This is a genomic window from Salinispora fenicalii (genome assembly GCF_000514815.1).
Taxonomy (GTDB): domain Bacteria; phylum Actinomycetota; class Actinomycetes; order Mycobacteriales; family Micromonosporaceae; genus Micromonospora; species Micromonospora fenicalii.
Genome location: NZ_AZWQ01000024.1, coordinates 1 through 56,245, shown reverse-complemented (window position 1 = coordinate 56,245; position 56,245 = coordinate 1). Strand labels below are relative to the sequence as shown.

Annotated in this window: 59 protein-coding genes, 1 tRNA gene, 4 pseudogenes and 1 riboswitch (1 of these 65 cut by a window edge); of the genes and pseudogenes, 20 read left to right on the top strand and 44 right to left on the bottom strand. The window is 68.4% G+C overall.

What is annotated here, in order from left to right; all coding sequences use genetic code 11:
- From B116_RS0113475 to B116_RS0113455, 5 genes are all read right to left on the bottom strand, one after another.
- A protein-coding gene (locus tag B116_RS0113475) for a carbohydrate ABC transporter permease (protein ID WP_018723363.1) crosses the window boundary here: on the bottom strand, nt 1–126 show its 5' portion. It extends 690 nt beyond the left edge of the window; only the first 126 of its 816 coding nucleotides appear in the window; it begins with the start codon at nt 124–126; its stop codon lies beyond the left edge, outside the window.
- Between the two features lie 12 nt (nt 127–138).
- Entirely contained in the window at nt 139–1,095 is a 957-nt protein-coding gene (locus tag B116_RS0113470) for a carbohydrate ABC transporter permease (protein ID WP_018723364.1), read from the bottom strand.
- Between the two features lie 63 nt (nt 1,096–1,158).
- Nucleotides 1,159–2,418, bottom strand: coding sequence for an ABC transporter substrate-binding protein (locus B116_RS0113465; RefSeq protein ID WP_027660377.1), 1,260 nt, complete (start codon nt 2,416–2,418; stop codon nt 1,159–1,161).
- 64 nt (nt 2,419–2,482) lie between these two features.
- On the bottom strand, nt 2,483–3,205 hold the full coding sequence (locus B116_RS0113460; RefSeq protein ID WP_018723366.1) for a FadR/GntR family transcriptional regulator: 723 nt from the start codon (nt 3,203–3,205) through the stop codon (nt 2,483–2,485).
- Complete coding sequence (locus tag B116_RS0113455) at nt 3,202–4,377, bottom strand: DUF4185 domain-containing protein (RefSeq protein WP_027660376.1); 1,176 nt, start codon at nt 4,375–4,377, stop codon at nt 3,202–3,204. The genes B116_RS0113460 and B116_RS0113455 overlap by 4 nt, the downstream gene beginning before the upstream one ends.
- A gap of 443 nt (nt 4,378–4,820) precedes the next feature.
- On the opposite strand from B116_RS0113455, the pseudogene B116_RS25110 reads away from it, so the two are divergent.
- Both B116_RS25110 and B116_RS0113445 read left to right on the top strand, forming a co-directional pair.
- Nucleotides 4,821–5,601 (top strand): annotated as a pseudogene (locus B116_RS25110) (IS5 family transposase).
- Nucleotides 5,602–6,058: 457 nt separating this feature from the next.
- A complete protein-coding gene (locus B116_RS0113445; protein WP_027660375.1) occupies nt 6,059–6,646 on the top strand; it encodes a hypothetical protein in 588 nt (195 codons plus the stop codon).
- 224 nt (nt 6,647–6,870) lie between these two features.
- Here B116_RS0113445 and B116_RS27835 read toward each other — a convergent pair whose 3' ends face one another.
- Complete coding sequence (locus B116_RS27835) at nt 6,871–7,281, bottom strand: hypothetical protein (RefSeq protein WP_188116027.1); 411 nt, start codon at nt 7,279–7,281, stop codon at nt 6,871–6,873.
- Nucleotides 7,282–7,413: 132 nt separating this feature from the next.
- A complete protein-coding gene (locus B116_RS0113435) occupies nt 7,414–8,643 on the bottom strand; it encodes a chorismate-binding protein (protein WP_027660374.1) in 1,230 nt (409 codons plus the stop codon).
- 97 nt (nt 8,644–8,740) lie between these two features.
- On the opposite strand from B116_RS0113435, the gene B116_RS0113430 reads away from it, so the two are divergent.
- Nucleotides 8,741–8,941, top strand: coding sequence for a DUF5999 family protein (locus B116_RS0113430; RefSeq protein ID WP_012013604.1), 201 nt, complete (start codon nt 8,741–8,743; stop codon nt 8,939–8,941).
- Nucleotides 8,942–9,065: 124 nt separating this feature from the next.
- On the opposite strand, the gene gcvP is transcribed toward B116_RS0113430, so the two are convergent.
- From gcvP to B116_RS0113375, 11 genes are all read right to left on the bottom strand, one after another.
- Complete coding sequence (gene gcvP, locus B116_RS0113425; protein WP_027660373.1) at nt 9,066–11,882, bottom strand: aminomethyl-transferring glycine dehydrogenase; 2,817 nt, start codon at nt 11,880–11,882, stop codon at nt 9,066–9,068.
- A 71-nt stretch (nt 11,883–11,953) separates the two neighbouring features.
- Nucleotides 11,954–12,053: riboswitch (glycine riboswitch) on the bottom strand.
- Between the two features lie 87 nt (nt 12,054–12,140).
- On the bottom strand, nt 12,141–13,013 hold the full coding sequence (locus tag B116_RS0113420; protein ID WP_018720326.1) for an NAD-dependent protein deacetylase: 873 nt from the start codon (nt 13,011–13,013) through the stop codon (nt 12,141–12,143).
- A 40-nt stretch (nt 13,014–13,053) separates the two neighbouring features.
- Nucleotides 13,054–13,614, bottom strand: a complete 561-nt coding sequence (locus tag B116_RS0113415) for a MerR family transcriptional regulator (RefSeq protein WP_018720325.1) — start codon at nt 13,612–13,614, stop codon at nt 13,054–13,056.
- A gap of 218 nt (nt 13,615–13,832) precedes the next feature.
- Nucleotides 13,833–14,297: a bifunctional nuclease family protein gene (locus tag B116_RS0113410; RefSeq protein ID WP_018724884.1), complete on the bottom strand. Its 465-nt coding sequence runs from the start codon at nt 14,295–14,297 to the stop codon at nt 13,833–13,835.
- 190 nt (nt 14,298–14,487) lie between these two features.
- Nucleotides 14,488–15,183 (bottom strand): transcriptional regulator FtsR, encoded by a 696-nt coding sequence (gene ftsR, locus B116_RS0113405; protein ID WP_018720324.1) that lies wholly within the window; start codon nt 15,181–15,183, stop codon nt 14,488–14,490.
- Nucleotides 15,184–15,233: 50 nt separating this feature from the next.
- A complete protein-coding gene (gene odhI, locus B116_RS0113400; protein ID WP_018255796.1) occupies nt 15,234–15,686 on the bottom strand; it encodes an oxoglutarate dehydrogenase inhibitor Odhl in 453 nt (150 codons plus the stop codon).
- A gap of 216 nt (nt 15,687–15,902) precedes the next feature.
- Nucleotides 15,903–16,283, bottom strand: a complete 381-nt coding sequence (gene gcvH / locus B116_RS0113395; protein ID WP_018720323.1) for a glycine cleavage system protein GcvH — start codon at nt 16,281–16,283, stop codon at nt 15,903–15,905.
- Between the two features lie 62 nt (nt 16,284–16,345).
- Entirely contained in the window at nt 16,346–17,287 is a 942-nt protein-coding gene (locus tag B116_RS0113390) for a DUF881 domain-containing protein (RefSeq protein ID WP_018720322.1), read from the bottom strand.
- 10 nt (nt 17,288–17,297) lie between these two features.
- The gene (locus B116_RS0113385; RefSeq protein ID WP_018219647.1) at nt 17,298–17,630 is read right to left on the bottom strand and encodes a small basic family protein; all 333 of its coding nucleotides are present in this window, start codon (nt 17,628–17,630) and stop codon (nt 17,298–17,300) included.
- Nucleotides 17,627–18,550 carry a DUF881 domain-containing protein gene (locus tag B116_RS0113380; RefSeq protein WP_027660372.1) on the bottom strand — a complete coding sequence of 308 codons (924 nt, stop codon included), beginning with the start codon at nt 18,548–18,550 and terminating at the stop codon, nt 17,627–17,629. Before B116_RS0113380 ends, B116_RS0113385 begins: the two co-directional genes overlap by 4 nt.
- Nucleotides 18,547–19,143, bottom strand: a complete 597-nt coding sequence (locus tag B116_RS0113375) for a CDP-alcohol phosphatidyltransferase family protein (RefSeq protein ID WP_018720320.1) — start codon at nt 19,141–19,143, stop codon at nt 18,547–18,549. Before B116_RS0113375 ends, B116_RS0113380 begins: the two co-directional genes overlap by 4 nt.
- Before the next feature lie 364 nt (nt 19,144–19,507).
- On the opposite strand from B116_RS0113375, the gene B116_RS0113370 reads away from it, so the two are divergent.
- A complete protein-coding gene (locus B116_RS0113370; protein ID WP_026321370.1) occupies nt 19,508–20,389 on the top strand; it encodes a universal stress protein in 882 nt (293 codons plus the stop codon).
- Between the two features lie 139 nt (nt 20,390–20,528).
- A complete protein-coding gene (locus tag B116_RS0113365) occupies nt 20,529–20,996 on the top strand; it encodes a hypothetical protein (protein WP_018720318.1) in 468 nt (155 codons plus the stop codon).
- Between the two features lie 51 nt (nt 20,997–21,047).
- Here the strand turns inward: B116_RS0113365 and B116_RS26665 are convergent, their stop codons facing one another.
- Entirely contained in the window at nt 21,048–21,242 is a 195-nt protein-coding gene (locus tag B116_RS26665; RefSeq protein WP_080671614.1) for a hypothetical protein, read from the bottom strand.
- Nucleotides 21,243–21,360: 118 nt separating this feature from the next.
- Here B116_RS26665 and B116_RS0113360 point away from each other — a divergent pair, with 118 nt between their 5' ends.
- Nucleotides 21,361–22,011, top strand: a complete 651-nt coding sequence (locus B116_RS0113360) for a hypothetical protein (RefSeq protein ID WP_027660371.1) — start codon at nt 21,361–21,363, stop codon at nt 22,009–22,011.
- A 4-nt stretch (nt 22,012–22,015) separates the two neighbouring features.
- On the opposite strand, the gene B116_RS0113355 is transcribed toward B116_RS0113360, so the two are convergent.
- The 3 genes from B116_RS0113355 to B116_RS0113345 all read right to left on the bottom strand — a co-directional run bounded on the left by B116_RS0113355 (nt 22,016) and on the right by B116_RS0113345 (nt 24,118).
- Nucleotides 22,016–22,174 (bottom strand): hypothetical protein, encoded by a 159-nt coding sequence (locus B116_RS0113355; RefSeq protein WP_018720316.1) that lies wholly within the window; start codon nt 22,172–22,174, stop codon nt 22,016–22,018.
- Nucleotides 22,175–22,266: 92 nt separating this feature from the next.
- On the bottom strand, nt 22,267–22,464 hold the full coding sequence (locus B116_RS0113350) for a hypothetical protein (protein ID WP_018215551.1): 198 nt from the start codon (nt 22,462–22,464) through the stop codon (nt 22,267–22,269).
- Between the two features lie 505 nt (nt 22,465–22,969).
- A complete protein-coding gene (locus tag B116_RS0113345) occupies nt 22,970–24,118 on the bottom strand; it encodes a geranylgeranyl reductase family protein (RefSeq protein WP_027660370.1) in 1,149 nt (382 codons plus the stop codon).
- 251 nt (nt 24,119–24,369) lie between these two features.
- Here B116_RS0113345 and B116_RS0113340 point away from each other — a divergent pair, with 251 nt between their 5' ends.
- The 3 genes from B116_RS0113340 to B116_RS0113330 all read left to right on the top strand — a co-directional run bounded on the left by B116_RS0113340 (nt 24,370) and on the right by B116_RS0113330 (nt 27,816).
- Nucleotides 24,370–24,606, top strand: coding sequence for a hypothetical protein (locus B116_RS0113340; protein ID WP_018720314.1), 237 nt, complete (start codon nt 24,370–24,372; stop codon nt 24,604–24,606).
- Nucleotides 24,607–24,642: 36 nt separating this feature from the next.
- Nucleotides 24,643–26,094: an MFS transporter gene (locus B116_RS0113335; protein WP_018720313.1), complete on the top strand. Its 1,452-nt coding sequence runs from the start codon at nt 24,643–24,645 to the stop codon at nt 26,092–26,094.
- Nucleotides 26,095–26,193: 99 nt separating this feature from the next.
- Nucleotides 26,194–27,816 (top strand): alkaline phosphatase D family protein, encoded by a 1,623-nt coding sequence (locus tag B116_RS0113330; RefSeq protein WP_027660369.1) that lies wholly within the window; start codon nt 26,194–26,196, stop codon nt 27,814–27,816.
- Nucleotides 27,817–27,861: 45 nt separating this feature from the next.
- On the opposite strand, the gene B116_RS0113325 is transcribed toward B116_RS0113330, so the two are convergent.
- Entirely contained in the window at nt 27,862–28,614 is a 753-nt protein-coding gene (locus B116_RS0113325) for a hypothetical protein (protein WP_018720311.1), read from the bottom strand.
- Between the two features lie 446 nt (nt 28,615–29,060).
- Here B116_RS0113325 and B116_RS0113320 point away from each other — a divergent pair, with 446 nt between their 5' ends.
- The gene (locus tag B116_RS0113320; protein WP_027660368.1) at nt 29,061–29,456 is read left to right on the top strand and encodes a hypothetical protein; all 396 of its coding nucleotides are present in this window, start codon (nt 29,061–29,063) and stop codon (nt 29,454–29,456) included.
- A gap of 19 nt (nt 29,457–29,475) precedes the next feature.
- Here B116_RS0113320 and B116_RS0113315 read toward each other — a convergent pair whose 3' ends face one another.
- The 3 genes from B116_RS0113315 to B116_RS0113305 are packed head-to-tail and all read right to left on the bottom strand — an operon-like array spanning nt 29,476 to nt 32,610.
- On the bottom strand, nt 29,476–30,186 hold the full coding sequence (locus B116_RS0113315) for a hypothetical protein (RefSeq protein ID WP_223874572.1): 711 nt from the start codon (nt 30,184–30,186) through the stop codon (nt 29,476–29,478).
- Nucleotides 30,183–31,133 carry an SDR family NAD(P)-dependent oxidoreductase gene (locus B116_RS0113310; RefSeq protein ID WP_027660366.1) on the bottom strand — a complete coding sequence of 317 codons (951 nt, stop codon included), beginning with the start codon at nt 31,131–31,133 and terminating at the stop codon, nt 30,183–30,185. The genes B116_RS0113315 and B116_RS0113310 overlap by 4 nt, the downstream gene beginning before the upstream one ends.
- Nucleotides 31,126–32,610 carry a flavin-containing monooxygenase gene (locus B116_RS0113305; RefSeq protein ID WP_027660365.1) on the bottom strand — a complete coding sequence of 495 codons (1,485 nt, stop codon included), beginning with the start codon at nt 32,608–32,610 and terminating at the stop codon, nt 31,126–31,128. The genes B116_RS0113310 and B116_RS0113305 overlap by 8 nt, the downstream gene beginning before the upstream one ends.
- A gap of 116 nt (nt 32,611–32,726) precedes the next feature.
- Here B116_RS0113305 and B116_RS0113300 point away from each other — a divergent pair, with 116 nt between their 5' ends.
- On the top strand, nt 32,727–33,167 hold the full coding sequence (locus B116_RS0113300; RefSeq protein WP_033667619.1) for an archease: 441 nt from the start codon (nt 32,727–32,729) through the stop codon (nt 33,165–33,167).
- A 40-nt stretch (nt 33,168–33,207) separates the two neighbouring features.
- Here B116_RS0113300 and B116_RS0113295 read toward each other — a convergent pair whose 3' ends face one another.
- The 14 genes and pseudogenes from B116_RS0113295 to B116_RS28000 all read right to left on the bottom strand — a co-directional run bounded on the left by B116_RS0113295 (nt 33,208) and on the right by B116_RS28000 (nt 43,199).
- Nucleotides 33,208–34,626 (bottom strand): RtcB family protein, encoded by a 1,419-nt coding sequence (locus B116_RS0113295; RefSeq protein WP_027660363.1) that lies wholly within the window; start codon nt 34,624–34,626, stop codon nt 33,208–33,210.
- A gap of 28 nt (nt 34,627–34,654) precedes the next feature.
- Complete coding sequence (locus B116_RS0113290; protein ID WP_018720303.1) at nt 34,655–35,257, bottom strand: GNAT family N-acetyltransferase; 603 nt, start codon at nt 35,255–35,257, stop codon at nt 34,655–34,657.
- Between the two features lie 181 nt (nt 35,258–35,438).
- Nucleotides 35,439–36,167 carry a coenzyme F420-0:L-glutamate ligase gene (locus B116_RS0113285; protein ID WP_027660362.1) on the bottom strand — a complete coding sequence of 243 codons (729 nt, stop codon included), beginning with the start codon at nt 36,165–36,167 and terminating at the stop codon, nt 35,439–35,441.
- Between the two features lie 99 nt (nt 36,168–36,266).
- Nucleotides 36,267–36,836 carry a kinase gene (locus B116_RS0113280; protein ID WP_027660361.1) on the bottom strand — a complete coding sequence of 190 codons (570 nt, stop codon included), beginning with the start codon at nt 36,834–36,836 and terminating at the stop codon, nt 36,267–36,269.
- Between the two features lie 15 nt (nt 36,837–36,851).
- Nucleotides 36,852–37,514 (bottom strand): pentapeptide repeat-containing protein, encoded by a 663-nt coding sequence (locus B116_RS0113275; protein ID WP_027660360.1) that lies wholly within the window; start codon nt 37,512–37,514, stop codon nt 36,852–36,854.
- A 58-nt stretch (nt 37,515–37,572) separates the two neighbouring features.
- On the bottom strand, nt 37,573–37,755 hold the full coding sequence (amcA, locus tag B116_RS0113270; protein ID WP_027660359.1) for a multiple cyclophane-containing RiPP AmcA: 183 nt from the start codon (nt 37,753–37,755) through the stop codon (nt 37,573–37,575).
- A pseudogene (locus B116_RS25100) lies at nt 37,752–38,259 on the bottom strand (cyclophane-forming radical SAM peptide maturase AmcB); the annotation flags it as partial. The gene amcA and the pseudogene B116_RS25100, both read right to left, overlap by 4 nt.
- A 58-nt stretch (nt 38,260–38,317) precedes the next feature.
- Nucleotides 38,318–38,638, bottom strand: coding sequence for a hypothetical protein (locus B116_RS0113260; protein WP_027660357.1), 321 nt, complete (start codon nt 38,636–38,638; stop codon nt 38,318–38,320).
- A gap of 96 nt (nt 38,639–38,734) precedes the next feature.
- Nucleotides 38,735–39,619: a phosphotransferase gene (locus tag B116_RS0113255; RefSeq protein WP_027660356.1), complete on the bottom strand. Its 885-nt coding sequence runs from the start codon at nt 39,617–39,619 to the stop codon at nt 38,735–38,737.
- Between the two features lie 7 nt (nt 39,620–39,626).
- A complete protein-coding gene (locus B116_RS28290) occupies nt 39,627–40,028 on the bottom strand; it encodes a hypothetical protein (RefSeq protein ID WP_027660355.1) in 402 nt (133 codons plus the stop codon).
- Nucleotides 39,961–40,770, bottom strand: a complete 810-nt coding sequence (locus B116_RS25095; RefSeq protein ID WP_223874571.1) for a hypothetical protein — start codon at nt 40,768–40,770, stop codon at nt 39,961–39,963. Before B116_RS25095 ends, B116_RS28290 begins: the two co-directional genes overlap by 68 nt.
- A gap of 273 nt (nt 40,771–41,043) precedes the next feature.
- Nucleotides 41,044–41,682: a hypothetical protein gene (locus tag B116_RS0113245; RefSeq protein WP_223874570.1), complete on the bottom strand. Its 639-nt coding sequence runs from the start codon at nt 41,680–41,682 to the stop codon at nt 41,044–41,046.
- Between the two features lie 98 nt (nt 41,683–41,780).
- Nucleotides 41,781–42,461, bottom strand: a complete 681-nt coding sequence (locus tag B116_RS0113240; protein WP_027660353.1) for a YdcF family protein — start codon at nt 42,459–42,461, stop codon at nt 41,781–41,783.
- A 174-nt stretch (nt 42,462–42,635) separates the two neighbouring features.
- Nucleotides 42,636–43,199, bottom strand: coding sequence for a hypothetical protein (locus B116_RS28000; RefSeq protein ID WP_027660352.1), 564 nt, complete (start codon nt 43,197–43,199; stop codon nt 42,636–42,638).
- Nucleotides 43,200–43,609: 410 nt separating this feature from the next.
- Between B116_RS28000 and B116_RS0113225 the strand changes: the two genes are divergently transcribed.
- From B116_RS0113225 to B116_RS27495, 4 genes are all read left to right on the top strand, one after another.
- Nucleotides 43,610–44,509 (top strand): hypothetical protein, encoded by a 900-nt coding sequence (locus tag B116_RS0113225; protein WP_027660351.1) that lies wholly within the window; start codon nt 43,610–43,612, stop codon nt 44,507–44,509.
- Entirely contained in the window at nt 44,506–45,855 is a 1,350-nt protein-coding gene (locus tag B116_RS25090) for a methyltransferase (RefSeq protein ID WP_033667617.1), read from the top strand. The genes B116_RS0113225 and B116_RS25090 overlap by 4 nt, the downstream gene beginning before the upstream one ends.
- The gene (locus B116_RS0113215; protein WP_027660350.1) at nt 45,750–46,379 is read left to right on the top strand and encodes a TetR/AcrR family transcriptional regulator; all 630 of its coding nucleotides are present in this window, start codon (nt 45,750–45,752) and stop codon (nt 46,377–46,379) included. The genes B116_RS25090 and B116_RS0113215 overlap by 106 nt, the downstream gene beginning before the upstream one ends.
- A 540-nt stretch (nt 46,380–46,919) precedes the next feature.
- A complete protein-coding gene (locus B116_RS27495) occupies nt 46,920–47,084 on the top strand; it encodes a hypothetical protein (RefSeq protein ID WP_155255749.1) in 165 nt (54 codons plus the stop codon).
- Between the two features lie 113 nt (nt 47,085–47,197).
- On the opposite strand, the gene B116_RS25085 is transcribed toward B116_RS27495, so the two are convergent.
- Nucleotides 47,198–48,244: a Gfo/Idh/MocA family protein gene (locus tag B116_RS25085; protein ID WP_223874569.1), complete on the bottom strand. Its 1,047-nt coding sequence runs from the start codon at nt 48,242–48,244 to the stop codon at nt 47,198–47,200.
- A gap of 4 nt (nt 48,245–48,248) precedes the next feature.
- Nucleotides 48,249–49,088 (bottom strand): annotated as a pseudogene (locus B116_RS25080) (sugar phosphate isomerase/epimerase family protein); the annotation flags it as partial.
- Nucleotides 49,089–50,492: 1,404 nt separating this feature from the next.
- On the opposite strand from B116_RS25080, the gene B116_RS0113190 reads away from it, so the two are divergent.
- From B116_RS0113190 to B116_RS0113175, 4 genes and pseudogenes are all read left to right on the top strand, one after another.
- On the top strand, nt 50,493–51,368 hold the full coding sequence (locus tag B116_RS0113190) for a Scr1 family TA system antitoxin-like transcriptional regulator (RefSeq protein WP_027660349.1): 876 nt from the start codon (nt 50,493–50,495) through the stop codon (nt 51,366–51,368).
- Nucleotides 51,361–51,561 carry a DUF397 domain-containing protein gene (locus B116_RS0113185; RefSeq protein WP_027660348.1) on the top strand — a complete coding sequence of 67 codons (201 nt, stop codon included), beginning with the start codon at nt 51,361–51,363 and terminating at the stop codon, nt 51,559–51,561. The genes B116_RS0113190 and B116_RS0113185 overlap by 8 nt, the downstream gene beginning before the upstream one ends.
- A gap of 304 nt (nt 51,562–51,865) precedes the next feature.
- A pseudogene (locus B116_RS28285) lies at nt 51,866–53,201 on the top strand (hypothetical protein).
- Entirely contained in the window at nt 53,198–53,767 is a 570-nt protein-coding gene (locus B116_RS0113175) for a flavoprotein (protein WP_027660347.1), read from the top strand. The pseudogene B116_RS28285 and the gene B116_RS0113175 overlap by 4 nt, the downstream one beginning before the upstream one ends.
- Here the strand turns inward: B116_RS0113175 and B116_RS0113170 are convergent.
- Both B116_RS0113170 and B116_RS27490 read right to left on the bottom strand, forming a co-directional pair.
- Entirely contained in the window at nt 53,703–54,170 is a 468-nt protein-coding gene (locus tag B116_RS0113170; RefSeq protein WP_027660346.1) for an NUDIX hydrolase, read from the bottom strand. The two genes, B116_RS0113175 and B116_RS0113170, sit on opposite strands and share 65 nt — an antisense overlap.
- Before the next feature lie 206 nt (nt 54,171–54,376).
- A tRNA-OTHER gene (locus tag B116_RS27490) sits at nt 54,377–54,457 on the bottom strand.
- Nucleotides 54,458–54,698: 241 nt separating this feature from the next.
- Between B116_RS27490 and B116_RS0113165 the strand changes: the two genes are divergently transcribed.
- The gene (locus B116_RS0113165; protein WP_188116025.1) at nt 54,699–56,207 is read left to right on the top strand and encodes an ISL3 family transposase; all 1,509 of its coding nucleotides are present in this window, start codon (nt 54,699–54,701) and stop codon (nt 56,205–56,207) included.
- Nucleotides 56,208–56,245: the final 38 nt, after the last annotated feature.

Genomic DNA, 56,245 nt, shown 5'->3' with positions numbered 1-56,245 from the left:
TGCCCAGACCCTCGCTGGGTCGTACAGTTCGGCCGGCTTCGACGCGTTGGCGACCAGCAGGTAGACGGGGGCGAGCCAGATGAGGCCGAGAAGGGTCAGAAACCCGGGTCGGATTACACGAGACATCACAACGTCCTCTCAACTCGTCGCTCGGCCGGAAAGCTGCCGTCGCAGGTAGATGATCGAGGCGGCGAAGGTGACAACGCTGAGGAAAACCGCGATGGCGGCACCCTGGCCGTAGTCACTGAGGACGAACGTCTCGCGGTACATCGTCAGGGCGAGGGTCTCCGACACCCGGCCCGGGCCACCTTGGGTCATGATCCACACGATGTCGAACGTCTTGAGGCTCGCAACGATCGACAGTCCGATCACGACGGTGGTGAGCGCACGCATCTGCGGCCAGACGATGCACCGGAACATTGTCCAGCCGGTGGCACCGTCGAGCCGAGCGGCCTCGACGGGTTCCCTGGGAATGGACTGCAACCCGATCACGAACAGCAGGGCGTTGACACCGACGATCTGCCAGGACGCCGCGCCGATCATGATGAACGTGTTCAGTGGGCCCTCAAGGAGCCACCTGGTGCTGGCACCGGGCAGGTTGAGGAACTCCAGTACTTGACCCAGGGCGCCTTGGGTCTGCAGCACGAATCCCCAGATGACGCCGACGGCGACGCCCGACACGGCGTACGGGATGAGAAACGGCAGCCGAATCAGGGTGCCAAAGCGACGTCCGTAGGTCAGCACCGCTATGAGCAGACCCAACGCCACGGGAAGGGTGATGCTGCCTACGACCCAGAGCAGCGTGTTGCCGACCGCCGTGAGGAACACGGAGTCGGAGACCATGTCCCGGTAGTTGCTCAGACCCACCCACACCGGGCTGCCTAAGCCGTTGTAGTCGGTGAAGCTGATGTACGTGGTCCACACGAACGGCAGGTACAGCAGCAGCGCCACGAGAAGCACCGCGGGCAGGCTGAACGCCCGCGCCGGCCATTCGTACGGGGTTTTGGTGCGCTGTTGTGCCGCACTGCGCTCACCGAGGTCGCTATCCGACCCCGGCGGTCGAACTGTGGTCGCCGTTCCGAGCGATCCGGACATGGGCTCTCCTTCGATCCGTGTGCCGTGGTGGGGCCATCCGGGAAACGGCCCCACCAACCCGACCTACCCCTGCTCGGCCCAGTAGGCGTCGGCGGCCGCCTGCACCTCCTTGAGCACCGGCATCGGGTCGCCGGGCTTGGTGACGAAGGCGCCGAATCCGTCGAGCGCGGCGGTCAGCACCGGCACGGGCGCGGCCTCGAAGTATCGGTTCATCAGCCTGTAGTCACCCTTGTTGATCTCGTCGCTGAGGCTGGCGAGGGTCTCGTCGCTGACCTCGGCCCTCGGGTTGAAGGAGAGTTCACCGCGAGCGTTCGCCCAGGCGGTCTGCGCCGGTGGGGTGAACCACCACGCCGAGTACCTCTCGGCCTCCTCGCGGTGCGTCGCGTCGGCAGCAGTGCACACCGGGCCGGCCTCGACGACCATCGGCCTGGTGGCGAGCGACGGGTCGACGTTGGGGATGACGAACATCCCGTAGTCCTTGTCGATCTCCATGCCGACTGACTTGAGGTTGCCGTTGAACCAGGTACCCATGTTGATCATGGCGACGTCACCGTTCTTGAGCATCACCTGCGGGTCGGTCTTGGAGCCCGGATCGCTGAAGTACCCCTTGTCGAGCATGGCCCGCCACTTGTCCATGACGCTGACCACACCAGGGTCGGTGTACTTCGCCTCACCCGTGGACAGTGCCTCGTAGAGCTCCGGGTCGCTACCTGTCAGGAGGGTCTGGAACCACGAGAATGTGAACAGGACGTTCGTCTGGTGAAACGGTGTGACGCCCGCGCCCTTGAGCCTCTCGGCAATGGCCTCGAGCTGCGCCCACGTGCTCGGGGGCGTGATGCCCTCCTGGTCGAAAATGCGCTTGTTGTAGAACATCACCCAGTAGCCGGCCTGCAGGGGGACGCAGTACTGTTTGCCGTCGACCGTGAAGTACTCACGGAGATCTTCGGGGACGTCCCCATCAGCGATGGCCTTGTCCCACAGAGACGTGGTTTCGGCGACCAGTCCCTGTCTGACGAGGTCCTCAAGTTCCTTGCCTGTGTGCCAGGTGAACAGATCGGGCTTTTCCTTGGTCCGGAACGAGGACCGGATGAACGCGGCGTACTGGTTGGCTTCGGAGTAGCCAACCGGCTCGAGCGCGAGGCCGATCTCGTCCTGGGAGACCTTGCTGACCTCCTCGAACTGCGGCTTCCAGGCCGCCTTGTCGTTGTAGAACTTCAGCGAGTCGACCGACCCGCCGGCGGTGTCGTCGGAGCTGCCCCCGCACGCGGCTAGGAGCATCGCCGATGCGGCTGCCACTGCGGCAACCGAATGACGCATCTTCATGGTCTTCACCTCATACTTTCGTGACTACCGGCCGGCCTTGCCGGTCGACGCGACGGGGGCAGGATCAGGTGTCGGATGTCCCCATCCGCTGCTTGACAAGGGAGAGAACGCTTTGCAGGTGCTGGTCGGTCAGCTTTGCCGCGGCCTTCGGGTCGCCACGCACGACCGCGTCGGTAATCGCTCGGTGTTCTGCGAGGTCCTGCCTTGCGTCTCCGTGGATACGGAGGATCTCACGTTGCTCCTGGGCGTGGGCGAAGAGCAGCGAATCGACGACCTCTGCGATGACCGGGTTGCCGGCGGCGGCCGCGAGTGCCCGGTGAAAGTCGAGGTTGACCGACCAGAGCTGCGCGTCGTCCTCCGCGATACAGCGGTCGGCCTCGGCGAGCGCGTCGGCCATACGCTGCACCTCGCGGGCTTCGCGGACCTCGGCGGCCGCGGCTGCGATGGATGGCTCGAAGAGCAGCCGTGCGCTCAGCAGCGCAACCAGTTGGTCGGCCGACGGCTTCATCATGACCGGGTTGGAGAGCACGAGCCTTCGCACGTTGGGCCCCACGTACACGCCGGAGCCGTGCCGAAGCTCGATCACGCTGGTGGCCTCCAGCCGTCGCAGGGCTTCCCGCAACGTGGGCACGGCGACTTGGAAGCGGGTCGCGAGCTCCCGGACAGAGTCGAACTGGTCCCCGGGCTGCAGCCCACGCTCGTGGATGAGCGCGACGAGGCCGGCTGTCAGATCGTCGGCGAGCCGACGCCGGGCGGGGGGCTGGAAGGGGCTCGTCGACGTGGTCATCGCGTCCCCTCTGCGTGAACGCGCGTCAGCGTCACGTTGACGAAGCGGGGACGGTAGATCGTCACGTCGTCGTAGAGGTCAGCGTTGGGGTCGAGGCTGTTGACGTTGTAGGTGAGCAGCAACTGGTTGCCGCGGCGCAGGTCAGGATGCTCGTGGGCGTTGTAGGTAATGATGTTTGGGTTGCCGTACGAGCCGGACTGCCCGGTTTCGGGCGTCTGGTAGAGCGTGGTGGCCCGGGTGAAGGGACCGTACGGCGTGCAGCTCATGTAGGCCACGACGTTGCGGCTGAACAGCTCGCTGGTGTCGTGCGTGACGAGCAGGTAGCCGTCCTTGAACCTCGTGACGCTGTACTCGTTGGCGACGCCGGACATGATGCGGGCGGAGGTCTGCTCGTCGGGCGACCAGCCGTCGCCGGTCCAGTAGGACCAGGGCTGGGTGAGGTCGTCTCCCGAGACTCGGGCGAGGTGCATGTACTTCGTCGCACCCTGATCTTCGACGCCGTATACATACGTGTCCTGGCCGCGGCGCTCGATCCACGACGCCCATTGGATGTCAGCCGACGACGGCATGGGTACGACCTCGCGCACGGCGTAGGTCTTCGGGTCGAAGCGCACCAGCTTGTTCTCGCGCCATTCCCAGTCCCACATCCCGGGCCCGAACACACCGAACTCGAGGAACATCACGTCGAGCGAGTCGCGCGTTTCGACACCGGCACCCAGCCAGTTCCACGTGTCTGCCTCGTCCGGGGGTACCAGCGAGTCGGGTTGCTCCGACGTTCCGCCAGTGACTGTCGTCAGCTTGTCACCCTTCTCGACGACGAAGGAGTTGTTGAGGAATGGGACTGATGTGGGTCGGGTCAGGTCGGGGTTGACCGGTCCGAGGAAGGTGTCCGAGAAGAGCCACAGCGTGCGTCCGCCGCTCTGGCGCACCGAGTACGTGCTGTCGCCACCAGTCCAGCCGACGCCTGAGTTGCCGTAGGCCTCGAATCGCTCGGTGAGCTCCGTATTGACGGCGGCCTCGGCCTGCCAGGTCGACCTGACGAGGCTGCATGTCGAGTCGCTCGGCGCGGTGACGTCAGGCCGCGCGGCGGCGGGAGCGGTGGTTAGCGCGACGACGGCCACGGCCGAGAGGCCGGAGGCGGACAGTCGCCGCAGGTTTCTCGCTGAACGCACGGGCATCTCCTAGAGATCGAAAGCCGGTGGTCAGGTGATTTAATCACTGGACATCTGGTGTGTCTACGGTGTGACAGAACTGTTTCCGATTCGGGCCCCCGCCACGACCCCTTGACCGCGGCAGCAACGGCCCGCGGGCGGGAGCGGCTGGTATGGCCGCCACCGGCCCGGTCAGGCGTTCCTGTCCGCACGCCGACCCGCCACTGATCGGCCGAAGGTCGGTGGCGTGACCCCGCACCCGCAATGCGCCACGTCAGACCCGGTCCGGTCGCTGTCGCCGAGGTCACCGGACCGGATATCGCCCCGGGATCGTGTCTGGTTCACTTTCATCCCGCACTGACGGACATGACGTCCGCCAGGTTGAGGGCCCGACACCGTACGCCTGCTTCATGACCGAACGGCGCCCCTATCCGTCCGACCTGTCCGACGCCCGCTGAGCCCTCATCACACCCCGCCTGACCGCCTGGCGACAAGCCCCCACTGACGCCGGCATCAGCGGACGTACTCCCACCCACGACCTGCGCGACATCCTCAACGCCATCCTGTACATCAGCCGCACCGGCATCGCCTGGCGCTACCTACCCCACGACTTCCCGCCCCACCCGACGGTCTACCGAACTCAATTACCAGCTCACCGGCCTCGTGCGTGACCACCACGGCCGCACCACCAAACCAACCGCGTCCATCATGGACAGCCAGAGCGTGAAGACCTCCACTAACGTCCCACTATCCACACAGGGCCCAGATGCCGGGAAGAAGATCATCGGCCGCAAACGCGGCATCATCACCGACACCCTCGGCCTCCTCCTCGCCGTCGCCGCCGCCAGCACCAGCGACAACACCATCGGCATCAACCTGCTTGACCAGGCCACCACCACCCACCCCACCCTCACCAAAACCTGGGTCGCCGCAGGCTTCAAAAGCCGCGTCGTCGAACACGGCGCCCACCTTGGCGTCGACGTCGAGACCGTCACCAAAGACCCGCAGGTCAAAGGCTTCAGCGTGGTCAAACGGCGATGGGTCGTCGAACGCACCCTGGGCTGGCTCATGCACCACCGCCGACTCGTGCGCGACTACGAAGCCCGACCCGACAACTCCCCCAGCATGATCACCATCGCCATGATGGACAACCTTGCCAAACGCCTCACCGCCGAAAACACCCAACCTGGCGAGAACCCCTACAACTACAACACACACAAAATACGTGAATCAGACGTCCTCTGATCTGGTGGTGGCCGATCTTGCCGAGGATTTCGCTGAGATTGGCTACCCGTTTTGGCCGGTGTAGCGGTTTCCGGGTGCCCCCGGCAAGGCAGTCATGCTTTGCACCGGAACCACGTCTTTGTGACCGTTTTACGCATATTTGGGGTGTGGTCGGGGGCATGGTGGTGGCGGAATCTCGGCGGGCGTCGGGGCGTTACACCCTGCGTACGGCCGTGGAGGTGCCCCGCCGATGGCGGATGCCAGCCGGGTCAGCTCCCGGGAATGGTGGTGGGCGGCCGGTCGTTACATCTGGACCCGGCGCCGTATGTGTGTGCCTCTCTGGTGAGGGCCGCGGTAGCCGACCCCCTCTTCTCTTCTTGTTCTTTTGAGCGCCGGACGGTGCTTGCACCCCTTTGCCGCCTGATCCCCCCTTCGGGCGTGCGTGACGGGTGTCGACCCCCGAATGGAGCATCCCCTGATGAACACGATTCTGCGTCGTAGTGTGCTTGGTATTGCTGGTCTGGCCCTGTCCACCGGTGTCGTCGCCGGCCCCCTGGCCACCCTCACCGACACCACCCCNACCCCCNCCNCGGCCGCNGCNGNNGTNCAGGNCGNGAAGCCGGACANNGNCACNCTGATCCCGCACGGCACCCANGGTGAGCAGTCNCGNATCGACCTGGGNGACGAGCAGGTCGCCAACGTGAAGGCCATCATCGAGGCCACGAAGNNCGCCGNCATGGANGAGCGNGCCGCNGTNGTGGCGATNGCTACCAGTTTGCAGGAGTCGAAGCTGGAGAACCTGGGACACCTGGGTGACCGCAACGATCACGACTCGCAGGGCCTGTTCCAGCAGCGCCCGTCGTCCGGTTGGGGCACGGTGGAGCAGATCACCGACCCCGAATACTCCACCACCGCGTTCCTGGACGGGCTGAAGCAGGTCGAGGGCTGGCAGGACATGCCGTTGACCGAGGCCGCTCAGACGGTGCAGGTGTCGGCGTACCCGTTCCACTACGCCCAGTGGGAGACCCAGGCCGCCGACCTGGTGGCCGAGCACTGGACCAGCTGACCCACCGACACCCACAAATAGCCAAGCCCCCACCCACAGACCTAACCCACACAAGGGGGAGAAAGACTGTTGGCCGGCACCCTAGTTCGGGTGCCGGCCAACAGCCATGTCCGGGGCTATCTGCGTGGGGAGGGCATGGCCGCGGCCACTGGCCTCGGGCCCACCAACGTCCTGTCCAACCTGTGTATAGGACATGTGTATGAACCCCGACGTAGGCAAGTCGATCAACGGGTCTCCCGCAGCAGTACGGTGCACTCGTGACGCCACCGGGCGACCTGTTGCTCGTCCGCGGCGTCAAGGGTTTGCAGGGCCTGCGCGAGCCGCTGCTGGGTGGCTGCGACCTGGTCGATCAGGTGCGGGTCGCCGTCGGCCTGTTCGAGTTGGTGGCGACGGGCGGACTGCGCGGACAGGGCTTGAGAGATCAGGTCGAGGACAACCTGGTGCGTGTGAGCCTGCTCGGGGGTAACGGCGGGGGCATCAAGCCGACCCAACAGAGGTGTCTGATCAGCCGAGGCGGGCATGTTGGTCCTCCGGGTGAAGGTGGGGCTGACGGCGAACGTGACCACATTAGGGCCACCGTTGGTGTGGGCGTAGCGGATCACTGAGGTGTTGGCGATGCCACCCACAACGTCCACGAACCGATGATGAGGAGCACCGCCCAGGCGAACAAGCGCCATCCCTGCATCACCGAAAGGTGAGCATCGCCGCTGGCCAGGGCGGGAAGACAGGATAGATCGGCTACCGACCCCTGCCGGTCGGGCGAGCCGTCAGAGCCCGGCGGCCAACGCGGCACGGATCGGGGCCGACTTCGCCGCCGCCTCCGCAACCTCGGCCTCCGGATCGCTGCCCCAGGTGATCCCACCACCGGCCCACACGTGCAGGTGGTCGGCGTCAGCCGCAGCAGTGCGAATAGTCAAACCAAGGTCGACTCGGCCGGAGGTGACCCAACCCAGCGCGCCCATGCTGGCCCCACGACCGACCGGCTCCAAAGCAGCGATGTGGTCCAGGGCGGCGAGCTTCGGGGCCCCGGTGACCGACCCACCAGGGCAGACGGCCCGCAGCAGATCCGCCAGGCCGATCCCCTCGGCGACCGCCGCGGAGACGGTCGACTCCGCTTGCCACAGGTCGCACCACCGGCGTACGGCGAACAGCTCGTCAACCGCGACGGTGCCGGTACGGGCGAGCCGAGCCAGATCATTGCGCTGCAGGTCAACGATCATGACATGTTCTGCGCGTTCCTTTGCGCTGGACAACAGCGCGGCCCGGCCGGCGGCGGTGGCCGGGCGGGTGCCCTTGATCGGCCGGGTGATCATCCGTCCGGCCGTGACCTCTACGAGGGTCTCCGGGGAGGCGCAGCCAATCGCCCACCCGGCACCGGTGAGTACGCCCGCATATCGGGCACCCGGCAGCGCACCGAGGCGGGCTAGGGCGGGCAGCGGATCACCGGTGTAGCGGGCGGCAGCGTGTCCCACGAGATTGGCCTGGTAGACATCCCCACGGCCGATTGCCGCCCGGACGGCACGCACTGCGTCGGCGTGCTGCCGTGGGGTCCAGCTCTCCGCCCAGGCGCCGAGCCACCAGTCCGAGGACCGGCGGTGGGTCGGACGGCTATGGGACGTGGCAGCGTGGCCGTAGACGACGACAGCTACCTCGGGCAGTGCGGGGGCCGGTGTCGCCGGGCCAGGGCCGCGGCCGACCCCCAGCGCGCCGGCCGCGGCCGACACATAGAGGGCAGCCCCGCATACCCGCTCCGGGGCGTGTCCCGCCGGCCGAGCGAGATCGTCCAGGGCGAGACCGTGGGCGGCGAGGAACTCCTGGGCCAGCGCCGCCGGATCACCGCCGTCGCCGATGCGCCACTCCCAGCGGGCGCGTTCGATATGGGCGTGCCGGCAGGCCCGCGGCGCGGCCGGCGGAGCGACCGTCACCTCCGCTGGAAGCGTTTCCACGCTATCCGGTCCATTCCATCTCAACCGTTCAGTGGATTTTCCACGCGGCACGCGCACACCCGCTCGATGCTGGTCACTTGAACTTGGTACTGTGCGTCACTGGCCATGTGAACCATGACACAGTTCCCCCACCCTCCGGAGAACCCCGATGTGCCAGCACCAACCCACCTGCCCCTCTGCCGACGCCACCGACCGGGATGCCGCCAAAGTCATCGCTTGCTTTCCTGAACAGGGCTGGAGCTTGCTCTGCAACGGGGTCATCAGCTTCGAGGACACCGGCGAAATACTCCCCGACGGACGCAGCATTGCCCCGCACCGCGGCCCAGCACGCCACGCCCTCGTCGCCTGACGGCCACTCACAGTAGTCATCTGGTTCCGTCGCCCCCAGGCTAGCCGCCCGAACAGGCCACCGGCCCGGGAGTGACACCAACCGGCCGGGCGGAGAGCCCCGCCCGGCCCCCGTCGGCCGTCTCTCACTCCTCAAACGCCTGCGGTGCGGGACAGGAACACACCAGATTCCGGTCACCGTACGCGCCGTCGATCCGCCGCACCGGCGGCCAGTACTTCCCCAGCCGATTCCCCGCCGGGTAGGCCCCGACCGACCGCGGATACGGATGCGACCACTGGTCAGCCGAGACCATCGCCGCCGTGTGCGGGGCGTTCACCAACGGATTGTCCGCCGCCGGCCACTCCCCCGACCCGACCTTGTCGATCTCGGCCCGGATCGCGATCAACGCGTCGCAGAACCGATCCAGCTCGGCGAGATCCTCACTCTCCGTCGGCTCCACCATCAACGTCCCCGCCACCGGGAACGACATCGTCGGCGCGTGGAAACCGTAGTCGATCAGACGCTTGGCCACATCATCGACGCTGACGCCCGTCGCCTTCGTCAACGGCCGCAGGTCCAGAATGCACTCGTGCGCCACCAGGCCCTTGTTACCCGCATACAACACCGGGAAAGCACCGCGCAGCCGCGCCGCCACATAGTTGGCCGCCAGCACCGCCACCCCCGTGGCCCGGGTCAGCCCAGCCGAACCCATCATCCGCAGGTACATCCACGGAATCGGCAGGATCCCGGCCGACCCGTACCGGGCCGCCGACACCGCCGGCCGAGGCGAATCCGCCACGAGCGGGTCACCCGGCAAGAACGGCGCCAGATGCGAGCGCACCGCCACCGGCCCCACACCCGGCCCACCACCACCATGCGGGATGCAGAACGTCTTGTGCAGATTCAGGTGCGACACGTCCGCACCGAACCGCCCCGGCTTGGCGAACCCAACCAGGGCGTTGAGGTTCGCCCCATCGACATACACCTGCCCGCCCGCGTCGTGCACCTTCGCGCAGACCTGAGCGATACCCGTCTCATACACGCCATGCGTCGACGGATACGTCACCATGATCGCGGCGAGCGTCTCCCGATGCGCATCAATCTTGGTGTCGAGGTCAATCAGATCAATGTTGCCGTCGGCGTCGCAGCCGACCACCACCACCCGCATCCCCGCCATCACCGCCGACGCGGCGTTCGTGCCATGCGCCGACGACGGAATCAGGCACACATTCCGGTGCTCCGCATCCCGCGACCGGTGATACGCGCGGATCGCCAACAGCCCCGCCAACTCCCCCTGCGAACCAGCGTTGGGTTGCACGCTGACCGCGTCGTACCCGGTCACCTCCGCCAGCCAGCCCTCCAACTGAGCGATCAGCTCCCGGTACCCGGCGGTCTGCGACTCCGGCGCCAACGGATGCACCTGCGCAAACTCCGCCCAGCTCACCGGCTCCATCTCGGTGGTCGCGTTCAGCTTCATCGTGCACGACCCCAACGGAATCATGCCCCGGTCCAAGGCATAGTCGAGGTCCGCCAGCCGACGTAGATACCGCAGCATCGCCGTCTCCGACCGATGGGCAGTGAACACCGGGTGAGTGAGGAAGTCCGACGTACGGGCCAGCGCCGCCGGCAACTCCGTATCCACCGCACCGGTGAATACGGGCACCCCGAACGCCGCCCACACCGCCGCGAGATGCGCCTCCGTCGTGGTCTCGTCGCAGGAAACACCCACCCGGTCGGCGTCCACCAGTCGTAGGTTCACCCCCCGCCGCGCGGCGGCCTCCACCACCTCGGCCGCCCGACCCGGCACCACCGCCGAGACAGTGTCGAAGAACAGAACATCCGCAACATCCACCCCACCCGCGCGCAACCCGGCCGCCAGCCGCGCCGCCATCGCATGGGTCCGTGCCCCGATCGCACGCAACCCGTCTGGACCGTGGTACACCGCGTACATCCCGGCCATCACCGCGAGCAGCACCTGCGCAGTGCAGATGTTGCTCGTCGCCTTCTCCCGCCGGATGTGCTGCTCCCGGGTCTGCAACGCCAACCGGTACGCCGACTCCCCGTCCGCATCCCGCGACACGCCAACCAACCGTCCCGGCAACATCCGCTGCAAGCCCGCGCGGACCGCCAGATAGCCGGCGTGCGGGCCACCGAAGCCCATCGGTACCCCGAACCGCTGGGTCGTGCCGACAGCGATGTCAACACCGATCTCCCCCGGCGGACGCAGCAGCGTCAACGCCAGCAGGTCGGCGGCCACCGTCACCAACGCGCCCGCGGCATGCGCGGCGCCGACCACCGCGGCGTGGTCCCGCACCGCCCCAGACGCCCCTGGATACTGCACGTGCAGGCCGAAAAACTCCGCCGGCAGCTCCGCACTATCAAGGTCAACCACCTGCACGTCAATGCCGAGCGGCTCGGCCCGACCGGCGATCACCGCCACCGTCTGCGGCAACGTGTCCGCATCCACCAGATACACCTGGCTCCGGCTGCGGCTCGCCCGCCGCGCCAGCGTCATCGCCTCGGCCGCCGCGGTGCCCTCATCGAGCATCGAAGCGTTCGCGGTTGCCAAGCCGGTCAAATCGGTGACCACGGTCTGGAAGTTCAGCAACGCCTCCAGCCGACCCTGGCTGATCTCCGGCTGGTACGGCGTGTATGCGGTATACCAGCCGGGATTCTCCAACACGTTGCGCCGGATCACCGCCGGAGTGTGCGTGCCGTAGTAGCCCAGACCGATCATCGACACCGCAACAGTGTTGCGCTCAGCCAGCGCCCGCAGCTGAGCCAACGCCTCCGACTCACTGGCCGGCGCCGGCAAGTCCAGGGTGCCTGACCACCGGATCGCTTCCGGAATCGCTGCATCCATCAGCTCGTCAACAGTGCCGTAGCCGACGACCTCCAACATCCGGCGTTCGTCTTGCGAATCCGGACCGATATGACGGGCGGCGAACTGCTCAAGGGACATAGGGCGCTCCCCGGGGATGAGGTCGACAGGTCGGCCTCCCCCTCTGTCGCGCCCACAGACGCTCCACAGTGCCTACCCGTGAGGTCCTTTTGCCTGAGAGGTTCCGGGGAGGATTTGCCCCTTCGGCGCCGCGCCGGGTGGTTTCCGGGCGGTCTCTCCCACACGGGTGCGACCGGCACGACCAACGCTACCAGCGCCCATCCCCACCCGAGCGTCCCCACCCGGGGCCATTACCGACCGCCCAACGGCCCACCACGGTCAGCTCATCACCGCCGGGCCATCCGCGCCAAGCTGGACGGCACCCAGCCGGTCGGCCAACACCGGCAAAACCCGCCCCAGCGGGGCGTCCACCGTCACCGCCGCATATGCATCGCCGCGAGTCGGGCCCTGATTAACAATCGCCACCGGAATACCCAAACTCGCTGCCCGCACCACAAACCGCCGCCCCGACATAACCGTCAGCGATGAACCAAGCACCAGCAGTAGCCGCGCGGACTCCACCATTGTGAAACAGCGGGCCACCCGCGCCGCCGGCACCGACTCCCCGAAGAACACCACGTCCGGCTTCAACACTCCCGTGCCGCACTGAACGCAATCGACCATACGGAAATCCGCCACCGCCGAATCAGCGAGATCCACGTCACCATCCGGATTAACCGCCGACACCCGCGCCGCAAACCCTGGATTCGCCTCCGCCAACCGCTGATGCAGCTCCCACCGCGACACCCCAACCCCACAATCCAGGCACACCACCTCGTCCAAACGCCCATGCAACTCCACCACCCCACTACTGCCCGCAGCGGTGTGCAACCCGTCCACGTTCTGCGTGACAACCCCGTCCACCACACCAGCCAGCTCCAAGCGAGCCACCGCCCGATGCCCGGCATTAGGTGCCGCCCGGGCGATCGTGTGCCATCCCAGGTGACTCCGCGCCCAGTACCGCCGCCGCGCCAACGGATCCCGCGTAAACACCTGATACGTCATCGGAGAATGCCGCCGGGCCGCCCCACTAGGACCCCGATAGTCCGGGATACCCGACTCGGTGGACAGGCCAGCACCGCTGAGCACCACCACCCCACCACCCGAGACCAACCCCGCCAGTACGTCAACCTGTTCGCTCACCAGAACCATGCTGCCGCGTCCGCAGCCACCTGCCCACTCTCGCCGCCACTCAACTCACCCGCCGCCGCGCCCGCCGCGCCGCCAGCTCATCCCCCCGCACCTCCACCGGAGCCGGCACCGCCGACTGCGGCGCCACCGACTCCGCCGGCAAATGCGACAACGACCCCTGAACCTCCTTGAACGCGCCACCGATCGCGATCCCAAACACCCCCTGGCCGCCCTGCAACAGGTCAACCACCTCCTCCGGGGAACGGCACTCGTACACCGTCGTCCCGTCAGAGATCAACGTGATGCCCGCTAGGTCCGCCACCCCCCGCGATCGCAACGCCTCAATCGCCTTCCGGATGTTCTGCAACGACACCCCAGCGTCTAGCAGCCGCTTGACCACCTTCAACACCACAAGGTCCCGGAACGAATACAACCGCTGGGTTCCCGAACCCGACGCGTCCCGCACCCCCGGCACGACCAGATCAGTCCGCGCCCAATAGTCCAGCTGCCGGTAACTGATACCCACCGCATGGCAGGCCGTTACACCCCGGTAGCCAACCTCGCCGTCCCCGTCGATCGCCGGCGCACCCGGCCCCGAATCGGAATCCCACGGCTCCTGCATCCGGATAACCTCCCCGCCGTGCGGTGCCACGCCCACGTCGAGACGAGCACCCCTCGATACGGTCACCCTAACGCCGCACCCGACGGTAACCAGGCAAGAACAACACGACACGCCGCGCCCACAACACGCCCAAAGAAACCGTCACCAACAGTGACGACACCGCAACCACCTGCGACCACCGGGATCCACCGGCCAGCCAGCACAATCCTCCGGACTCGTCAGCCGGCGAAGTCCTCCGGACTCACCTGGTCCAAGAACTCCCGGAACTTCTCCACCTCGTCCTCCTGCTCGTCCGGAATCACAATCCCGGCCTCACTGAGAACCTCGTCAGCGCACCGAATGGGCGCCCCCACCCGCAACGCCAACGCGATGGAATCACTCGGCCGAGCCGACACCCGCACCCCGTCACCGAGCAACAGATCAGCGAAGAAGACATTCTCCTTCAACTCGGTGATCTCCACCGCCTGCAACGGTGCTTCCAACGCCGCCAACACGTCCCGAAGAAGATCGTGTGTCAATGGCCGCGTCGGCTTGACACCCTGCTGCTCGTAGGCGATCGCCGTCGCCTCGACCGCGCCGATCCAAATCGGCAGATAACGGTCTCCCTCGACCTCCCGAAGCAGGACGATCGGCTGGTTGCCCGGCAGCTCCACCCGAACCCCGACCACGCTCAGCTCGCGCACCGCCGCCTCCGTGTCGTTGTCACCTACGCCGCACCGCACCCCTTCTGTGCACGGTACACGGACCGCGACCCGGCCGTCCCACGCGCGGCACGCGCCGCAAAGGGGTTACCCCGGCAAGCCTACGGCACGCGTCACCGGGCAGATCTTTCCGCACACACCCACCCGGCCAGGAGACAGCCAGGTGGCAGTCCTACCGTCCCAACGTCGAACGCAACCCCACCCGCACCAACGCCGCGTGCAAGCGCTGCGACAACGCCACCAACTCCCGCGCCGTCTCCGCCGCCCGTGCCCGCGCCGCCGGATCACTCTGCCGCGCCAACGGCGTCACCAACTGAGCAAACAACCCCACCTCACGGTCCGCCGCCAACCGATACCCCCGCAGGTGCCGCGGCTCCAACCCGTACGCCGCCAGACCCGCCACCGCCTGCGCGATGATCAACGCATCCCCGTCATACCAGCCCGGCGGATCCGTCACCACCACACCAAGCCGCTCCAGCTCCACCAGCGTCGCCTCATCAACACCGCTGCGGGCAATCAACTCGGCCCGATCCAACCGCATCCGCGACGAATCGGCCTCCGCCGACTGCCCCGGCACCTCCCCACCCGGGCCCACCGCCACCAACGCCGGCCGAGAGCGACCCGGTTGCTCACCCGTCGCATCCCAGACCGCCAGTTGCTCACGGATCACCCGCAGCGGCAGATACTGATCCCGCTGCGCGGTCAACACAAACCGCAACCGCGCCACATCATCCCGGCTGTACTTCCGGTACCCCGCCGCCGTCCGCTGCGGTTCCACCAGGCCTTCAGCCTCGAGGAACCGCAACTTCGACAACGTCGCATCCGGGAATTCCACCCGCAACTGGGCCAGCACCTCACCGATGCTCATCAACGGCTGCGGACGGGGTGACCCCGGCGCAGCGGACGCCGCAGGCTCACTCACCCCCGGCCGGCCCCCTCCTCGGGCCGCGGACCGGCCAGGAACACCACCCGGAACTTACCGATCTGCACCTCGTCGCCGTTGCTCAAGGTGGCCGCCTCGACCCGCTCCCGGTTCACGTACGTCCCGTTCAAGCTCCCCACATCCCGGACCGTGAACGTCCCACCATCCCGGTGAAACTCCGCGTGCCGCCGCGACACCGTCACGTCATCCAGGAAAATGTCACTGTCTGGATGCCGCCCACTGGTCGTCACATCGTGATCCAGCAAGAACCGGGCACCCGCGTTCGGCCCCCGCCGCACCACCAGCAGAGCCATCCCCGGTGGCAACGAACCGGACATCCGGTTCGGCATCACATCGGGATCCGGCCCCTCCAGGGCCTCTTCGAGCGAGCCGAGATTGAGCGTCGAAGTGACGTCGAGTGGGGGAAACTCGTCGTCTGGGCGCGTCATGGGACCACCTCACGGATCTATTCGGTCAGCGTCGGGTAAGAGCGGGTCTGGCCGCCGGGCATTCTCGCACCCGGCGGCTGGCTCCCCGTGCCAGGAAGGCAACTACACAACGCTCAACTATCGGATTCTCGGTCGACTGGGCGAGCCTAGCCAGCGCCGAAAAGCAGGGCAACCGGACGCGCGGAACCAACCCCCGCACCGGCAGAAGGGCACCACTCAGCCCTCGGTGAGCTCGCGATACGCACCCGCCGACAGCAGGCTGTCCAGCACACCTTGATCAGCCACGGTGACCTCAAACAGCCAACCCGCAGCATACGGATCACTATTGATCAACTCGGGAGTGTCGGCCAGCGCATCATTGCACGCCGACACCGTCCCACCGACCGGAGCGTAGATCTCCGACACGCTCTTCGTCGACTCGATCTCACCTACCGAATCGCCGGCGGACACCGCCGACCCCACCTCGGGCAGTTGGACGAAGACGATGTCACCCAGCGCGTCCTGCGCGAAGTGCGTGATACCAACTCGCACCACGCCGTCGCCACCACCCGCAACCCACTCATGCTCGGCGGTATACCGTAGATCCTCAGGAATCACCAGTTGTGTCCTTCATCCCATCGTGCGCCAGCCTCCACGTGCCGGCGCAACCGCGCCACCAGTCACGTAATCGGACGGGCGTGTTCCAGCTCGATCGGGGCGTGCAGCGCCGAAACCTCGGCCACCTCACGATCCTCGACGATCACCGTACCGCCGTCACCGTCGACTGTCGCCACCACCCCGCCTGGAATGTTCAACGCCGTACGCATCGTTGCCGGATCCCCGATCACCGTGATCGTATACGGCCCCGTCAACAACCGCCCATCCACGAACAGGGAACCATTCTCCCCATCCAGGAAATATGTCGAAGCGATGATCCGTACCGTCACCCGGTCCCCACCGGAAATCTGCATCGCCTCCGCGCCCGCGCCCCGCAACTCCTGCACCGCGTCCAACACCCGGATCGCCGAAATCGCCGCCGCACCACCGGGCTCAAACCGCACCACCAACCCCGGCCCCTGCGCCGGCAGCGTCCCCGCCAGAATCCCCAACTCATCCGCCCGCCGCGCTGCCTCCTCCAACGCGGCCTGCCGGCCCTGCTCCCCCGATCGCAGCTGCCGCTGGCTGTCCTCCAACGCCGCGATGTCCTGTCGCAGCCGATCCTCCCGAGCATTCAGGTCATACAGAATCCGCACCAGGTCCTCCTGCCGTGTCGCCGAGGTAGTCGGATCCGTTGATGTCGTCCGCAACTGCTCCACCAGCGTGAACCCCAGCAACGCCAGCAACACGAAAATCATCACGGTGGCCGGACTCGTCCGCCGCCACCCGCCGATCAGGGCAAGGGCGGAGGTGAATGGACGCCCCGCCGAAGCATCCAGCCTCGACTCAGCCCCCGCCGAGGCCGGCGGCGGCTCTGGATCCACCTCCGGCGCTAGCGGACTCAACTCATCCGGATCCGGCGCGTCCGGACGCGGATCCGGCTTCTCCACCTGCCCCGGTGGAGGCAGCGGACCCGGCCGGTCCGGCCACCCTGTCCCCGTCTCGGTGTGCTCGTCACCACTCATCACGACAAACCTACGCCCGGAACAGGTGCCGACGGATCGCCGCCACATTCCCGAAGATTCGAACCCCCAGCACCACCACCACACCCGTGGAAAGCTGGCTACCCACCCCCAGCTGGTCCCCCACGTACACGATCAGACCAGCCACCAACACGTTGGAGATGAACGACACCACGAACTGCTTGTCATCAAAGATCCGATCCAGCTTCGCCCGCACGCCACCGAACACCGCGTCCAACGCTGCCACCACGGCAATCGGCAGATACGGCTGCAACGCCCCCGGCACCGTTGGATCGAGCCACAGCCCGAGCAGCACGCCCGCAAGTAGCGCCAACGCGGCAATCATCGACTACCTCCGAAATCGGGAGCCGTCGGCGAACCCGACGCCCCGGGACTGACCGGCCGCCCCGATGGCGTCGGACTAGCCGGTGGCTGCGCGTACTGTAGTCGTGGGTCCGGCGCGGCGGGCAGTGCCAGGTCATCGGCGTCCCGCACCTCGAACGCCACCCCCGTATCCGCCGCTACCTGCTGCATCGTCGCCGCGATCCGGGTCTGCGCGAACCGCTCCCGCAACTCGTCCGAGCCGATGGCCGACACCTCATACGGTCCCGTCACCGGCCGAAAGTCGACCAGAATCGCCTGCCCTGCCGACCGAATCGTGGACGTTGCCGTCAACCGCTGCCCGTTGATCGAGATCGCCTCCGCCCCCGATGCCCACAGCCCGTTCGCGACCCCCTGTAGGTCCAGGTAAATCACCCGCGGTGGTCCCAAAGCCGGATCCGACACGATCTGCTGGTCCGGCGGAGCATCGGCCAACCGCACCACCACACCGTCCCCACTCACCCGGCCCAAACCGGTGCCCGCCTCCAGCTCATGCAGCTGCTCCGCCTCGGTGCCGAGCGCAGCAGCCCGCTGCCGGGCCACCTCCACCCGCAATTCGTCGGCCCGCTCAGACAGCTGGTCGGTCTCGCTCTCCCGCTGCTCGATCTGCGCCACCAGACCCTCCCGGGCCTGTTGGCGCCCCGGCGCTGCCGCCACGGTCTGCCGGTACGCCACCGCGAACAGAAGTCCGAGCACCACAAGGACGATGAGGCTCACTGCCCGGACTGATCGGCGCCACCTCACCGCCGCCCCCAGTTGGCGGCGGGCGGCCGCGTCGGCGTACCCCGGATCGAGTGGATTGCGGAACAGCTCGGTAAGGAAGTCCGGCGCGTACGTCCGCCCGGTCGGCTCCCGGCTCTCCGGTCGCAGCTGCGAATCGGTCATCGTGCCCTCGCTGCCCGCACCAGTCGCCCGGCCTGCACCACGTACATCGCGCCAGCGACCCAGTACAAGGTCAGGCCCCACCAGGCCAGGCTCCAACCAACCGCGCTGGTGACTGTTGTGGGCGCCGCCTTCGCCAACAACAGGACTGGGAACGCGGCCAACAACAGAAACGTCGCCGTCTTGCCCACATAGTGCACCGGCGGCGGCCCGTATCCGTAGCGACGTAACGTGCCGAGGGAGCCCAACAGCAGCACTTCACGGGCGAGCAGCGCCGCCGTGAACTGCCACGGCACCACCTCACGAACGGTGAACGCGACCAGCGTGGCCAGGATGTAGAGGCGGTCCACGAACGGATCAAGTAGTTCGCCCAGCCGGCTCACCTGCCGCAGTCGCCGGGCGACCCAGCCGTCCACCCAGTCGGTGGTGCCGCCAACCGCCAGCACCGCGATCGCGGCGACATCGGCGCGGGCCACCAGGAGTAAGTAGAGGAACACCGGAACACCGAGCAACCGGACGAAACTGATCACGTTCGGCAGCGTGAAGACCTGGTCGGAGGCCTGCGGAGTGCCAACTCGAGCCGGCCGCTGCGACACCGAACCTCCTCCACTGCGCGCTTCGGCGCCCGACCCACACCTGCCAGCCGCACTGCCGGGTCGGCAGGCACTGGCACTGCGACCCCAGCGCGGGACCGACCCTCTGGACGCGGCCCGTGATCTCAGATGATCGCGGGCCGGGCAAGTTGCGCTGCCACTATATCCGCACCGTCACGGCGTCGATGTGCTGTGTCAGGGCGGATTACGTGTGATGTCTGAGTGTGTGGTGACACACATTGTCTAATGCAGCCTAGGATACTAGGGTTAATTTTCATCCCGGTGGCAGCCCCAGCCGGGGCGAACACCACCGGTTACGGCTCCCCGGCCACCCCACGGCCGCGATACTGACCGCGGGGGTGACGGAGTGAACTCGTCGAATGGCGCCGCGGTAGTAGTCGGCGTGGACGGGTCCGAGCAGGCACGGCGGGCCGTACGCCTCGCGGCCGCCGAGGCCGCCCGCCGCAACCGGATGCTGCGGATCGTCCACGGCTTCATCTGGCCACTCCTGCGCGTACCGCTGGGAGCACCGCCCGGCGGACCGCCCGGATCCGGCCTCCGCCACCAGGCGGAGCAGCTGGTCGCCGAAGCGGTCGCCGAAGCGGAAGCGACCGCGCCCGGCCTCCGCGTCTCCGGTGAAATCATCGACGGCGAGGCCGCCGCCGTACTGGTCGGCGAAGCGCAGAACGCCGTGCTGATCGTGTTAGGTGACCGGGGTATGGGCGGGTTCGCGGCCCTGGTCATCGGTTCGGTCGCGGTACAGGTCGCCACCCACGCCGACTGCCCGGTCCTGGTCGTCCGCGGCACGGACCGCACCGCAGGGCCGGTGATCGTCGGGGTGGACGGATCCGCGGTGTCCCCTCCCGCCGTCGAATTCGCTGCCGAGCAGGCGTCCCTGCGCGGCAGCGACCTCGTGGCGATCCACGCCTACCTGCACCCGGTCGCCAGCGAACCCGGCGACATGCAGCCTCTCGTCTACGACGAGGAGAAGTTGCGCCACGAGGAACGCCGAATTCTCGCCGAGTCCATCGCCGGGCTGGCCGAGCGGTGGCCGGATCTCACCGTCCACCAACGAACTGTCCGTGGGCGGCCGGCGCCGATCCTCACTGAAGCGTCCCAGCAGGCCCAGCTACTGGTGGTCGGCGGACATGGACGCGGTGCACTCACCGGCCTGCTGCTGGGCTCGGTCAGCCAGTCCGCACTGCACCACGCCGACTGCCCCGTCGCGGTTGTCCGCGCTCCCGCCTGATCCGCTTGCCGCGGTTGGTCACCACCCGGACGGGTAGACGGCCGGCAGATAACACTGCTGCGCACAACCGAGGAGGCGCCCAGATGCCAGCACCACAGCCAGGGAACCACGCGTACGGCCAGCACGGCGGCGACCCGATATGAGAGGCGGAGCCCTAGCCGACGGGGCGATCGCCGGCGCGGCCGGCACCACCGCCCTCAACGTCGTCACCTATCTCGACATGACTCTGCGAGCCCGACCAGCGAGTACCACCCCAGAACGCAGCGCCGGCCGGGTCGCCGAGGTGACCCACCTCAACCTCGGCCCCGAGCCCCAGGCGAGCAACCGTCGCTCGGGGCTCGGCCCGCTACTCGGCTACGGCATCGGAATCGCTGCCGGTGTCGGCTTCGCCCTGCTGACCCGTGGCCGACCAATGCCGCTGGCCCTGGCCAGTGGGCTGCTCGGCGGCGGGGTGATGACCGCCTCCGGCGGCTCGTACGCCGTCTTCGGAGTCAGCGATCCACGAACCTGGAGCCGTGGGGACTGGCTGTCCGACCTCATCCCACACCTGGCTTACGGCCTAGTCGCCGCGGCGACCTGGAATCGCCTCCGCGTGCCACATGTGTGAGGCGTACCGGCCGCGCCGCCCGCCCTTCCATCGCAGGGCGGGCGGCACCGATCAGCTGTCGTCCTCAGCAACCGGCTCGCCCGGGGGCCCATAGCCGGAGACCTGGCCCCGGGGCACCGGACGTCCCCGGTCACCCTGCGACGAGCCGCGGTTACGGGGATGACCCGTCGGACCGGGTCCCTTGGTGTCCTGCACGTTCGAGCCCCGGGCACTACGCCGAACTTCCTGCTGCTGCGGGTTCGTCACCGCTGTCTCCTTCCCGCTGAGCGGCGGCGCACACGGCGGCGCCTCCACCCCCGGATACCCGCCAACGTCACCGGACATGCAACGGGCTAATCCGGCCTACGTCGGGTACCCCCCGCCGGTGGGAGACAGCCAGAAGACAGCGCGGGTGCTGCTAGAGCGACAAGGACAGACCTACACCGAGGAGGCCGGGATCCGGTTGGCCGACCGGCCCGGCCCGCTCTACCAGCTGTTGGTGCTCACCACCCTGCTGAGCACGCGAATCCGCGCCGGCGTTGCGGTGGCCGCCGCCCGGGAACTCTTCGCCGCCGGCTACCGCACGCCGTCGGCGATGGAGGCGGCGACCTGGCAGGACCGGGTTGACGCGCTCGGGCGCGGGCACTACCGGCGCTACGACGAGCGGACCGCCACGATGCTCGGCACGGGCGCACGACTCTGCCTGGATCGGTGGCAGGGCGACCTGCGCCGGCTACACCACACCGCGCAGGGCCAGCCAGCGCAGCTGCGCCGCTTGCTCACCGCTTTTCCGGGCATCGGGCCCACCGGCGCGGACATCTTCCTCCGCGAGGCCCAGGCGGTCTGGCCGGACCTACGTCCCTTCGCCGACCGACGCACCCTTACCGGTGCCGAGAGGTTGGGCCTGCCGCAGACTCCGCAACGGCTGGCCGGCCTGGTGGCGGAGGCGGAATTCGGCCGCTTCGCCTCCGCCCTGGTGCGGGTCGCGCTCGGCGAGGAATCCGCTGGTGCGGTGACGCGGGAGGCGCGCCGGTGAACGGTCACTTCGTTGCGTCGCCACGGGGCCGGGTGAGGTGCCACACCAGCAGCGCCGCGAGCACGGCAAGCACGATCAGGCCGGCGGTGACGCCCTCGCCGTCCGGCTGATCCCGGCCAGTCGTACCGAAGTAGATGACTGCCAGCCCGGTCAACACCGCCACGGCGGTTCGTACTCCTCGGTCCCTCACAATCGGTGACCCTAGCCAGCACCAGCCGTGAAGGGTGGCAAACTACCTTTTTCCCCTGAACGGGGTCAGTCGACCTCCAGGTCGTCGAGCGAAATCTTGTGACTCATCAGCCAGCGCGCCAATGCCGACATTCCGAACAGCCACAGCGGCGCTGACTCAGTCGTTCCGCTGGTAGCAAAGATCGCGAACCGGAGATCGGGCGCGCGGTAGGCCTCGATCCGCCACCGGTGTTGCCGGTCCCGCCAGATCGCTGAAGGGTCCATGCTCAGACGCTACCGAGCTGGCCCCACGTGCGGGGCCAGCTCAGGGACCCGATCGCAGCACAGCTCCGGCTCCGGCTCCGGCTCCGGCTCCGGCTCCGGCGAGAAGAGCACTGCCCCCGAGGTCTAAGCCTCGGGGGCAGTGTGGGGTGCCGGTGTGCAGGTCGCCTCTCGGCGCGTGGCGCGTGGCGGCTCCAGCCAAACGGTATTCCGCGACGGCTTATTGGTGAGGCCCGGGGACACTGGACACACCGACACCCGTGTCAACAGCGTACCCGCCCCGGACCTTCCTACCGGGGCGGGTGACGACGGCCACTGCCCGTACTGGTACGTGGGACCGCCGTGCAAGTCGAGCGACTCCCCCCGCTGGTTTCGGTGGGTGACAGCACCACCGCTAGAGCATCCTAGGATCCTGGATGGGTAGCGGTAGTCGTGAAGATCGGTAGCGATTCAGCACGGCCCGATGACCTCCTTCAGTTGCTCGCCGATCTCGCGGCGAGCAACTGAGTCAGCGCGGGCGGGCGTTCCTCCACCGGGGCAGCCCCGCCAGCGCTGACAGCGCCAACCGCACCGGCATCCGGGAGAGCAATTCATCGAAGCCAGCCCGCCCCTGGCAGAAGGCGACAAAGGCCCGCCAGCCCGGCGGCGTCGCCAACAGCCCGTGGAACAGCCCCGGCCGACGCGAGAACGTCTCCAGTAGCCGCTGGCCCGCCCGCATCGACGGGACCAACTCCCCGGCAACCGCCGATTCGTACCGGCCCAGCTCATCAGCGGCGACCGCCGCCCCCGCCAACGCACCAGAACGCAGGGCGTAGCTGATCCCCTCCCGGCTCCACGGCTCCAGCAGCCCCGCCGCGTCTCCCACCACCAGAACCCGCCCTCGGCGCAGCGGCGAGTCCTCTTGCCGACACCGGGTCAGGTGCCCGGAATCGTGTGCCGGCTCGATCCCGGCCAGGCCCAGCCGGTCCACGAACGACCGCAAGTAGGCCCGGGTCCGCTCCCCCGACCCCCGCGCCGCAATCACCCCCACCGTCAGCATGTCGTCCTTCGGAAACACCCAGGCGTACGAGCCGGGTAGCGGGCCCCAATCCACCAGCACCCGGCCCTGCCAGCGGGCCCGCTGGGCTGGTGGCACCGGCAACTCCAACTCCAACCCCAGGTCGACCTGCCGGTGTCGCACCCCCACATGCCGTGCGGTCACTCCAGCGGACCCGTCGGCGCCGATCACTGCCCGCGCGGTCACCGTCTCCCCGTCGGCCAGCCGCACGCGGACCCGTTCCGGCTCCGACTCGACCGCGCGGACCGCGACCCGCTGGCGCAGCTTGGCCCCGGCAGCGACCGCCGCGGCCCGTAACCGGTCATCGAACTCGTCCCGACGCACCATCGTCACCAGCGGACCGGCCGCGCTCCGCCGGGTGAACGCCCGCCGCCCATCCAGGGTGAAGGTCACCTGCTCCGCCCGATCATGCGCGGGCACCTCGATCCGGTCCGCCAGTGCGGCCAGCGAGGTGCCGATCAGGCCACCCCCGCAGGTCTTGTAGCGCGGATGCACAGCCCGCTCCAGTACGAGGGTCGACAGACCCGCCCGGGCCGCGACGTCGGCGGCGGACAGGCCAGCCGGGCCCGCACCCACCACCGCAAGATCCCAAACCATCACTGTTGCCAGCCTAGGTCCGACGTCAATGTTCTTGGTCGAGGCGAGGGCGGGTTCCCGCGCCGTTGCGACCGACCCGGCGACCCCGTCTGGGAATGCGGTGACGTGGTGACCGCTCGGCGCAGCTCCCGCCCCGATCGACGAGCGGGCCAGGGCGGGGCGACATACCCGATCGGGGGAGCATCTTCGGTCGCCAGCCGGGTACTTACCGCCCAGGCCAACCGCCCGCAAGGCGGTTTCCGAAGGAGGACGACATGCGGCAGGTGCAACTGTCGGAGCTCGAGGAACGGGTGTACGACGCGGTCGCGGTCCTGGAGTCCCGCGGCCAGGTTCCGTACCCGGATCTGATCGCCGAGGAGACCGGGCTGACCGAGGAGCAACTGATCGCTCCGCTCCACCAACTCACCGAGAAGAACCTGCTGCACCGCGAGGACTCGCCGATGGCCGGCCTGGACTTCGGCCCTCGGTTCTGTGCCCAACAGCTGACGTGAGGCCGCGGCACTCAGCTTCAGGCCGGCAACCTCCGGATGGGTGACGACGACCGCGCCTCCCCCGGTCCACGGGCCTCCCCACCCGGTGGTGACCTGGCCGAGCGACAACGTCGAGGGGCGGCACTCGGTGTTGGTCTGGTCGCCGTCTTCATGACGTTGCTCGACGTAAGCATCGTCAACGTCGCCATCCCATCGATGGATCGGGCACTCGATGTTGCCCCCAGTGACGTGCAGTGGGTCCTCTCCGGCTACACGTTGACGTTCGGGTTGATGCTGGTACCCGCCGGCCGGTTCGGTGACGGGCATGGGCGACGGACCGTGTTCGTGGTCGGCGTCGTGCTGTTCAGCCTCACCAGCGTCGCAGCCGGGCTAGCGCCCACCGCCAACTGGCTGGTCGCTGCCCGCCTGCTCCAAGGTGCCGCCGCCGGCCTGGTCACCCCCCAGGTCACTGGACTGATCCAGGAGCTCTTCCAGAGTTCCGAGCGGGGCCGCCCGTTCGGGCTGCTCGGCGTGACCGTCAGTATCTCCACCGCGGTCGGGCCGTTGCTCGGCGGCCTCCTCATCCACATCGGCGGTGCCGAGCACGGGTGGCGGTGGGTCTTCTTCGTCAACGTGCCGATGGGTATGTTCGCCGCCGTCCTCGGCTGGCGTCTTCTTCCGCACCGCGCCCAGGGCGTTCCCGACCGTCGCCGCTTCGATCCGGTCGGGCTGCTACTGCTCGGCGCGGGTCTCCTGCTTGTCCTGCTACCCCTGGTTCAGCAGCACTGGCAGAGTCCGGAAAGGTGGTTGACGCTCCCGGCCGGCCTGCTGATACTGGCCGCCTTCGCCGGTTGGGAGCGGTGGTACGCCCGCCGCCATGAGCCCCTGTTCGACCCGCGCCTACTCGGCATTCGCTCGTACCGGATCGGGGTCGGAATTGGCCTGTTCTACTTCGGCGGGTTCACATCCATCTTCTTTGTCCTCACGGTGTTCCTACAGAACGGTCTCGGGCACAGCGCACTCGCCGCTGGGCTGGCGAGCACCCCGTTCACGGTGGGATTCGCCATCGCCTCCGTGGTGGGCGGCCGGATCGTCCACCGCGTCGGTCGGCCGCTGGTCGCCTTCGGCCTGGCCACCGTCGCCGTCAGCCTCATCGTCGTGGTCCTCGTCGTCAACCGGGTCCCCCCGGGTGCCACGGTGTCCTGGTGGACCGCCACACCACTGCTGGTGGCGGGGCTCGGCAGCGGCCTGGTGGTAACTCCGAACCAGGCCCTCACTCTCGCCCAGGTGCCGGTGCCGCACGCGGGCAACGGCGCGGGCATGTTGGAAGCCGGCCAGCGCATCGGGTCCGCCGCCGGCATCGCCTCGGTCGGCAGTGTCATCTTCGCGGCCCAGGGGGCCACCGGGGACTGGTCGGTCGCCTTCCACCACGCGATGCTCCTGATCAGCGGAATCGCCGCGCTCGCGCTCTGCCTGGCGCTGACTGACATCGTCCTTGACCGCCGCTGAGCGGAAACGGAAACATTCAACGACACCAACCCGAAGAAGTGGCGGACACGCCGATACGGGGCAGCGACCGGACCCTACCGGCCGGTAGAAACAGTGCCCATGACGAACTCCCTCGACCGTCGCACCCTCCTGCGCATCGCTGGCGCCTCCGCCGGCACAGCCGTTCTCGCCAGCGCCGCCCTCGCCGGCCCGGCCGGGGCCACCGGTAGCGCCTTCCGGCACGGTGTGGCCTCCGGTGACCCGTTGCCCGACGGCATCCTGCTCTGGACCCGCCTCACCCCGACCGAGGAATCCCAGCCGGGCTCGGGCGCCGGCCCGGAGGTGACTGTGACCTGGCAGGTGGCCGCCGACCCGGACTTCGCCACCCTGGCGGCGCAGGGCACCGTCGTTACCGGCCCGGCTCAGGACCACACGGTCAAGGTTGCCGTCAGCGGGCTCGCGCCAGCCACCACATACTGGTTCCGCTTCGGCTATGCCGGCGCTTGGTCGCCCACGGCCCGAACGATGACCGCGCCGGAGGCGGACGCCGACATCGACCGGATCCGGCTAGGCGTGGTGTCGTGTTCGAACTGGGAGGCGGGCTACTTCACCGCCTACCGGCACCTCGCCGAGCGGGGCGACCTGAACTTGGTGGTGCACCTCGGCGACTACCTGTACGAATACGGTACCGGGGAGTTCGCCGCCGGGGGCACCGTGGTGCGGTCAGCCCAACCGGCGCACGAAACGCTGACGCTGCAGGACTACCGCGTCCGGCACGCGCTTTACAAGAGCGACCCCGATCTGCAGGCCCTGCACGCGTCGGTGCCGTGGGCGATCACCTGGGACGACCACGAGGTCGCCAACGACCAGTGGTCGGGCGGCGCGGAGAACCACACCCCCGGCGCCGAGGGCAGCTTCCCCGGTCGGGTGGCGGCGGCACGCCAGGCGTACGCGGAGTGGATGCCGGTGCGCACCGGGGCGGACGGTGCGATCTATCGGCGGTTGCGCTTCGGCCGGCTCGCCGATCTGTCCATGCTGGACCTGCGGACGTACCGGTCCGAGCAGGCATCGGGTCTGGCCGTTGACGACCCGGAGCGGACGATCACCGGCGAGGCGCAGATGGCCTGGCTGAAGGCGGGCCTGGCCACCTCGGACGCCCAGTGGAAGCTGGTCGGCAACCCGGTCATGATCTCCCGGCTGGACGTGGGCGCCCTCCCCTCCTGGCTGCTCGGGCCGCTGGGCACGTTGCTCGGCATCCCACAGAACGGCGCAGTGCTCAACACCGACCAGTGGGACGGCTATAACGCCGACCGCAACGAGCTGATTGACCACCTGTTGGCGACCAACACCCGAGACGTGGTCTTCCTGACCGGCGACATCCACACCTCGTGGGCGAACGAGCTGACCACGCAGTCGACCGGGCTGACCAACCCGGCTGCCGCGGAGTTCGTGGTGCCGTCGGTGACCAGTGACAACATCAACGACTTCCTGGGATTGCGGGAAGGCAACGTGCTCAGTGATCTGGCGTCGGGCCTGATCCGCTCGACCAACCCGCACGTGCGCTGGACCGAGCTCGACGGGCACGGCTACGGGGTACTGGAGGTGACGCCGCAGCAGTGCCGGATGGACTGGTTCCACCTGGTTGACCGGACCCAGAGCAGCACCGACAGCCGCTTTGTGACGGGCTGGTCGGTGACCGCCGGCTCGTCGCGGCTGCGCCAGGAGAGCGCGCCCCTGAGCTGACCTGAGAGCCGGCCGTTGCCCCGCGGGGCAACGGCCGGCCGGTTGTCACCAGAGCTCGGCGACGAGCTCCGCTGCCTGCTCTTCCCACTGCGCGTAGTGGAACGGATACGCGGAAACCTGCACGGTCTGTGCCGCGGTCGTCAGCGGCAGCTCCTGCCAGCCGTTGACGTTCTTGAGCGCCTCGAAGAACGCCGTCGCGGCGTACTGCGGGTCGGTGATCTGCTGCGGCGTGCCCCACCCGGTCGACGGGCGCTGCTGGAACAGGCCCTGCGAGTCGTGGTCGTTGTAGCTGCCCAGGTGGCCGAGGTTGTACAGCTTCGACTCCTGCAGCGCGGTCGCCACGCCGATGACCGCACCCCGCTCGCCGACCCCGGTCGCCTTGGCGACCTCGATGATCTCCTTAGCGTTCGCGCGCTGGGCGTTGTCGACCTGAATGTAGGACTGGGCGCCCTGCACACCGTAGGGGATCAGCTGTTCCCGCATGGGCGAGTCGGTGTCGCTCGCCGCAGGCTCGGAGGTCCGGTCCGGGTCGGTTGACTCCGTCGGCTCCGGCTCAGAATCCGAATCTGACTCAGGGTCCGCGGCCTGCTTGCCGGTGGCCAGTTCAATGGCGGCTACGGCGCCCGCATCCGGGCCACTGGTCACTGACGCCGCAGCGGTGGTCGGCGCGAACGCGAGACCTCCGATCGCGGCTACGCCAGCCACGCTCAGGACCAGCTTGCGGTTCGGCTCGGTTGAGAGCCATTGGTACGGGGTCTTCGCGATGGCCGGGAGCCATCGGGTGAAGTGATCCTTCACGATGTGCCCTTTCGGTCAGGCGAAGCGCTCCGGGTGAGCACTCCTCGGGGAACCGCCACGCGGGTTTGGTTCCGGCGGCACCGGGGACACAACCCGATTGCCATGTCCGACATTCCGGGACCGCCCCGGACGGGAGCAGCTGCGGCCCAGGTCACAGGCGATCGGCGGCCTTCCGGCGACCACAAACCGGACAAGAGACGCTGACAGCACACTACGGAACACGAAAGCGGCGCACCTGGATCGCGGACGCCCACAGCTCGGTTCGGCTGCTGGGCTACCAGTTCTCTCCGCGCATCGCCGATATCGGCGGCACCCGGATTCTGGCGCGCTGACGCGCCCGGCCAGGGCATCGGAAAGGATGGGCTGGGACTACCGTCCCGCTAACACCTGACGACTGACGCCGGCGTAGGCGTGGGTGTGACGAGAAGTCGTTTACGCTGACGACCATGATCGAGAGGCCTACGCGGGGTTGGCGGCGTGCGGTGCGTACTCAGGAGGCGGCCGTTGCCGCCGGAGGTTTGGATCCGGTGGAGGCGTATGCCGCTAAGCTGTGGCCGGCGGACTTCACGGCGGCGGTCGACGCCGTCCTGGAGGTGTACGAGCATGACGCTGCGGCACTGGACCCGCTGGCCGACGAGGCGGTTTGGGCGGTCGTTGAACGGGTTGTGCTGGGATTGAACGCCGCAGATGAGAGTCATGGCGCTATCGAGACCGGGGAGCGCGAAGAACTCGCCGAGTACATCGACGCCGTTCTGACGGGGGCCGGTGTGGATGTCGCTGCCCTTACCGCCCGCCGCGGCCTCAGCCGCGGCGAGCTGACTGACTCCTGGCGAGACTGGTGACCGTCAGCGTGCTGGCGACTCACTCGGTGTCGCCGAGCAGCCGACGGGCCGTCTCTAGGGCATCAGCGCGAACGCGGCCAGTGTCCCGCACGTTGGTGTCCGATATGAAAGCCTTGATCGTGTCCAGGTGCTCGGGCTGCAAACCACGACTGGCGAGGGGTGCGATCAGCAGCGCGCGGCCGGTCGCGACGAGTTCGTCATATACCGGTCCGCTGGTGGGATTTGCGTCGTCGTCGGTCCAGATCAGCCGATGGCCCTGGTCCAGGACGGCATGCGCGGCGGCGAGTTTGGCCACGGGGGCCGCGCTGTGACTGATCGGCTCGGTCCAAGCGCGTTCCAGCCGTGGCAGGACAAACAAGCGTTCGACCTGGTCAGCGTCGGCGCACCAGGTGGAGCACCAGCGGAGGGTGACGCTTTCGGCGTTGTGCAGGGCCCGGATGTGGGTGATTAGGGCCGGCGCCCAGCGCAGCCGGTAGGGGTGACCGGCGCCGTAGGCGGTGCCGTTGCGGGGTGCGGCGCTCCAGCCCGGTCGGGTGGCGTTGAGGACACCATCGACGTCGAGCAGCCAGACCGGCCGATTCATTGATCTTCCTCGACATTCCAACGCCCGTCGTCGCCACCGCGTTCGGCTACCACCACGCGACTCGCTCAGCGCGCAGAGACCGGCCAGCAGGCCCGCGACCAGCAGGATCCAGTGCCGCCCGTCGGCGTGCCGGGCGGTGGCGGTCACCCAAGGTCGTCCGCCGGAGGCGACGCCGGCGGCTGGTCGGCCGGCTGCGGTACCGACGGTTGGTCGGCCAGCTGCGACGCCGGAACAGCCCCGGTGGTCAGCCGACGAGTCGGCGCATCGGCGGTCTGGTTGAGCCCGACCCGCAGCAGCCGCCCGTACGAGCCCGGCGCGATCCGGGCGATCAGGTCGGGCAGCTTCGCCGACCAGCCGATGAGCACCCGGGGCCGGCGGCGTTCCACCCCCCGCAGAATCACCTCGGCGGCCCGGGCGGGTGGGATGCTGAGCAGACGATCGAACTGCCGCCGGCCCACCTCGTAGTCGTCTCGGTTGACGCCGCTGCCGATCCGTGCGTTCTCGGTGATCCGGGTGGCGATCCCGCCCGGGTGCACGGAGGTGACACCGATGCCATCGGCGATCAATTCGTGGCGCAGTACCTCGGTGAAACCACGGACGGCGAACTTGGTCGCCGAGTAGGCGGCCTGCCCGGGCGGGGCGATCAGCCCAAACAGGCTGGAGACGTTTACCAGGTGGGACCCAGGTTCCGCCTTCAGAGCGGGCAGCAACGCGTGGGTAAGCTGCACGACCGCACGGAAGTTGATGTCGACCACCCACTGGAACTCATCCAGGGTCACCTGGTCGAACCGACCGCCCAGCGCCACGCCGGCATTGTTGACCAGCAGCCGGACCCGGGGATGGCGAACACGGACCTGCTCAGCTGCCCCCGCCGTGGCCGCCGCGTCAGCGAGGTCCACGACGACCGGGTCCACCCGCCGGTCGGGGTACGAGGTGCGGACCGCGCCCACCACGGTGGCCAAGCGCTCGGCGTCGCGATCGAGCAGGACCAGGTCACTGCCGCGCGCCGCCAGGCCGTGGGCGAGGGCGGCCCCGATCCCGCTGGCCGCGCCCGTGACCACAGCGGTCGCGCAGCGGTAGTCAAACCTACGCATGGGCGGGGCTCCGCTCCGGCTTGCCCGCCCGAGAAAACCGGACGCCCTCGTCGGTGAGTCGGCCGTACCGCATCTGCAACAGGTCCCGCGGGTAGGTCTGGGGCGTGCGCCAGGGAGCGCGGGCCCCTTGGCGGGGCAGGGCGGCGAGGCCGCGCAGCACGTAGCCGGCGGTCAGGTCAAGGAGGGGAAGCCGTTCGTCGTCGGTCGGTGGCACCGGGGTGACGACCTGCTGTCCGGTGCGGTCGAGGTGGGTGAGGAGCCGACACACGTACCTCGCGACCAGGTCGGCCCGGAGCGTCCAGGAGGCGTTGACGTATCCGATGGTCATCGCGAAGTTCGGAACGCCCGAGAGCATCATCCCCTTGTAGGTGACCGTGTTGGCGAGGTTGACCGCCGCACCGTCAACGGTGAGCCGGGCATCGCCCAGCGCAAGCAACTCCAGGCCGGTGGCGGTGACGACCACGTCTGCTGCCAGCTCCTCGCCGGAGGCCAGCCGGAGACCGGACTCGGTGAAGGTATCGATGGTGTCGGTGACGATCGAGGCCCGCCCCGCCCCGATCGCGTGGAACAGGTCCCCGTCGGGAACCACGCAGAGGCGCTGGTCCCATGGGTCGTAGCGGGGCGAGAAGTGTCGGTCGAGGTCGTACCCGGCCGGGAGGCGGCCCCGCACGGCCCGCCGCAGCAGACTCCGGACCAGGTTGGGGGCCCGCCGGCTGAGCTGGTAGCTCACCGTGAGCCGCAGGATGTTCTTCCAGCGGATGACCGGGTAGACCATCCGCTGCGGCAGCACCCGGCGCAGCGCGGCGGCGGCCACATCCCGCGCCGGCAGCGCCAGGATGTAGGTGGGTGAGCGTTGCAGCATCGTCACGTGGGCGGCTTGCTCGGCCAGCGCGGGCACCAGGGTCACCGCGGTCGCACCGCTGCCGATGACCACCACCCGCTGGCCGGTGTGGTCGAGGTCGGCGGGCCAGTGCTGCGGGTGCACGATCCGGCCGGCGAATCGTTCCGCCCCGGGCAGTTGGGGCGTGTAACCCCGGTCGTATCGGTAGTAGCCGGCGCAGGTGTGGAGGAACGAACAGGTGACGACGACCTCCTCGCCGGTGTCACGGCGGGCGTGCACCGTCCACCGGGCGGTACGGCTGTCCCAGTCGGCGCGGACGACCCGGTGCTGAAAGCGGATGTGCTCGGTGACGTCGTACTCACGGGCGGTCTCCTGGACGTAGTCCCGAATGGACGGGCCGTCGGCGAGGGCCGTGGGGTCGCTCCATGGTCGGAATGAGTAGCCGAGCGTAAACATATCCGAATCCGACCGGATGCCCGGATAACGAAACAGATCCCAGGTGCCGCCGATCGCGCCACGCGCCTCGAAAACGGCGTACGTCTTCTCGGGACAGTGCCGGATCAGATGACAGGCCGCGCCGATGCCGGAGAGACCGGCACCAACAATGAGCACGTCAACGTGGTCGGTCGTGGCCATAGCGTCTCCCGTAAACAAGCCCGTGCACCGGACCCTATCGAGCACCATCGACGCGTTTCAACAGTCCCCGGAAGTCCATCGCGACGAACCGGGTCCGGAGCAGGCGATCGTAGCGGATGATCAGGGGCGTGAAACCACGACCCGAACGCGGCCACCGCTGCCTGCCGCACACCGCCGACGTACGCATCGAGGCGTGGGCACCGACGCGGGAGGAGTGCGTGGCCGAGGCGGTCAACGCCCTGGTGGACACCTTCGTCGACCCGGGCCCGGCGCAACCCACCGCCGAACGGGTGTACCACGCCCCCGCCGTCGAGGACGCAGACCTCCTGGTGAACGTCCTCGAGGAGGTGATCTTCCGGATGGAGACCAGGGGCGAACTGCCACTGCGTACCGAGGTTCGTGACGACGGCGCCGACGGGCTGCACGTACGCTGGCAGACCACCGACGCCGACGCGGTGGAGCTGATCGGCGCCGTACCGAAAGCCATCTCCCTGCACGAACTGCGCTTCGGCCCCGACGGTCCCCGCTGGTCCTGCGCGCTCACCGTGGACGTGTGAGCCGACACCACCGGCAGATCCGCGCGGCCCGCCCGGAGCATCAGCCCTTGACGACACCGATCGGCACCAACCGGGCGACCTTCCGGCACAGCCCGGCGCCCTCGGTGGCCTCGATCACGGCGTCGATGTCCTTGTACGCCGCCGGCATCTCCTCGGCCAGGCCACGCCGAGAAGCACCGCGTACGGCGATGTTCTGCGCGACGAGCTGCTCACGCGGATCCTGGCCGCGCTCGGCCCGCACCGCCTGCTTCCGGCTACGTACCCGCCCGGCCCCGTGACAGCTGGAGGCGAAGGCCGGGGCACCGGAAACCCCGGTCAGTACGTAGGAGGCGGTCCCCATCGACCCGGGGATGAGTACGGGCTGCCCGACCTCAGCCAGCTCCGCCGGCAGGTCCGGGTGTCCCGGAGGCAGCGCTCGGGTGGCACCCTTGCGATGCACACAGAGCGAACGCCGCTCGCCATCCACCCCGTGGGTCTCGATCTTCGCCTGGTTGTGTGAGACGTCGTAGACCAGGTCGAGACTCGCCCCGGTGACCCGACGAAAGACCAGCCGGCTCACGTGAGTGAGCAGCTGACGATTCGCCCGGGCATAGTTGGCGGCGGCGGCCATCGCGCCGAGGTAGGCCTGCCCCTCCGGTGACGAGACCGGGGCGCAGGCGAGCTGCCGGTCCGGCACCTCGATGCCGTAGCGGCGCATCGCCTTCTCCATCCGACGCACATAGTCGGCGCAGATCTGGTGCCCCAGCCCGCGCGAACCACAATGGATCATCACGCAGACCTGGCCGGGCCGCAGGCCGAAGACCTCCGCGACGCGCTGGTCATACACCTGGGTGACGGCCTGCACCTCGAGGAAGTGGTTGCCCGAGCCGAGGCTGCCCACCTGCTTCGCGCCGCGCTCGATCGCCCGTTCCCCGACCGCCTCCGGGTCGGCGTCACCCAGCGCACCCTGGTCCTCGCAGCGTTCCAGGTCCCGCTCGACGCCGAAGCCGCGCTGCACCGCGTACCGCGACCCGTCGCGCAGCACCCCGTCCACGTCCGAGCGGCCCGACAGGTGCCACGCCGCGCCGCGCCCCGCCCCCCGCGGCGTCCCCTCAGCCAGCCCATCCATGACCGCGTCGAGTCGGGGACGAAGCCCCGCCAGATCGAGGTCGGCCGCGAGCAGCCGAACACCGCACGAGATGTCGAAGCCCACCCCGCCCGGAGACACCACCCCGCCCGCCGCCACATCGGTGGCGGCCACCCCGCCAATCGGAAAACCGTAGCCCAGATGCACATCCGGCATGGCGAACGAGGCATCGACGATGCCGGGCAGTGTGGCGACGGCTGCGACCTGCTCCAACGACCCGTCCGCGCCGATCTCGGACAGCAGCGCCTCGGCCGCGAACACCACTCCGGGAACCCGCATCGGGTCCCGCCGGTCAATCCGGAAACGGTACGGCGACTCCTCGACCAGGTCCACCCGCGCGACCTACCCGGTCCGGTGCGGCCTACACGCTGAGCGGCGGACGACGCATCGCCCACACCCGCGGCCCCCCGCCCGGCACGGTCACCTCCCCGGTCACCTCGAACCCGAACCGCCGATAGAACCGCAGATTCGCCGAGGCGGACGTCTCCAGCGTCGCCGGCAGGCCGGCCCGGTCCGCCTCGGCCAGCCCGGGGCGCAGCAGTCGCGAGCCGACTCCCCCGCCCTGGCCGGTCGGGCGCACCCCCACCGTGGCCAGCAGGAGTGCCGGCTCCGCCCCCCGCAGCGGGGCACAGGCCGCCTCGGCGGCGAGCATGGCCGAATGCCGGTCCCCGGCATACTCCGCGTTCCCCGCGGCCACGTCGGCCCAGACCTCGTCGGGCACCGGCTGGTCCGATCGCAGCCACACCGCCACCGCCTGCGGGCGGCCGTGGGCGTCCAGCGCCGCCCAGACATCCCCGTACGGCAGACCAACCGTAGTCAGGGTGACCGCGAAGAGGTTCGCCAGCCGTTCCCGATGCCGATCCGCGCCGACGGTCCACGCGGTCCAGGAATAGCCGTCAAACGCCTCGGCCAGCACCCCGGCCGCCGCCTCGACCTGCTCCGGCCCGATCCGCCGTACCTCCACGAACGTCCTCCCCATCCGTCCCGATCCGAACGGCGATCCTCGCATCACCGCAGCATCCGCCGCCGGGAATATTCGCGTCTCCCGGAAGCTCGCCAGCCCCGGACCCCCGAGCCGCTCAGCCAGTGCGGGAGGTCAGGGGCCGGGTGGCCGATGTTCCCGGCGACGCCCGTGAGCAGCAGCCTCACGGCCGGCGTTGAAGCATCGACACCACGCCCGCATCACTGCTCTCGTAGGCGACGCCGCGCAGGACGGCGACCGGGGCCCCACGACCCCGCTGCCCGAGGATTATCCCGGCCGCCGCGGCGATCAGGTCGGTGACAGTCTCCTCCTGCCGCTTACCGCCGTACTCCGTCACACGCAAAGGCCCCACACCCGCCGCGCCGATCGAGATGACAGTCGCCCCACGCCGGTCGGCACGACCGTCGGAGTCCGCGACCACCACCGCCACCTCCGCGCCCGCGTGAGCGATCAACGCATCCCGCAGGGCGCGAGCGGAGGCGTCTGGATCCACCGGCAACAGCCACGCGCCCTGCGGGCCGGCCCGGTCGATCCCGGCGGAGGTGAGCTGGAAGCCGAGCCGGTGCCGCGCGATGATCGGGCCCTTGTCGGTGGCCAGAAAATCGCTGTCACTGGAATCCAAGATCAGCTGCACGACCTCGGCAGGCTTGCCCGTGCGAGCGGACAACTCCAGCGCCTCCGGGCCAACGACGACATTGGCCAGGTCGACGTACCGCTTCTCCGCGACACTCACGGCCTTGGAAGCCACCACCACCACATCCCCGTCCTGCAACTCGATGCCAGTACAGGCCAAAACGCCGGTGATAGCGCCCGCCAGATCCGCACCAGGCTGGAGCTCGGGAAAGGGTTCCAGCGCGAAAGCGGAGAAACCAGAAGTCGGGACAGCAGTCATCATCGGGCTCCTGCGGGAGTGAGGACAGCGGTGCACCGGCGGGCGTGTCCGGCGGCGAGCCTCGCTACAACGGCGGAACCCTTGGCCGGCTGGGCTGCACTATGGGAATGGAGCGTGTGGAAGTAGGTCATCGTCGCGTCTGGTCTGGGGAAGATGGGCGGCAGCGGCGATGGCCTCGACGGCATCGTTCAGTCCCGTGGTTTCGGGCAGGACGAGTTCGCCGGGCCAGCCCAGGACGTCATGGGCGACGTACCAGCCGCTCATCTGCTCGGCGGTGAACTCGCTGGCCTGCGGGCGCGTGAGATGACGGCGCAGCGTCTCGGCCAAGGACACGTCGAGGTAGCAGAACAGCGACCGGCCACTGTGGCCGCCTCGCAGGGCCGTCAGCATGCTGCGGTAGCGGCTGGCGTGCATGATGCCCTCCAGCACCACGTGGTAGCCGTGGTCCAGGGCGAACCGAACGGTCTGCCCGATCAACGCCGGTGCCGCGCCGCCGGGCTTGTCCCGCTCGCGCAGCAGGATGCGACGCAGGTAGTCCTGCTCGACCAAAGCGCAGCCCCGGCCGTGCCGGCGGCGTAGCTTCCGGGCAATGCTGCTCTTACCCGAGCCGGAGTTACCCCGCACGCAAACAAGGATCGTGGCCGGGCTGCCAGTAGCTTCAGCGGGCACGATGCCTCCTCGGCTTCAGTCGCTGCGGACGGTCAGATTGACGGCGGCGATGGCCAGCCGGGTGAAGTCAGGAAGTTGATCCTCACCGAGGGTGACGCCGCGCAGGTTGTCCAACGGCGTCCTGAGCCCGTGGAGGCGGCTTCCGCGAAGATCGGCACCGTCGAGGTGGCAGGCTTCCAACTCCAGATCGACAAGGTCACAGGAGCGCAGCACGATACGCGGCAGCCGACAAAAAGACCACTCGCCGTTGCTGAGAGTGCAGTCGGTGAACGCGACCGAGCCGACGGCGGCGACGCGCTGGAGGGTGGCGTAGTCGAGGCGGCAGCCGTCGAAGAGGACATCCTTGAGACGTACGTCGGTGAACCTGGTGCCGGTGAAGCGGGAGCCGGTGATCGCGCATCGTTCGATGGTGATGCCGGTCAGCGTCGCGCCGGAGAAGTCGGTGCGGGTGACCTCGCAGCCGAAAAGGCTCCCCGCCTCCCAGGTGCTCTCGCCCAGGTCCACGCCGGCGAGCAGGCTGCTGCGGATGCTGACATCCGCAAGCTGCGCACCGCGCCACGCCGCACCCTCGACCAATGCCTCGGTCAGATCGTCGTCCAGGTCCGTCGTGGCATCAAGGTCATCCGGATCGAGGTCCGGCAGCAAGACCTGCACCTCGCCGACTGTGGTGGTACGCATGTGTCCTCAACCTATGCAGGCGCGGGATGGGCACGCCCCCGCGCCTCCCGTAGTAGGGCTACTTTCTCTTGTTCCAGTTGTCCCAGCCGGGCCGGCTGTCGAATCTTCCTCGGTTTTCCCAGGTGGGGCGGTTGTCGAACTTCGCCGCATCGATAGACGCTATCGACCGCTGCGGGTCGACGCCGAGGCGGGCTGGTTGCTCGGGTGCGGCGTTGACGAGGACCGCGAGAGCACTGGTCATGGCGCTTCTCCTTGAGGGGTGAGCTGGTTCGCGGCGGCGCGGACCAGAGCCTGTCGCGTGGTTCGGCAGTAGGTGGTCTCGCGGGCGGTGAACGTCGCGTGCTCGAAGTAGCGGTTGCCGGCCTGGGCACCACGGCAGAAGTCGTAGAAGGCGCAGTGGTCGGCACAGTCGTTGAGGGCCGTGACGAACTCGGCGACGTAGCCCAGGTAGCCGGCGCCGGCGAGCATGCCGGTGATGGGTTGCTGGAGGACGTTGCCGGCGATGAAGTCGCCGTATCGCGGCTCGGTGATGCCGAGCGACTCCGGTGACAGCAGTACCAATAGTCAGCCAGCCGGTCCACGTCGCGGATCCGCAGCGGGCTGCCACCGACACGACGTGCGATGAGACGCTGCCAAAACCGGTACGCGGTACCCTCCGACACCAGCGGTCGGTCGGTGCCTCCTGCTCCTCGATGTTGAAGCCCACCGACTCGCAGCCGGGCAGGCCGGTGAAGAAGTCGACAAGGTGTGGAAGCTGCCGGCGATCGCGGGCTGACCGGTGGCGTTGATCAGGCCGATGCCGTTCACGAGGCGGCCTCCTCGATGCTGACGGCTGTGGTGGTACTGACGCGGTAGGCGGGAGTGCGGCGGGCCGGCCAGCCGAGGAACCGGTCGAACATGTCGGCGGCGCTGCCCGTGACGCTCGGGTTGAGCCGGTGTAGGTCGTCGATCGCATCGTGCAGGCAGCCGGCCAGGTAGAGGAACAGGCTCACCGGAGCGTCCCGGTACTCGGCCAGGAGCGCGAGCCTCGCCGCGCCGCAGGGCCATGGCTGCCCGCACCGGCGGCACAGCCATAGTGGCCGCATCGGCACGTGCGGCCGGGAGTGCTCGTTAGGGGCCGTCATACCGACCACCACGGCAGCACCAGCGGACGCAACCGTTGATGTGCCAGGGGCACAGGCGTACCGATCTCCGCGTAGAAACCCCGGTCGCTGCTCATCTCAGAGGATGTGCCAGCGGCGGAGTTCCGGCCCGCCGTGGGCGAGTCCTGCAATCCGGTGGTGCACCTCGTCGGCGGCGTCGGTTCCGGGCCGGGACTTGCGGGCGTTGGTGGCGATCATCTGCAGTTCGCGAAGCTGGCACAGCTCCTCGAACCCCGGCCAGCATGTGGCGTCCCAGCCGTAGGCGGCGGTGAAGCCGGCGAACGCCTCGGGACCGGACGGATCGAACCGGCGGCAGTGGACAACGACCGTGGCGATATCCCACTCGCGGGGCCCAAGGGCGGCGCCGTCCCAGTCGGCGAGTACGGGCGTGCCGTCAAAACGCCGGAGCGCGTTGCGGATCTGCGGATCTGACTGGATCAGGCTCGCGCCACGGGGAAACCGCATCGCCTCCCAACCAGCGGCCAGCGTCTCGAGCCGGCCCAGCAGCAAATCCTGTTCCTTGCCGTTCAGGATCTCCGAACGGGTCACGGATCGCTCGATGCCATGGATCGGCCGCAGCACGGGCAATGGCACCGGTGGAGCAGGCAGGGCGTGCAGATCCCGGAGAAGGCTGCCGAGTTCGGCTACGGTGATCGGGTCGTCGTGTGCCGGGTTCAGACGCTGCCAAACCGTAACGGCATGCCCGCCCACCTCCAACGGCTGGGACAGGCCCGGGTGAAGGCCGACTGTGGGGAAATCTCGCTCTACCAGCCAGTCGACCACGGCCACTATTGCGCGCACCCGGTTCAGGTCCTGGTCGCCAGGGGCGATCTTGATGACGACGTCCCCGACGGCGTAGACGGCGTTGGTGTGGTGCCGCAACAGAGCCGCGTTCGAGTCTGAGCGGCCGAGGAGACGACATACCTCGGCGAGCACCGGCCGGGTGCGCGCCTCGACGAACATGGGGCTCCTAGGGACCGAGCGCGGCTGTGGTCCCAAGACTACGGGCGCGCTCGCGGCAGGCCCGCACATAGTCCGTCAAGGTGGCGACCTCACCGCGTTGGCTCTCTCCAGCAACCGCCGTGGCCACGTCGGTCGCCCTGGTCAAGATTATCTCCGTCCGCTGCGTCTCGGGCAGGTCCGCCACGGCATCCCGCGCGGTAACCGCCGCCTCGGTCGCCCGCCGGTCCCGCGCGAGACACATCGACCGGTCCAGGGCGATGAGCGCCACGTCGATCGGTACGGCCGGAGCCGTGCCATAGAGCCGCAATGCCTCGTTCTGAACCCGGTACGCCTCCACCATGTCACTGAGCCAGGTGTACGCGCCGGAGAGGTAGAGCAACAGCCGCTTCGCCGGGAATCTGAACGCCACGTCGGTGTCCTCGTCGCCAGCCTGATCGAACAGCCGGCGTGCCTGCTCGACGGCCGACCGCGCCTGCTCGGTGGCACCGATTCTGGCCAGGGCACGCGCCCGGCCCGCAGCCGCCAGGGCACCCGACGACGATCGCCAGCAGCGCCGCCATCCCGGACAGCCGGGCCTGAACCGCCGCCGGCTGGCGCCGAAGCGACAGCACCTGCACCTCTCGGCAGTCGGTGGCAAGCAGCGCCAGCATCGTCTGCGGCGAAGCCGAGGGATAGACCCGCAGGTGCTCGCCAGCGCTTTGCTCGATCAGCTCAAGCTGCCGCGGGGCGACACTCGACGCCGCCAGAGCCTCGTCCAGTCCCAGGCGGAGTCTGACCAGACGTCCGGCCTCGCTGCTCCCCACACGGGCAGGCGATTGATCCGCTCCACCGGCCCCGGTCTCGATGCTGACGTCGCGTGGCGTAGTGCTGTCCTCGTCGCGGCCGAGCCCCATGACCGGACGCGGAATGTGAAGCCCCACGGCGATCCGTTCCAGCACCTCGTACGCCGTGACCTGCCGGACGCCTTTAGCGATCTCAGTAGCACGGTGAGGCGAGAGGCCTACGAGAGCGGCGATCCTGCCGTAGGACACGCCTCGGGCGTGAACGAAGCGGAAGATCGCAGTGATGTCGTGCCGCTGAAGAAGCTCGCTTATCGGTCGGCCGTTCCACAGCCCCGAACTCCACCACTCGGGATCCACCTGCGCGGCCACGATCACCTCCGATCGGACGACGACCGCCTGACAGCACAACGCATCCGCGCCATCACATCAAGTCATTGGCGGTCGAGTCGACAGCCCAACCAGAGTCGACGCGCGGGGTGGCATCCGGAAGACCCACGATGAGCCCTCAGCGTGTCCCCTCCTGGGATCAGCGCAGGCTCCCGGAGCGCCATGACCTGTCCAGCCCGAGCCTTGGTCGCCGGCCTGGGCCGGAAGCGAGTGAATGCAGATAAGGGAAGTGCTCTTTCAAATAATTTTCAATGGTCAGCGAGCAAGCAAGTCCAGCGGTGCCGTGATGGCGAGGCTCTGGTCGACTGCCTTAACCAGGGCCGTCCCTCGCTGGCCGAGTCCAGCCCGGGCGGCCCATTTGGCGAGGGCGTCCAGGAAGCCGACGAGGTCCCGTTGTACCCGCATCAGCAGCAGTGCCAGTGCACCACTCGGAAGGTCGACGCGGCGGTCTGCCCAGTGGCCGCGATGACGATTCGAGCCACCGTCCTGCCACACCCGCAGATCGTCACCGACCACCTCGACCTCTGGGCCCGGATCATGTCCCAACCATGGCGAACCGCCGGTGAACAGCTGCGCCCATTCCCGCCAGTCCGCCAACTCACTGCAACAACCCGGCACTACGGTCGTCCCGGTCCGGGTGTCACCCACCTGCACACCACCGGCAACGATCAGCAACTCCTCGGCCAACAGCGCGTCCACGACACAATTCCGGCCGCCAGGAGACGCCACATCGATCCGATTCGCCAAGGCCGCAACGAACAACCCGATCTGCCTGTCAGCGCAATCGGCGTTGAGCACCAACCACGAGCCAGGCGCCAGCGGCTCCACCGGCCACGGTGGAGCCGCCCTGGTGTCGAACATCGGCACCTCGATGACCGCCTGCATCGTGATCATCACGTCATTCAAGCCGACGTTTCCAGCACCCGACAACGGCATATCCGTCGCCTGCTACGTTCACCGCTGCCGCCGTGCCTGGACATGCCAGACGCGGCTCAGATCAGCCGGCTCGTGTAACCGGCCGCCACCAGGCGCTCGAACGCTGCCTGCACCTCGTCCGGCATCTCCTGCCGGATCGCGAACCCGCGCTGCGCGTACACCTCGATCCGCTGCGTGTCGCCCACCAGCATGTCCACCACCCGCCGCGCGTCGCCGATGCTACGCACGTAGTCATCCAGGTCGAGTGGGTTCGACGCGCACACCACCTCGACCTCCGGCCACACCAGCCGGCACGTCGCGTAGGCCCGACGCTGCTGGTAGGGCCGCGACATGATCAGCACCGACTCCACCGGGATCCGGCGTTCGGCCAGCAGCACACGGGAGAACTCCAGATTCTCGGCGGTATTCGTGGCACGCGGCTCCACCAGAATCGCTCCCGCCGGTACGCCCTGCTCAACGGCGTACTCGCGGTAGTGCACCGCCTCCCCACGCGGAAACCGCCCAACCGTCGTCGGAGCATTCGCGCCAGTAAACACGATCCTTGGGAACAGGCCCTCGTGGAACAGACGCGTCGCGACGACCGCCACCCCAAGATCATGACTGCCCAACCCGATCCCCACATCACACGAACGCAACTCATGACGCAGGTCGTGGTAGCGCCACAGCGTCACCACGTCCGCCCGAACAGCGTCAGGAATCATCTCGGCAGACGCTGCCGCACGCCGGTTCATCAGCACCTACCAGCGTGGTGGTACACATGTGTCCTCAACCTATGCCGGCGCGGGATGGGCACGCCCCGCGCCTGCCGTAGTAGGGCTATTTTCTCTTATGGGCACAAAGGTGGCCAGCGCCTCGGCGGTGACCTTGGTATCGATTGTTGCCAGGTTGAATGGCATGAAGACGGAGGAGCGTCAGGCGGGGACGATCTCGCCTTGGGCCAGCTCGAGGTTCGGGAACTCGTATCGTTCCCGCATGGCAGCGGTCAGGCCCGCGATCGTTTGGTCCACCATGACCAGGACGCCGGACCCGTCGACGCGGGGTGCCACCGCTGCGACGGCCACTCCTTCGGTTTGCCAGTACGGGATGTCTTTCTTGATGCTGTCCGACACCTCGTTGAGCACGGTGCGTGGATGTTGCGCGTCGACGAAGGCCAACGGGACGTCCGGGTGCCGGAGGCGCAGACCGGTGTCGAGTTCGTCCACTCGTGGCACGGGCACGCGGTGGATCACCAGCGCTGCTCCATCGACGCTCACACCTGAGTACGAGTTGGTGAGGTAGGTGCGTTCGGCGTCACGGATCAGCAGTTCTCGCGGTGTGTCACCGAGAGCCGTGGAGGGTGTCGTCAGGAGTTCCCGGGTTTGGGCTGGTGTCGGCCCCGCCGGTTGTCCGAGATCGTTGGCTTCGGATCCGGCGCACCCCGTTGTCGCCACCAGGAAGCTGGCTGCTGCGACCAAGCCGATTCGTTGCGTACGCATGGCAAGTTCAGCATAGCCGCGGGCCTGCCGTCGAACTACATCGATGCGCAGCCCGACGGCGAGGCCATCGGGTCAGCTGGTGGCAACCACCGACTCGCAGCCGGACAGGCCGTTGCAGAAGTCGACGAGGCCTTCCGCGTGGTCGATGGCTTCCGGGGTGGCCACACAGATCACCGAGCACCTCAGCCCTGAGGCGAGGGTCTGCTGCGACCGCGCCCACACATCAGACGCAGGGACCTCTGGTCGGGCAGAGGGCAGTAGGCGCAGTCGTCGACTGTCGACGAACCGCCTGCCGGGTGGTCTCGCCGCCCGTGATGACAAGCCCGGGATTCGATCGGGGCCCCCACTTGAGCAGATGCTCAAATCAGCCTACCCTTCGTTTGAGCGGTCGCTTAAACCTGGGAGGAAACATGACCAGTGAGCCGGAGCCGAAGCCGAGGCGCACCTGGGCCAACTGGACGCTCGCCGGCCTCATCGCGGCCTTCGGGATCGTCGTCTACGCCATCACCGTGGCCCAGGGGCGCGCCGACAGCGCCCTGCTCTTCGTCGGACTGCCGGTGCTGCTGGCCGCCGCCCTCGCCCTGACCCCGGGCCGTACCACCCACGGCCGGGTCTTCACCACCGCGACGATCGCGCTGCTGCTGGCCTCGGTGGCGCTGCACGAAGGCGCCATCTGCGTCATCCTGTCCGCGCCACTGGTGTACGCCATGGCCCACGGCACCACCGCCCTGATCAGGCTGGCCCGTCGCAACACCACCCGGGCGTACTCGCTGATCGCCGTTCCCCTGCTGCTCGCACCCGGGCTCGAGGGCACCGGGCTCGCCCCACGGATCAACCCGGAGCAGTCGGTCGAGGTGGTCCGGGTGGTTACCCTCCCGGCCCACGCGGTCGGCGAGCGGCTGGCGACCGGTCCTCGCCCGGTGCCGGTCCGGTCGGTGCCGCTGCGCCTGCTCGGCGTACCCATGCCGACCCGGGTCACCGGCGACGGCCTCGCCACCGGGGACCGGTGGATGTTCGCCTACCCCGACAGCGCGCACGGGTCCGGCGGGCATCTGCTCACCGAGGTCACCGGCAGCGAGCCGGGCTGGATCAGCTTCCGGTTCGTCGAGGACACCGCCATCACTGATCGGTGGGTCACCTTCCGGCACGCGGAGGTGACCTGGCAGTCGGTGGACCGGGAACGTACCGAGGTGCGCGTCCGGGTGGCGTACGAGCGCGGTCTCGATCCCTCCTGGTACTTCGGGCCGCTCCAGGACGGCCTGCTCCACGAGGGCGTGGGGCACCTGCTCGACATGCTCGTCCTGCCGTGACCGCCGCCCGCTGGCTCGCCCTGGGGGTGCCCCTGCTGGCGGTGCTGGTCGCGGCCCGGCTGGAGCGCGACCGGCGGGCGCGGGCCGCCGCCCTGCTCGCCGCCGTGGCCGCCGCCCTGGGCGTCGCCGTGCTGAACGAGTCGGCCCGCCGGACGGGCTGGTACGGGTTCGCGCCGGTGCACGGGACCTACCGGGGAATGCCGGTCGACCTGTGGCTGGGGTGGGCGGCGCTCTGGGGCGCGCTGCCGGTGCTACTACGCCGGTTCCTGCCCCTGCCCCTCGCGCTGGGCCTGCTGCTCTGGCTCGACGTGGTGGCGATGCCGGCGCTACACCCGCTCGTCCTGCTCGGGCCGCACTGGCTGGTGGGCGAGGTGGTGGGGCTGCTCGCCGTGGCCCTGCCCGCGCAGCTGATCGGCCGGTGGAGCGCCGACGGCCGGCACCTGCGGGCCCGGGTGCTGCTCCAGCTCGTCGTCTTCGCCACGCTGCTGCTGTGGTTCGTGCCCGGTGTCGCCTTCAGGCTGGGTGGCGGCTCGTGGTCCCCGATCACCGGGCTGTCCGGGGCCGCCCTCCTGGTCCTGGCCCAGGTCGCGCTGCTGGTGGCGACCCCGGCGCTCATCGCGGTGCGCGAGTTCGCCGGACGGGGCGGCGGCACCCCGTACCCGTGGGATCCGCCGGCCCGGCTCGTGCGCACCGGGCCCTACGCGTACCTGGCGAACCCGATGCAGGTCGGCGGGACTGCCCTGCTCCTGCTGACCGCGGCGGTCACCCGCAGCATGGCGCTGCTGGCCGCGACCGTCCTCGCCGTGGCCTTCAGCGCGGCCGTGGCCCGGCCGCACGAGGAGCACGACCTGGCCCGCCGGCACGGGGACGCCTGGCGGGACTGGCGACGGGCGGTACGCGACTGGGGCCCGCGCTGGCGGCCGTACGCCTCAGGCGCGCCCGCGGTGTTGCGGCTCGACGGCGGGTGCGGGCCGTGCGTGGCGGTCTGGCGGTTCCTGGCGCGGCGGGACCCGGTGAACCTGACGATCACGCCGGCCAAGGAGGGGCAGCTGCGGGCCACGTACACGGGCGACGACGGCCACGCGGAACGGGGGGTGGCCGCCGTCGCCCGTGCTCTCGAGCACCTCCACCTCGGCTGGGCCTGGGTGGGCTGGACCCTGCGGCTGCCCGGCATGACCTGGCTGGCGCAGCTGGTGACGGATGCGATGATCGCACCGCCACACCTGGCGGGAGGAGAGCGATGTCCGACACCAAGCGACGCCTGCTCCACGGCGCCCTCGCCGCGATCCGCCAGCACGGCATCGCCGGCGTCTCGGCCCGCACCATCGCCGCCGCCGCCGGAGTGAACCAGGCGCTGGTCTTCTACCACTTCGGGACGCTCGACGAGCTGCTGGCAGCCGCGTGCCGGACCGGCACGGCCGAGCGGGTCACCCACTGGTCGGCCCGGCTGCGCCAGGTCGGCTCGCTGCGCGAACTGCTCGCCGTCGGGCGCGTCCTGCACGAGGAGGAACGCGAGCTGGGCAACGTGTCCGTGCTGGCCCAGATGCTCGCCGGCGCACAGGCCGACGAGCGCCTCGCCGCCCCCACCGCCGAGTCGCTGCAGCTGTGGGTGGACGAGATCGAGCTGGTCCTGCGCCGGCTGCTGGCCGGGTCACCGTTCGCCGAGTTCGCCGACGTTCCCGGCCTCGCCCACGCGGTGTCGGCCGCCTTCATCGGCCTGGAGCTGTACGACGGCGTCGACCGGCCCTCAGCCGAGCGCGCCATCGAGGCGCTGGACCAACTCGCCGTGCTCATCGAGGTCGTCGACGACCTCGGCCCGATCGCCCGGCGTGCCCTCCACAACAAGATAAGCAAAGCGACCCGACGCTAGGCCACATCGCCGGAGTGGCTTGATTCAGTGGGCTCAACGGCCCAGTCAGTCCACCCGACCGTGGGTCCGTCCACGGCGCCCGCGCACCCGTCGAGCACCAACGCGCGCTCGGATAGAGCTGCTATTGCGCGTCACTGCGAGCTCAGCACTCCACCCCATCAGACGCAGTGTTGCATTTGATGCAATTAATCTCGTTGCCGCGTGCCTGCATGGTGAACAGTTCGGCGTATCGGCCTGCAGCGTCGACGAGTTGCCGGTGGGCACCTTGCGGCGTGTCGGCGCCGGCTGCGCCGCCTCGTCGGTGTGGCCAAGCGGTAGGCGACCGTCTCGGCCTTCATGAGGCAGGACGAGACGTCGATCAGCGCCAGGGCAGCGACCTTGTCCTCTTCGCTCAGGCTCCGGTACTGCTGGGTCAGGGCGTTGTCGGTCAGGCCTGGCCGGTCGGCCCACGAGTCCTCGATGAGGATCTGTCCGCCCGGGCGCACGCACGATGCGACCCTCCTCGGCGAGTAGCGCTTCCTGCACGGGCTTGGTCCAGTCGTGCAGAGCCACGCGGAAGGCCACGGTGTCGGCGTTGTCGTCGTCCAGCGGGACCTTGGTCACGTCGTCCTGCAGGACGACGTCGAGGCGCTCGCCGGTAAGGACCTTCGGATCGTTACGGTGGTCGACTCCTGTGACGTGCTTGACAGCAGGGTTCACGCGTAGCAGGTAGTCGCCGAACCCGTTGTTGTGGTTGCCCATGTCCACGACGTGGCCGTGCGCCCGGTCGAGCCCGGCGACCAGCAGGCTCCGGTGCCAGACGCCCTCCTTGTCGCTGGTCAGACGCGCATCGAACCCGGCTTCACCCCATTTCGCGCGACAGTCCGCGAAGACGGCGTCGACTTCCTCGCCACTACCGCACGCCTCCAGCCGGGCCAGGCTCTCGCCGACCAGGCGGCCGGCGTCCGAACCGCAGCGGCGTACGCAGTCCGGACGACGCGGGCATCGCGGTAGACACGATCGATCACCTCCAGAGGGCGCCGTAGCGCCGTCATCGAGAACAGGCAGGGGTGGGCCGGATGGCCCTCGGCGGCGTACATAGCGCGCCGCAGTTCCTCATGCGTGGGGGCGGCGGCGATCTCGCCGAGTCCGGCTTCAAGGTTCCGCCCGCGTACGTGAAGCCGACGTCCGTCGGTGAGGTGGAGGATGAGCTCGTGGGCCGGTGGGCCGGGGTGGTCGACCCGGGCGTTGATCTGCATTGTGGCCCCGCCGGACAGGGCGAGTACGGCGATGACGTGGTCCTCGGTCTCTGCCAGGCCGCGGCTGTGGGTCACCGTTGCGTTGACCATTTCGACGTCCCCGGGCAACAGCCGCAGGGCGAGTGCCAGGCCGTGGATGGCTTGCTGGTGCAGGATTCCGCCGGCATCCGCGTAGGTGCGGCGCCAGCCGCGGAAGTATCCGGGATCTCGGTGCACGCTCAGAAGCACGTCGGCGCGTGTAACAGCAGGAGGCATCGCGAGTAGGGCGTTCAGGCCGGGGGCGAAGTGCGGCTGGAACGCGACGAAGATCCGCCCGTCGCGCGGCTGGGGCACCAGGGCCGCCGGCTCGGTGGTGCAGGGCTTCTCCACGAGCACGGCGGCTCCGGTCTGGGCTGCTTCCCGGGCTACACAAAGCGCGGTCCCCGGCGGGGTGGCCACCACAACCAGATCCGGCGTCACGGCGCTCAGCGCCGCCCGCCACGAAGCAAACACCGGCACGCCCCTGGGGACATCGACGCACGGGTCGGGGTCAGCGACCCCGGCGACTAGCACACCGGGAACGCCGGAGAGCGCGGCCAGGTGCTTGGCTCCGACCTCCCCCGCTCCTACCAGCAGCACCCGCTTCATGCCAGCCGGGAACAGCGGAGCTCAGGAACGCGGCGCCAGAGGTGAGGGCCTCGGCTGGGGTGTCGCGCACGTGGGTCTCCAGCGCGTACGGCAGCCCGGGCTGGGCAGCGTGCAGCAGCGGTAGCACCTGGCCGTAGGGCACCACACCCTCACCGGCCGGGCAGAACACCCGGCCACCACCGTCAGCGGCGGGCCGGTAGTCCTTGACGTGTACGTACCCCACGTACGGGGCGAGGGAGCTGACCACCTCACCGGTGGCTTGGCCGACCTCGTGGAGATTCGCCACGTCCAGCCACAGTCCCAGGCCCTGCCCGTAGTACCGGTCCAGGACCTCGAGCAGTGACTCGGCATGGGCGACCGTGCACACTGGCTCGTTCTCCAGCAGCAGCCGCACCCCAGCCGAGTTCGCCAGGTCCAGGGCTTTTGCCAACAGCAGGTCACCGAGTAGCTGCTCGGTGAGCTCCGGCTCGACCCGCAGGTGGGAGAAGACCCGCACCACCGGGGCTCCGAGGATGACGGCAGCCTCAACGGCCCGCTCAATCCAGCCGAGCCGCTCCTCGGGCGGAACCTGGGTGGGAAAGCCGAAGGTGTCCACCCTCTCGGGCGTCGCCTCGGGCCGGCACCACTTCCACAGCGGCGAAGCCAGCGCGGCCACCTTCAGGCCTCGCTCCTCGGCCAGCGTACGGAGGTACCGAACCCGGTCGTCGGGCAGCGTAACCGCATTGGCGCCCTCGGCTGAGCGGATCTCCAGCTGACCAATGCCCAACTTCACCGCCAAGTCCATGCCCGGCACTGGATCGGAGTTGACTTCGTCAGGGTTGAGCACCAGCCTGCTCGCCGGCATTTTGTCCACGGCCGTCTTCTCCTTCAGTAGTAGGTAGGGGCGGGAGACCTCCCGCCGCTAGTAGCCCGCGACCCGGTAGCCGCGACCGCAAGGCCAGGGCGATAAACGATCGCCTTGCTTCGTTAGCGCAAGGGTGAAAACGCGGGTTAGGCGGCACCTCCAGCATCGAGCAATGCGCCAGGAGCAGATAAGGATGTCAAGCAGTCGGTGTTGCCTGCTGGAGAACGCGCTCTGCCCAGTCCGCCTGCGGACACGGGTGAGGCGCCAGCCGCGCCCACATGTCGAGGCATCCGGCACAAATTCCATCGCGCTCAACATGGACGCTACGCAGTGCAATTGCCTGCTCAGTCAATTCGACTACCGTGTTCGACTCGCCATTCAGGGGCATTCTTGCGGTAACCGGTAGCGGCGGCACGGTCACTGGCTTAACTGGCATACCACTTCACCTCCCACTCTGATGGTCAGGACGACTTACCCACAGATAGCACCGACGGCGCCCGCCACGCGTTTTGCCGTGGGAGCTGCCGTTACACGACGGTGAGGTCTGCTTGCCAGCAGCCCGTGATCACCAACTCGTCTGGCATTGATTAGCTCGGGTCGGGTGGCGCCAGGAGTTCGGCGAGGCAGTCGAAGTGAAAGCCAGAAGACTTTCACCGCCTGCTCGAACTGGGCGCATGGGCCGGGGCTGCGGCAGGTAATGCACGCTCCGGATGCACTGCTGGTTGCGTGTTGCTGCAACGCTATTTGCGCTTGTTCGACCTTTTCGCCACCGTGGTAGGTCGCCATGCCTGCCTTCCGTTTCGACCGATGTGGACCAGGTGCGCCGCGCTGGCGACCTTGATGTGTCACTCCCACGGCGCACCCAAACTGGGTTGCTACCGATACGGCCCAGAACATGTGCCGGCCGAGACCGGTGGCGTCATCGCGGTCGAGCCAGTAGTAGTCACCTGCGAACACGGAACCGGCCCTCCTCAGGGACACGCATGGTGGTGAAGTCCCGCCCGCCGCCACGCCCTGTAGCAGCAACGGCGAGCGGGAGACCAACTGCAGCCACGCCGTCCGGCGCGTTCACCTACCCGGTACCGTGCACCGGCGGAAGGCGAGAACACGCCCAGGACCGCGTTGCTGTCACGAGCCGGATCCAGCCGGTTCGGCCGGTCCGGATCACATAAATCGACAGATCGCTTCTGGTAGGTCCACCTTCACGGACAGTCCACATATGCGGGAATCCCCGTCCACCACCTGATCCGGTACCCGTTCTGCTGCCCAGATGGTCGCTGATCAGGGCCTCAGCAGCCGATCGTGAACTCACGCCCAGTTCCAACGGAGAAGCCCGGGGTTACGCTCCCCGCATCGCCGGTGCGTAATCGTCCTCCGGCGTTGGTTGTTCTCCGGAGGTGTGGTGTGATCAGCCCGCTGGTGCGTCGTCGGAGGCTCGCCACCGAGCTGATCCGCCTGCGCGACGAGCACGGATACCCAGCCGCCCGCGTCGCCGCGGAGATCGGCGTCGCACGCCAACGCATCTCGCGGTTGGAGAACGGTCACGTCGCCCCTGACCTCGACGAGGTGATGCGGATTCTCCAGCTGTTCGGCGTAGATCAGCAGCGCTGGCAGCAGATCATGACGATCGCCCGCGAGGCACAGGAACGCGGGTGGTGGGCGAAGTACGCCGACGAGATGGGCACCCGACAGGCTCTGTACGCGAACCTTGAGGCGGGCGCGAGTGAGATTCGCGAATATCAGATGGTCTACCTGCCCGGCTTGTTGCAGGTGCGGCCGTACACCGAAGCACGCCTGCTAATGGACGCTCCCAACGGTGCCACCTACAGCCACACCCGAGCACTCGAAGCACGCGCCGGCCGCCAACGCATGCTGGAGCGGCCGGGCGGCCCTCGGTATGAGGTGATCATCGACGAACTGGCCATCCGCCGCTTTGCCGCGCCCGCGCCGGTGATCGCCGATCAACTGGACCACCTAACGCTCGTCGGACACCACCGCCGAACCATCAGCATCCGAGTACTGCCAGTCGCCGCCAAGATCCGCCAGCATTCCGTCCCCCGCTCGGCGTTTTTCACATACCGGTACCCGGACCCGCACGACCCCGTGGTCGTTGCCGTTGACACGGCCACCGACGACCTCGTACTGACAGAGGTAGCAGACGTCAACCGCTACCTCGACCTGTACGGCAGGCTGGCGGACGCCGCCATGCCACCGGGCGAAAGCCTCGACTTCCTCACCGCAACGGCCGAAGAAATCAGGAGGAATATTCACGATGAATGACAGGCAGTTCTACCCGTGGCGGAAGTCCACCCGAAGCGGTGGTGCCGACAACTGTGTCGAAGTCGCGACCGCTACGGACCTGCAGGTCGGCGTCCGGGACTCCAAAAACCCCGACGACAGTGTCCTTGTGTTCGGCCCGGATGGCTGGTTCGAGTTCATCGAGGGGGTTCGCAACGGCGAATTCGACGCCTGACCGGCACGGGTTGCAGCCGCCAGCCGCGCTCGCGGGGTGGCGGCCTCACCGTGGCACCCAGCCCTGCGGCGCGGACCGCAAGGCCAGGAAGTGGCCCACGCCGCCGACGACCATCGGTATCGCTTGAACCGGGCAGGGACGCACTGGGACCATGTAGGAGCGTAATGCTGCGACAATGTGGCGCAAGGGCACGTCATTGCTGGGTCGATCCTGGGGGCAGATCGTGGGGAGGGACAGCGTCCCGAACAGTCACCTCAGGGCTGCCCGCAAGGCGCTACGGTCCCCCTCTGGTTCCGGCCGCCCGATGTCTCGCCAGGAGTTGGCCGACGCCTGCAACGCCGAACTGGCCTCGATGTACGGCAGGCAAGGTTGCAGGCCGCGCTGGGCAGGACTCACCGAGAAGGCCATTGGCGCGCTGGAACGCGGCGAGATCCGGTGGCCCAATGAGGATTACCGATGGGCGCTCTGCACGGTTTTGCAAACCGACAAGCGTTCGCTCGGGCTCTACATCGATCGGCCCGACAACGCCAAGAATGACGAACTCCCGGAACCCACAGAGCCGAATTCTCGTCACCAACACAAGGGGATGGCCCTCGCCCACCCACGGCCCGAGATATACGAGCCCGAGTCGCCACAGACCAGCCAATCGCTCGATGCCTCCGGCTCGCCCAGCCAATGGCGTGCGGGGCTGCGGAGCGCGGTCCTCGCCCGCGACAGCGGACAGGTCCTGCTGCCGTTACGTGAGCTGGAAGCCGCCCTACAGGTAGGCAACCTCGCCTACCAGTGCGCTCAGTACAGCAAACTGCGGCAGCTACCCATCCTTATCAACGGGGCCGATTCCTTGTTCGCCGAACAGCCGAAGGCTGTGGAGATGCCCAGGGTTGCCCGAGCCGCTAGCGGCGTTTACCTGCTGGCGTCAAAACTGGCTGCCAAACTCGGTGACGGCGAACTCGCCTGGACCACCGCGGACCGCGCCCGATGCTTCGGCCTGATAGCCGCTGATCCAGCACGGACCGCCATCGCGGCCTACCAGACCGCCTGCGCGCTCGCCAAGCAGCCAGGCCGTGCCGCCGAAGCGGAAGAGGTCGCGGTAGCCGCAGCCGAGGCCATCGCCGGCCACCAGTTGTACCGCACCCCCGCCTACCTCTCGGCGTATGGAGCGCTCCTGCTCCACGCGGCCGTGGCGGCAGCCCGCCAGGCAGACACTCGCAGCGCATGGCGCCACCTGCGAGCCGCTGAATCAGCCGCCGATGAACTCGGCGGCAACGGTAACGAACTGTGGACAGCCTTCGGACCCACCAACGTCCGGCTACACCAAATCTCCATCGCGGTCGCCCTACACGAGAACAAACAGGCACTCCGGCTCGCCGACCAGCTCGACACCGCACAGCTCCCACTGACGCTCGCCAGCCGGCGCGCTCAAGCGCACCTCGACCTTGCCGTGGCGCACAGCGCGACGGACAGCTCAGCCCCCCCAAGCGATGCTCCACCTCCTGGAGTACGAACGCCTCGTCCCTGAGGCGATCAAGCTCAACGCCACCGCCGCTGGGCTCATCACGAAGCTGCTCCGGCGGGAACACCCCAGCCGCACCCCCGGGCTACGAGCCCTCGCCGACCGAGCAGGAGTCCAAGACGCATGACCAAGGCCACCCCCGTAGCCCTGCTCGTCGTGTGCGCCGCCCCACCGGCCGCCAAAGTAACCGAGCTGGCCGAACGGCTCCGCCACGACGACTGGGACGTGCACCCCGTCGTCACCGAGGCCGCCACCGCATGGGTTGACCTCCCAGCCCTGCAACAGACAACCGGCCACCCCGTCCGGAGCGAACCACGCGGACCGCAGGAACCGAAGTCACTACCACGGCCCGACGCCATCATCGTCGCCCCGGCCACCTTCAACACGATCAACCAATGGGCCGCCGGCATCAACAACACCGCAGCCCTGGGCACCCTCAACGAAGCCCTCGGAGCCGGAACACCGATCATCGTCTCGCCCTACGCCAAGGCAGCGCTCGCCGCGCACCCAGCCTTCCACCGCAACCTCGAACTACTCGCCACCGCCGGCGTTCACTTCACCGCCACCGAAGCCCTACGACCCGACACCCCAGACGGACCATTCCACTGGGACAGTGTGCTCGACCTTCTCAACCGCACAACCCTGCACCATCGTCGTACACCGAGAGCAACGCCTCCTCGTTGGCGACAATGAACTCCCTGAGCGCATCCGGCTTCAACGCCACCGCGTGCAGCTCGTCAATCGCCACCCGGTCCAGCTGATACTCACCCCGCGTGGGATCAGCGAACTCCGGCCCACTACGCGCCTCCACCCGCAACTGAAACAAACGACCCGCGAAGAAGTGCTGCACCGAAACACCCGCACCAACCGGAGTGGAGAACAGGAACACCGGAACCAGCCGACCGGCCTCGCCACCAAGCTCCTCACGCAACTCACGACGAAGCGCAGCCTCCAGACAAACATCCGTCGACTCCACCCCACCACCCGGCGTCGTCCAGTACGGCACCTGCCCGGGCCTGATCCGCTTGATCAGCACAAGACGGCCGTCACCATCGACAAGAATGGCCCGCACCGACCTACGCACGATCCGCCGCACAACCGACCCTAACCACGCCCGGGCCCTCCACAGAACAGCGGCGCACCCGGTTGATCCATGGTTCGGACCGCTGGCCTAGCACCCCGTCCCACCGATACCAACCCGGTCCAACGGCTCCCGAGCACCCACCGAACGACCAACCACCACCGCCGTACGCGAAAAAGGCCCCGACCGGCACCGAAGTACCAGGTCAGGGCCTTGCTCGTTGGTGCGCCGCCAGGGACTCGTACCCCGAACCGCGGATTACGAGTCCCGTCAATGTCGTGCTCATGGGTCCCGAACGGCGCCGGCAGTCCTACAGATCCCTACCAATCCATTGCCTGCGCCGCCGGGTGCTGACGGATGGCCGCCTGTCCACGGCGCGCGAGCACCCCACGAGCACCCGCACACCGCTGCCGGGGCGGCCATAGGGAGTGTGGCGTTTTCGGCTCTGTCTCACACACATTCGGCTCTGTCTCACATTCGGTGGTGACCGAGGGTGGTCGATGTCGTTGAGGTCATGTGTGCAAGATCGATGATCTTACGAAGATGGTGTTCTCGGGGCTGTCCCCGTTGGTGATCGATGAGGTCACGGACGAGGGCGAGCGGATCCTGGTGCGGGCTCGGACTCCTGGAGGAACGGTGGCTTGTCCGGGCTGTGAGGCGGTGACGGGCCGGGTGCATGGGTATCACCAGCGGACTCTGGCGGATGTGCCGGTCGATGCCCGGCCGGTAGTGGTGCGGGTGCGCGTGCGGCGTCTGGTGTGCCCGACGCAGGGCTGTCGTCGCACGTTCCGGGAACAGCTTCCGGGTGTTCTGGAGCGTTACCAGCGTCGCACGTCCCGGCTGAGCGCCCAGGTCGCTGCGGTGGTGCGTCATCTGGCTGGCCGGGGCGGTGCTCGCCTGTTGTCGGTCCTGGCGATGGTCGTCATGTCCCGTCACACCGCGCTGCGGGCGCTGCTACGCGTTCCGCTGCCCGAGCGGCGGGTTCCCCGCGTGCTCGGGGTCGACGACTTCGCGCTGTGCCGCCGTCGCCGTTACGCCACCGTCCTGATCGACGCGGTCACCCGTGAACGCATCGACGTGCTGCCCGACCGCAAGGCCCACACGTTAGAGACATGGCTGCGTGAGCATCCCGGTGTCGAGGTGGTGTGCCGGGACTCCTCGGGCGCCTACGCCGAAGCGGTCCGCCGCGCCCTACCCGAGGCGTTGCAGGTCGCCGACCGCTGGCACCTGTGGCACAACCTCGCCGAGGCCGTCCGCAAAGAGGTCACCGCCCACAGCACATGCTGGGCCACCGCCGGCCTACCGCCACAGCAAGGCATCCGGGCCGTGACCACCCGGCAGCGGTGGCAGCAGGTCCACGACCTGCTCGACAAGGGCGTCGGCCTGCTCGAATGCGCCCGCCGACTCAACCTCGGCCTGAACACGGTCAAACGGTATGCCCGAATCAGCGAACCCGAACGCCTGGTCCGCGCACCGCAGTACCGGCCCACCCTCGTCGACCCCTACCGTGACCACCTGCGCCGACGCCGGGAACAAGACCCCGCCGTCGGCGCTACGCAACTTCTCGCCGAGATCAGGGAACTGGGCTACACCGGCAGCCTCAACCTGCTCTACCGCTACATCACCCAAGGCCGCGTCGAAGCCGACCGCCCAGCCCTGTCGCCCCGACGCCTCACCCGCTACTTCCTGACCCCACCCGAGAAGCTCACAGACCATCAGCGCACGCTCGTCCACGCCCTCACCAGCGCCTGCCCGCAGATGACCGCGCTGGCCGGCTTCATCGGCTCGTTCGCCGCGCTCCTCACACCCGCAGCCGGTAACGACGACCATCTCGACACGTGGATCGCCGAGGTCAAGGCCACGGACCTACCCCACCTGCACACCTTCATCCGCGGCCTCGGCCTGGACCGCGACGCCGTCAACGCCGCCCTGACCCACCCCTTCAACAACGGCGGCACCGAAGGCGTCAACACCAAAACCAAACTGATCAAACGACAAATGTACGGACGAGCGGGCTTCGCTCTCCTGCGCCATCGAATCCTGCTCGGCTGACCAGCACCCTCCATCACCACCGAATGTGAGACAGAGCC

Coding starts and splice junctions, on each gene's coding strand:
- B116_RS0113470 (WP_018723364.1), bottom strand. CDS start 1,095: ATGTCCGGATCGCTCGGAACGGCGACCACAGTTCGACCGCCGGGGTCG.
- B116_RS0113465 (WP_027660377.1), bottom strand. CDS start 2,418: ATGAAGATGCGTCATTCGGTTGCCGCAGTGGCAGCCGCATCGGCGATG.
- B116_RS0113460 (WP_018723366.1), bottom strand. CDS start 3,205: ATGACCACGTCGACGAGCCCCTTCCAGCCCCCCGCCCGGCGTCGGCTC.
- B116_RS0113430 (WP_012013604.1), top strand. CDS start 8,741: ATGTGCCAGCACCAACCCACCTGCCCCTCTGCCGACGCCACCGACCGG.
- gcvP (WP_027660373.1), bottom strand. CDS start 11,882: ATGTCCCTTGAGCAGTTCGCCGCCCGTCATATCGGTCCGGATTCGCAA.
- B116_RS0113420 (WP_018720326.1), bottom strand. CDS start 13,013: ATGGTTCTGGTGAGCGAACAGGTTGACGTACTGGCGGGGTTGGTCTCG.
- B116_RS0113415 (WP_018720325.1), bottom strand. CDS start 13,614: ATGCAGGAGCCGTGGGATTCCGATTCGGGGCCGGGTGCGCCGGCGATC.
- ftsR (WP_018720324.1), bottom strand. CDS start 15,183: ATGAGCATCGGTGAGGTGCTGGCCCAGTTGCGGGTGGAATTCCCGGAT.
- odhI (WP_018255796.1), bottom strand. CDS start 15,686: ATGACGCGCCCAGACGACGAGTTTCCCCCACTCGACGTCACTTCGACG.
- B116_RS0113390 (WP_018720322.1), bottom strand. CDS start 17,287: ATGAGTGGTGACGAGCACACCGAGACGGGGACAGGGTGGCCGGACCGG.
- B116_RS0113385 (WP_018219647.1), bottom strand. CDS start 17,630: ATGATTGCCGCGTTGGCGCTACTTGCGGGCGTGCTGCTCGGGCTGTGG.
- B116_RS0113380 (WP_027660372.1), bottom strand. CDS start 18,550: ATGACCGATTCGCAGCTGCGACCGGAGAGCCGGGAGCCGACCGGGCGG.
- B116_RS0113365 (WP_018720318.1), top strand. CDS start 20,529: ATGAGAGGCGGAGCCCTAGCCGACGGGGCGATCGCCGGCGCGGCCGGC.
- B116_RS0113350 (WP_018215551.1), bottom strand. CDS start 22,464: ATGGACCCTTCAGCGATCTGGCGGGACCGGCAACACCGGTGGCGGATC.
- B116_RS0113340 (WP_018720314.1), top strand. CDS start 24,370: ATGCGGCAGGTGCAACTGTCGGAGCTCGAGGAACGGGTGTACGACGCG.
- B116_RS0113335 (WP_018720313.1), top strand. CDS start 24,643: ATGGGTGACGACGACCGCGCCTCCCCCGGTCCACGGGCCTCCCCACCC.
- B116_RS0113330 (WP_027660369.1), top strand. CDS start 26,194: ATGACGAACTCCCTCGACCGTCGCACCCTCCTGCGCATCGCTGGCGCC.
- B116_RS0113320 (WP_027660368.1), top strand. CDS start 29,061: ATGATCGAGAGGCCTACGCGGGGTTGGCGGCGTGCGGTGCGTACTCAG.
- B116_RS0113310 (WP_027660366.1), bottom strand. CDS start 31,133: ATGCGTAGGTTTGACTACCGCTGCGCGACCGCTGTGGTCACGGGCGCG.
- B116_RS0113305 (WP_027660365.1), bottom strand. CDS start 32,610: ATGGCCACGACCGACCACGTTGACGTGCTCATTGTTGGTGCCGGTCTC.
- B116_RS0113300 (WP_033667619.1), top strand. CDS start 32,727: ATGATCAGGGGCGTGAAACCACGACCCGAACGCGGCCACCGCTGCCTG.
- B116_RS0113285 (WP_027660362.1), bottom strand. CDS start 36,167: ATGACTGCTGTCCCGACTTCTGGTTTCTCCGCTTTCGCGCTGGAACCC.
- B116_RS0113275 (WP_027660360.1), bottom strand. CDS start 37,514: ATGCGTACCACCACAGTCGGCGAGGTGCAGGTCTTGCTGCCGGACCTC.
- amcA (WP_027660359.1), bottom strand. CDS start 37,755: ATGACCAGTGCTCTCGCGGTCCTCGTCAACGCCGCACCCGAGCAACCA.
- B116_RS0113260 (WP_027660357.1), bottom strand. CDS start 38,638: ATGACGGCCCCTAACGAGCACTCCCGGCCGCACGTGCCGATGCGGCCA.
- B116_RS0113255 (WP_027660356.1), bottom strand. CDS start 39,619: ATGTTCGTCGAGGCGCGCACCCGGCCGGTGCTCGCCGAGGTATGTCGT.
- B116_RS0113245 (WP_223874570.1), bottom strand. CDS start 41,682: ATGATCACGATGCAGGCGGTCATCGAGGTGCCGATGTTCGACACCAGG.
- B116_RS28000 (WP_027660352.1), bottom strand. CDS start 43,199: ATGCGTACGCAACGAATCGGCTTGGTCGCAGCAGCCAGCTTCCTGGTG.
- B116_RS0113225 (WP_027660351.1), top strand. CDS start 43,610: ATGACCAGTGAGCCGGAGCCGAAGCCGAGGCGCACCTGGGCCAACTGG.
- B116_RS0113215 (WP_027660350.1), top strand. CDS start 45,750: ATGTCCGACACCAAGCGACGCCTGCTCCACGGCGCCCTCGCCGCGATC.
- B116_RS25085 (WP_223874569.1), bottom strand. CDS start 48,244: ATGAAGCGGGTGCTGCTGGTAGGAGCGGGGGAGGTCGGAGCCAAGCAC.
- B116_RS0113185 (WP_027660348.1), top strand. CDS start 51,361: ATGAATGACAGGCAGTTCTACCCGTGGCGGAAGTCCACCCGAAGCGGT.
- B116_RS0113175 (WP_027660347.1), top strand. CDS start 53,198: ATGACCAAGGCCACCCCCGTAGCCCTGCTCGTCGTGTGCGCCGCCCCA.
- B116_RS0113165 (WP_188116025.1), top strand. CDS start 54,699: ATGGTGTTCTCGGGGCTGTCCCCGTTGGTGATCGATGAGGTCACGGAC.